The organism is Nocardia sp. NPDC050697, assembly GCF_040654395.1.
Classification (GTDB): Bacteria; Actinomycetota; Actinomycetes; order Mycobacteriales; family Mycobacteriaceae; genus Nocardia.
In genome coordinates this window covers 110,546-166,849 of the sequence record NZ_JBFAHY010000010.1, presented here as the reverse complement: position 1 = coordinate 166,849, position 56,304 = coordinate 110,546, and the positions used below count along the sequence as shown (strand labels likewise).

Here is a 56,304-nt window from a genome sequence, read left to right as displayed (position 1 = left end):
ACGGCGGCACCTTCGTCTTCCGGATCGAGGACACCGACGCGGCCCGCGACACCGAGGATTCGTACCGCGCGATCCTGGACGCGCTGCGCTGGCTCGGCCTCACCTGGGACGAGGGCCCCGAGGTCGGCGGGCCCTACGAGCCGTACCGCCAATCCCTGCGCCGGGGGCTGCATCTGGACGTCGTGCAGAGGTTGCTGGCGGCCGGTGAGGCATACGAATCCTTCTCCACGCCGGACGAAGTCGAGGCTCGGCACCGGGCCGCTGGGCGCGATCCGAAGCTCGGTTACGACAATCTCGACCGGGATCTCACGGCTGAGCAGATCGCCGCCTACAAGGCCGAGGGGCGGCCCGCGGTGGTCCGGCTGCGGATGCCGGACGAGGATCTCGGCTGGCACGATCTGGTGCGCGGCGAGACCGTCTTCAAGGCCGGGACGGTGCCCGATTTCGCGCTCACCCGCGGGTCCGGCGATCCGCTGTACACGCTGGTCAACCCGGTCGACGACGCGCTCATGCGGATCACCCACGTGCTGCGCGGCGAGGACCTGCTCTCCTCCACCCCGCGGCAGCTCGCGCTCTATGCCGCGCTGCGCCGGATCGGGGTCGCCGAGTTCACCCCCGAGTTCGGTCACCTGCCCTTCGTGATGGGGCCGGGCAACAAGAAGTTGTCGAAGCGGGATCCGGAGTCCAACCTGTTCGCCCACCGCGATCGCGGCTTTGTTCCCGAAGGTTTGCTGAATTACCTCGCGCTGCTCGGTTGGGGCCTCGCCGACGACCGCGACGTGTTCTCCATGACGGAGATGGTCGAGGCGTTCGACATTTCCTCGGTGAATTCCAACCCGGCCCGTTTCGACCAGAAGAAGGCCGACGCGATCAACGCGGAACACGTCCGTTTGCTGGAAGCCGGAGATTTCGCCCACCGGCTCCGGGAGTTCCTGACCGGGCAGGGCCGGATCGGCGCGGAAATCGACGAGAAGGTCTTCGCGGCGGCCGCCGAGTTGGTACAGACCCGGATCGTGGTTCTGGACGACGCGTGGGGGCTGCTGCGATTCCTCTTCGCCCCGGCCGGCGAGTTCACGATCGACCCCGCGGCGGGCGCGAAGAATCTCGGCGAACCCGCCGAGCCGGTACTGCGGGCCGCGCTCGCGGCGCTCGAGGCGCTGCCGGAATGGAGCACCGCCGCGATCGAGGAGGCGCTGCGCGTCGCATTGATCGAAGAACTGGAGTTGAAACCGAGGAAGGCATTCGCGCCGGTGCGGGTGGCGATCACCGGGTCGCACATCAGCCCGCCGCTGTACGAGTCGATGGAGCTGCTCGGGCGGGAACTCTCGCTGGCCCGGCTGCGGGTTGCGCTGGAATGGCGCCCCGAGGCGTAAAACAGGGCCCTGACCAGGCGATTTGTAGTTGACCCCGACCTCTTTGGTACTCTTCTTCCCGGCCGGAAACGCCACCTCGATTCACGCCGGAAGCGAGGTCGGGGTCGCCTGGTCATTGGGGTATGGTGTAATTGGCAACACAGCTGATTCTGGTTCAGCCATTCTAGGTTCGAGTCCTGGTACCCCAGCGGAGAGCCGATCGCCAAAAGCGTTCGGAACCCGGCGATTTGGTTGCGGGGCTCCCGCCAGCTAAGCTGGCAACCGCCTCCCGGAAGGGAAGCGAAACAAGTGAAAAGAAAGTCCTGGCCCCGTCGTCTAGCGGCCTAGGACGCCGCCCTCTCAAGGCGGTAGCGCGGGTTCGAATCCCGTCGGGGCTACAAATGCGAGGCCCCCGATCCGCCTGGATCGGGGGCCTCGCGCGTTTCGTCAGGACGGCTCGCCCAGGGTGCTCCCGCCCAGCGGCATGGCGGGCATCCCGAGCTTGCGGTGGTCCCAGGAGCGCACCCGCTCCGGCACCACCCGCACCGCGATCCGCTTGTGCAGCATCTGCTCGACCAGCGGCCGCATGTCCTCGGTGTACGGGCCGGTGTAGCGCTCCCAGACGCTCACCCCGACCGCGAAGAGCCGCTCCGGATCGTCCACCACCTCGGCACGGCCCTCGATCGAGACCCCGCGCAGCTGGTCGTAGGTGTCACCGGCCTCCACCAGGCAGGTCACCCGCGGATCGCGGCGCAGGTTCACCGCCTTCTGCGACTTCGCCTTGGTCTCGAACCACACCTCGCCGTCGAGCAGGGCGTACCACATCGCGGTGAGGTGCGGCACCCCCTCCTTGCCCAGCGTGGCGAAGGTGGCGACCCGGCTGGTCTCCAGGAAGCGGGTGATCTCCGCCTCGGACATCACGATCTGCGTGCGTTGGTTGACTCCCATGCCGCCACTCTAGAACGCGTTGCAGCCGGGTCAGAGCCGCTTCTGCAGCGCCTCCGCCGCCGCCACCAGGTCGGCGGCCCAGCGCGCGCCCGGCCTGCGGCCCATCCGGTCGATCGGGCCGGAGACCGAGATCGCCGCCACCACGGCGCCGGAGACGTCGCGCACCGGCGCCGAGACGCTCGCCACGCCCGCCGCCCGCTCGGCCGCGCTCTGCGCCCAGCCGCGCCTGCGCACCTCGGCCAGCGCGCGCTCGCCGAAGACCGCCTCGGCGAGCAGGTCGCGCTGTAATTCGGGGTCGGCCCAGGCCAGCAGCACCTTCGCCGCCGACCCGGCGGTCAGCGGTAGCCGGGAGCCGACCGGAACGGTGTCCCGCAGCCCCACCGGCGGCTCCAGCGCCGCCACGCAGACCCGGGAGTGGCCGTCCCTGGCATAGAGCTGCACGCTCTCGCCGGTGATCTCACGCAGCCGGGGCAGCACCGCCCCGGCCGCCTCCAGCAGCGGGTCGGTCGCCCCGACGGCCAGCTCGGCCAGCGCCGGGCCCGGCCGCCAGCGGCCGTGGTTGTCCCTGGCGAGCAGCCGGTGCACCTCGAGGCCGACGGCCAAGCGGTGCGCGGTCGCCCTCGGCAGCCCGGTGCGGGCGCAGAGCTCGTTCAGCCCGCACGGCTCCTCGGCCACCGCGTACAACACCGTCACGGCTTTGTCCAGGACCCCGATGCCGCTATGCTGTCTCATAGAACGATACTAACGTCTCGTATTCTGGGATTCAAAACGAATCCACCAGCCCCCGGTACGGAAGGTGATCCAAGAATGGCCGATCGTCCACGCACACTGGCCGAGAAGGTGTGGGAGCAGCATATCGTCGCGCGCGGGGAGGGCGAGGGCGCGAGCCGCGAGCCCGACCTCATCTATATCGACCTGCACCTGGTGCACGAGGTGACCAGCCCGCAGGCCTTCGACGGGCTGCGCGCGGCGGGGCGCCCGGTGCGCAGGCCGGACCTCACCATCGCGACCGAGGACCACAATGTGCCGACGGCCGACATCGACCGGCCGATCGCCGACCCGGTCTCCCGCACCCAGGTGGAGACGCTGCGCCACAACTGCGCGGAGTTCGGCATCCGGCTGCACCCGATGGGCGACCTGGACCAGGGCATCGTGCACGTGGTCGGCCCGCAGCTCGGCCTCACCCAGCCGGGCATGACGGTGGTCTGCGGCGACAGCCACACCTCCACGCACGGCGCCTTCGGCGCGATCGCCATGGGCATCGGCACCAGCGAGGTGGAGCACGTGCTCGCCACCCAGACGCTCTCGCTGCGCCCGTTCAAGACCATGGCCATCACCGTGGACGGCGCGCTGCCCGCCGGCGTCACGAGCAAGGACCTGATCCTCGCCGTGATCGCGAAGATCGGCACCGGCGGCGGCCAGGGCTACGTGCTGGAGTACCGGGGCGAGGCGATCCGCGCCATGTCCATGGAGGCGCGCATGACGATCTGCAATATGTCGATCGAGGCGGGCGCGCGGGCGGGCATGATCGCCCCGGACGAGACCACCTACGAATTCCTGAAGGGCCGCCCGCACGCGCCGCGGGGCGCCGACTGGGATGCGGCGGTGGCCGCCTGGGAGGAGCTGAAGACCGACGAGGGCGCGGTCTTCGACGCCGAGGTGCACATCGACGGCGCCGCGCTGACCCCCTTCGTCACCTGGGGCACCAACCCGGGCCAGGGGCTGCCGCTCGGCGAGACGGTGCCGGACCCGGCCGCCATCGCCGACGAGTCCGAGCGCGAATCGGCCACCAAGGCGCTGCGCTACATGGATCTGATTCCGGGCACCCCGCTGCGCGATGTCACCGTCGACACCGTTTTCGTCGGCTCCTGCACCAACGGCCGGATCGAGGATCTGCGCGCGGTCGCCGATATCTTGCGGGGCAGGCGCGTCGCCGACGGCGTGCGCATGCTGGTGGTGCCGGGAAGTATGCGGGTGCGCGCGCAGGCCGAGCAGGAGGGCCTCGGGGATATCTTCACCGCCGCCGGCGCGGAATGGCGGCAGGCGGGCTGCTCGATGTGCCTCGGCATGAATCCCGATCAGCTGGAGCCCGGTCAGCGCTGCGCCTCGACCTCGAATCGCAACTTCGAGGGCAGGCAGGGCAAGGGCGGCCGGACCCATCTGGTCTCGCCGCTCGTCGCCGCCGCCACGGCGGTGCGCGGAACGCTCTCCTCACCCGCGGATCTGGACTGACGACCACCCGAACCCCACCCGGAGGAATTTCCATGGAACCGTTCACCGTGCACAAGGGCATCGGCGTACCGCTGCGCCGCTCCAACATCGACACCGATCAGATCATTCCGGCGGTTTACCTCAAGCGCGTCACCCGCACCGGATTCGAGGACGGGCTCTTCGCGGCCTGGCGGACCGATCCGGACTTCATTCTCAACACCGCGCCCTATGATCGGGGCAGCGTCTTGGTGGCCGGTCCCGATTTCGGCACCGGGTCGTCCCGTGAGCACGCGGTGTGGGCGCTGTCGGACTACGGCTTTCGAACGGTGATCTCGTCGCGTTTCGCCGACATCTTCCGTGGGAATGCCGGTAAGGGCGGCTTGGTGGCCGCGCAGATGTCACAGAATGATGTCGAAATGCTCTGGAAGTTGCTCGAGGAACAGCCCGGGATGGAATTGGTTGTAGACCTGCGGGCACGCACCGTGACGGCAGGAACCGTCGTGTTGCCGTTCGACATTGACGACTACACTCGCTGGCGTCTCCTGGAGGGTCTGGACGATATCGGACTCACACTCCGCCAAGAAGCCCGGATCGGGGCCTATGAAAGCCAAAGGCCGGCATGGAAACCCACCACCCTGCCAGCTCGTATTTCGCAGGCGTAATCACCTCGGGCCGTTAGCTGCGCTACATGGAGGCCGGTAGCTGGACGTGTGCTAAACCACATGAATTTTGGCGTGGCACATAGACTCTTGCCCAAACTGGGTTTACCGTGGTACCTAGTCGGTCCGACGACGGGCCATTAGTCTGCGGAGGATTCAATGAACAAGGCGGAACTGATCGACGTTCTGACCGAAAAGTTGGGTACGGACAGGCGCACGGCCACCGCGGCAGTCGAGCACGTGGTCGACACCATCGTCCGCGCCGTCCACAAGGGTCAGAGCGTCACCATCACCGGATTCGGCGTCTTCGAACAGCGTAAGCGCGCCGCGCGTGTCGCCAGGAACCCGCGCACCGGCGAAACCGTCAAGGTGAAGCCGACTTCGGTGCCGGCATTCCGGCCGGGCGCGCAGTTCAAGGCCGTCATCGCGGGTAAGCAGAAACTCGCGGCGAGCGGCCCGGCCGTGAAGCGCGGCGTGAATGCGCCGGTGGCCGCGAAGAAGACGGCCGCCAAGAAGACGGCGGCGGCGAAGAAGACGGCGACGGCGGCGGCGAAGAAGACCACCGCCGCCACCAAGGCGCCGGCCAAGACCACCGCCCGCAAGGCGGCGACCAAGGCGCCCGCCACCAAGACCGCGGCCAAGAAGACCACCGCGACCAAGGCTCCGGCCACCAAGGCCACCGCCACCAAGACCGCGGCGAAGAAGGCTCCGGCCAAGAAGACCACCGCCGCGGCCACGAAGACGGCCGCCACCAAGGCCCCGGCCAAGAAGACCACCGCCACCAAGGCGGCGGCCACCAAGACGGCGGCGGCGAAGAAGGCCCCGGCCAAGAAGACCGCCACCGCGGCCAAGACCACCGCCGCCAAGACCACGGCGGCCAAGAAGACCGCGGCCAAGAAGGCACCGGCCCGCCGCGGCAGCTGAACCCCAGCTGTCGACGGTGTCCGTGACATCCGTACCGGCGTCCACCGCGACCGGTCGGTGCCATCGGAACGCGGTGCGGCGCAGCCGGAAGACCAGATCGTCTCCCGGCCCGCAGGCAGACGGGAAACGGCCCCGGGAATCCGAACCCGGGGCCGTTTTCGCGGTCGCCGCGCGCTACTCCTCGGCGCTGTCCACGTAGAGCTTGCGATCCAGGTGATCGGCGGCCACCATGCGGCCGTCGACGAAGGACAGCACCCAGACGCTGCCCTTGCGGTTCCGCGCGGGCGGCAGCGTGAGGCCGTCGGCCGCCGCCCAGCCGCGCATGAGCTCCGGGATCACCTTGCCCTGGCTGCACACCACCCGGACCGCGCTGTCCGACACCAGCTCCCGGATCCGGCTCAGCGCGGCCGCCGGATCGGCCGCGTAGGCCTCCTCGGAGAGCGCGGGCTCCAGCCCCACCTGCACCCCGAGCCGCTCGGCGAGCGGGGCCACCGTCTGCACGCAGCGCACCGGGTCGGCCGAGAACACCTCCCGCGCACCGAAGGCGAGCAGGTTCGGCACCAGCGTCCGCGCCTGCTGCACGCCGGCCGGTTCCAGCGGGCGCTCCAGGTCGGGGCCGTCGTATTTGCCGCGCTGCCCGGCCTTGGCGTGCCGGACCAGCAGCAGCGTGCTCGTCCGCGGCGGCAGCTTGCTGAAGGTGCGCAGCACCTGCCGGTCCATCGGGTAGGAGAGCTCCCGCATCACCTTGTCCAGTGAGTGCCAGACCAGGTCGTCGATCTCGGCGTTCGGGTCGAATTCGCCGCCCCGCGCCTCCGCCGCCCAGTAATCCACCCGCTTGAGCTTGCGATGCCCGGTGACCGGGTAGGTCACGTGCCCGAGGTAGCGGCCGAGCACGCTGTGCACGCCGGTCTCCTCGGCGACCTCGCGCACGGCGGCCAGCACCGGCGACTCGCCCGGCTCCAGCTTGCCCTTCGGCAGCGACCAGTCCCGGTACTTGGGCCGGTGCACCAGCGCGATCTCGATCTCGCCGCCGCCGGACGCCCGCGCCGGGCGCCACAGCACGGCGCCGGCGGCGTGGATATTGGCGGTCACGCGAGGATCCCAGAAGCTGTCATCCCGCGTCCCGCTCACTGCTGGTCCGGCCTCCGCAGTCGCATGAGCGACTCTTGGTGGTCCCGGACCTGCTCGTCGTCGGTGTCGCCGCCGGGCTGCGCCAGCCAGCTGCCGTCCGGCTGTAGCACCCAGCACCGGGTGGCGGGGTAGAGCGCGGAGTCGAAGACCCCGCCCAGCTGCTCGGCCAGCTTGGGATCCTTCACCTGCGCCATGACCTCGACCCGGCGGTCCAGGTTGCGGTGCATCATGTCGGCCGAGCCGATCCAGAACTCGTTCTGCGCGCGGAAGTGCATGACCCGGGAGTGCTCGAGGAACCGGCCCAGGATCGAGCGCACCTCGATGTTCTCGCTCATGCCCGGCACGCCGGGGCGCAGCCCGCAGATGCCGCGGACCACGATCTGCACCTGCACCCCGGCCTGCGAGGCCCGGTACAGCGCGTCGATCACCTGCTCGTCGACGATGGCATTGGCCTTCAACCGGATCCGGGCCTGCTCGCCCTGCTGCGCCAGCTCGATCTCGCGCTGGATCCGCTCGATGATCCCGGCCCGCACCCCGTGCGGGGCGACCAGGATATTGCGGTAGTCCTCCTTGCGGGAGTACCCGGTGAGCGAGTTGAACAGGTCGGTGAGGTCGGCCCCGATCTCCGGTGCGGCGGTGAGCAACCCGACGTCCTCGTAGAGCCGCGCGGTCTTGGGGTTGTAGTTGCCGGTGCCGATGTGGCAGTAGCGCCGGATGGTGGAGCCCTCGCGCCGCACCACCAGGCAGGTCTTGCAGTGCGTCTTCAGCCCGATCAGGCCGTAGACCACGTGCACGCCCGCCTGCTCCAGCGCGCGCGCCCACTTGATGTTGGCCTGCTCGTCGAAGCGCGCCTTGATCTCCACCAGCGCGACCACCTGCTTGCCCGCCTCGGCGGCGTCGATCAGCGCGTTCACGATGGGCGAGTCACCGGAGGTGCGGTACAGCGTCTGCTTGATGGCGAGCACCTGCGGGTCGGCCGCGGCCTGCTCGATGAAGCGCTGCACGCTGGTGGAGAAGGAGTCGTAGGGGTGGTGCACCAGCACGTCGCCCTCGCGCAGCGCGGCGAAGACATTGCGCGGGGTCTCGCGCTCGCCGAACGCCGCCGGGGTGGCCGGAACGTACGGGGCGTCCTTGAGATTCGGCCGGTCGACGCCGTAGACCTGCATGAGCGAGGAGAGGTCGAGCAGCCCCGGCACCTGGATGACGTCGCGCGGGTCCACCTCGAGCTCGCGCAGCAGCAGGTCGAGCATGTGCTCGGTCATGTCGTCGGAGACCTCGAGCCGCACCGGGGAGCCGAAGCGGCGCCGGGCCAGCTCGCGCTCCAGCGCCTGCAGCAGATCCTCGTCCCGATCCTCGTCGACCTCGAAATCGGCGTTGCGGGTGATCCGGAAGGAGTGGTGCTCCACCACCGTCATGCCGGGGAAGAGCAGATCGAGGTGGGCCGCGATGAGCTCCTCCATCGGCAGGAACGCCGCGATCGGGGTGTTCGTCTCGGTGCGCCGCACCCGGACGAAGCGATCCACGTTGTCCGGCACCTTGACCCGGGCGAAGTGCTCGCCGCCGGTGGTGGCGTCCTTGACCGTGACGGCGAGGTTCAGGCTCAGCCCGCTGATGTACGGGAAGGGGTGCGCCGGGTCGACCGCGAGCGGGGTGAGCACCGGGAAGACCTGGTCGTGGAAGTACCCGGAGAGCTTCTCCGCCTCGGCCACCGAGAGATCGCCCCAGCAGATGATCTCGATGCCCTCCCCGGTGAGCGCCGGGTTCACCGAGTCGAGGAAGACGCCCGCGTGCCGCTGCGCGATCTCCCTGGCCCGCGCGGCGATCAGCTCCAGCTGCTCGCTCGGCGAGCGGCCGTCGGCGGAGCGGACCAGCAGCCCGGTCTCCGCGCGCCGCTTCAGCCCGGCGACCCGCACCATGTAGAACTCGTCCAGGTTCGAGGCGAAGATCGCGAGAAACTTGGCGCGCTCCAGCAACGGCAGCGACTCGTCCTCCGCGAGCGCCAATACCCTGGCATTGAAGTCCAGCCAGCTGAGTTCCCTATTGAGGTAGCGATCACGTGGCAACTGAGCGGTCGCCGGATCGGCCAGCAGCGGGGTGGCAGCCGGGGGCGGGGTGGGGAGCAACTGCTGCTTGACGGTTTCCGTATCGCTCACGCCATCGATCATCCCCTACGAACCGCTCGGTGCGCAGTGCGGCATCGCGGAATGCCGCGTGTCTCACCCGGTCCGTGGCGACCATCTAGCATACCGGGTGGACGGGTTCGTGAACGGCGGCGGGATGTCCGATGTCGGTCAGGACAGCAGTGGTCGCCGGACCGGCCCCGAGCCGTAGGATCAGCTCCAGGTCGGCGCCGGTGTCCACATCGTGCCGCAGCCCGGGCCAGTCGCCGTCCAGCGGGAAGGCGCCACCGGTCACGTGACGCAGCGCCGAGCTCGGGCCGAATCGTGGCGCCAGCGGCGCGAATCCGTCCAGTTGCAGCAGCGCCGCGGTGCCCTCGCCGGTGTGGTCGGTGACCATCGCGCGGCGGCCCGGCGGCGCGGCGACGAGCACCTCGGCCAGCTCGGCCGGGCGCAGCGCGGGCAGATCCGCCTGCATGGCCACCAGCGCGACCGGCCCGTTCGCCCGCCGCACCGCCTCGGCGGCCGAGGTCAGGGCGTTGTTGAGCCCGTCGGGGGCCAGCCCGGCTCCGGGGCCGCCCGGGTCGGGGTGCGCGACCGCGCCGAGCGAACGGGCCAGCGCGGCCACCGCCGCATCCGGGGTGACCACGGTGACCGAATCGATCGGCGCCGCGGCCAGCGCGGCGTGCACCGTGTCGGTGAGCATGGCCAGCGCCAGCCGCGAGCGGTGCTCCGGGCGTAGCCGATCGGCCAACCGGCTCTTGGCGCGGTCCAGGCTCTTCACCGCGATCACGGCGTGCACGGCGTGCGGACGCATGACCCCGATCCTTCCATGACATATTGGGCAGATGACACGGGCGGCAGTACTGGGTGCGGGTTCATGGGGTACCGCGTTCGCCAAGGTCTTGGCCGACGCCGGAACCGAGGTCACGATCTGGGCGCGCAGGCCGGAGGTGGCGAAGGTACTCGCCACCGAGCACCGCAATCCGTTCTACCTGGCCGACGTGCAGCTCCCCGCCGTCGCCGCCACCGACGACCACGAGCGCGCGCTGGACGGCGCCGACATCGTGGTGCTCGCGGTGCCGTCGCAGTCGCTGCGCGGCAACCTCGAACACTGGAAGCCCGCGCTGCGCAGGGCCCTCGACGGCAACGACGCCTCGCTGCTCAGCCTGGCCAAGGGCATCGAGACCGGCACCCTGCTGCGGATGAGCGAGGTGATCACCGAGGTGACCGGGGCCGACGCGGGCAGCGTCGCGGTGCTCTCCGGGCCGAACCTGGCCAGGGAGATCGCCACCGGTCAACCCGCCGCGACGGTGATCGCCTGCGGCGACGAGGCGCGCGCGGTCGCGCTGCAGCAGTCCTGCGCCACCGGATATTTCCGGCCGTACACCAATGTCGACGTGGTCGGCTGCGAGATCGGCGGCGCCTGCAAGAACGTCATCGCGCTGGCCTGCGGCATCGCCTCCGGCATGGGGCTCGGCGACAACTCGGTGGCCAGCCTGATCACCCGCGGGCTGGCCGAGATCATCCGGCTCGGGGTCGCGCTCGGCGCCGAGCCGGTGACCCTGGCCGGGCTGGCCGGCGTCGGTGACCTGGTCGCCACCTGCACCTCCCCGCTCTCCCGGAACCGCTCCTTCGGGCACGTGCTCGGTGCGGGCGGGTCGATGGAGGCGGCGCAGGAGGCCACGCACGGCCAGGTGGCCGAAGGTGTTAAGTCCTGTGGATCGGTGCGCGCGCTCGCGGCCGCGCACGATGTCGAGATGCCGCTCACCGACGCGGTGAACCTGGTCTGCCACGAGGGGCTGTCGGTGCGCGAGGCGGTGGGCAACCTGCTGGGCAGGCGGATCAAGCCGGAGTGAGAGCTGCGCCACCCGGAGCGTGCGGGGGCGGCTCACGCGTGCCCCCTTTACCGGTACGGTTCCCAGCATGACGAACCGGATCCGGGTCGCCGTCGTCTTCGGCGGACGCAGCAGCGAGCACGCGGTGTCGTGCGTGTCGGCGGGCAGCGTGCTGCGCCACCTCGATCCGGAGCGCTTCGAGGCGGTGCCGATCGGCATCACCCCCGCCGGCACCTGGGTGCTCGGCGGCGCCGAGGTGGCCGGGCTCGGCATGAGCCACGGCGCGCTGCCCGCGGTGGACGGCACCGGCACCGCGCTCGCGCTCGCCGCCGACCCGAGCCGCCCCGGCGCGCTGGTGGCGCTGGACGACCCGGCCGCGGTGCTCGGCTCGGTGGACGTGGTCTTCCCGGTGCTGCACGGGCCGTGGGGCGAGGACGGCACGCTGCAGGGGCTGCTGGAGCTGGCCGGGGTGCCCTACGTCGGGCCGGGGGTGCTGGCCAGCGCGGCCGGCATGGACAAGGAGTTCACCAAGAAGCTGCTCGCCGCCGAGGGGCTCCCGGTCGGCGAGCAGGTGGTGCTCCGCCCCGGCGTGCCGACGCTGACCGCGGAGCAGCGGGACGCGCTCGGGCTGCCGGTCTTCGTGAAGCCGGCCCGCGGCGGCTCGTCCATCGGCATCACCCGGGTCACCGAGTGGGAGCGGCTGGACGCGGCGATCGCGGCCGCGCGGCAGCACGACCCCAAGGTGATCGTGGAGGCCGCCATCGTCGGGCGCGAGGTGGAGTGCGGGGTGCTGGAGTTCCCGGACGGCCGGGTCGCGGCCAGCGTGCCCGCGGAGATCCGGATGCCGGAGACCGCCGCGCCCGACTTCTACGACTTCGAGACCAAGTACCTCGACGAGGTCTGCGAATTCGACGTCCCGGCCAAGCTCGACGACGATGTCGCCGCCGAGATCGGCGAGCTCGCGGTGCGCGCCTTCCGCGCGCTGGACTGCACCGGGCTGGCCCGGGTCGACTTCTTCGTCACCGAGCGCGGGCCGGTGATCAACGAGATCAACACCATGCCCGGCTTCACCGCCATCTCCATGTACCCGCGGATGTGGGAGGCGACCGGGGTCGAGTACCCGGCGCTGGTGACGACGCTGATCGAGACGGCGCTGGCGCGCGGGACCGGGCTGCGCTAGTTCGGCAGCGGGTTCGGGTCGAGCGGGCGCTCCGGCATGGTGGCGGTGACGGCGTCCGAGACCGCCTGCAGTGGCGTCGGGCCGGAGCCGTCCGGGACGGTGAAGCCGAGGTAGGTCTCGCGGTCCACCGCGAACCACGTGCTACCGGCGGCCGCCGGGTCGCGGATCTCGAACCACTGGACGTTGTTCACGATCTGCAGTGCCGAGGCGCGGTTGAACTCCAGTGGGCGGTCGAGGCCGCAGCGGAGGACGATCGGCTCGGTGGCGGGGTCGTCGCGCTGCCAGGCGCGGGTGCCGGGCGGGGCCGGGTCGACCAGCTCCGCGCGGTGGTAGTCGTCGAGGTCCGGCGGGAGCGCGGCGAGCAGGGCGGTGCAGGCGGGGCCCTCGGCCTGCGGGGCCGGGACCGGGCCGAGCGCGAGGGGTTCGCGGTCGGCCGGGGTGCGGGCGGCGATGAAGGCGGCGACCAGGATGCCGACGATCAGCATCACCGGGAGCGCGACGGCGGTGGCGATCAGCGCCGGGGGATAGGGGCGCGGTGCGGCGGTCGGGTGCTCTCCGGGGGCCGGGTCCGCCGGGCCCGCCGTGCGCTCGCCCTCGTTCCGATCCGGCGCGTCGGCGGCCATGCCAACCGCTCCCTTCTGATGGTCCGGCCCGGCGCGGTGTGCGCGGGCCCGCTCAGGGTACCGTCGGGGCGTTTCCGACCGGAACGGCGAGGAGGGGTCATCGGCGCCGACGACAGCACCGCGACCGTGCGCGAACTGGGCGAATTCGCGCTCATCGCCCGGATGAACGCGGGCCGCGCGCAGGGTCGCGGGGTCCTGCTCGGCCCCGGTGACGACGCCGCCGTGCTCGCCGCCCCCGACGGCCGCCTGGTGGTGACCACCGACATGCTGGTGCAGAACCGGCACTTCCGGCTGGACTGGTCGGCGTCGGCGGAGATCGGGCGCAAGGCGATCGCGCAGAACGCCGCCGACGTGGTCGCCATGGGCGCGGTGCCGACCGCCTTCGTCGTCGCGCTCGGCTGCCCCGGCGAGACCCCGGTCGCGGTCGTCGACGGCCTCACCGCCGGGCTCTGGGCCGAGGCGGAGCGCGCCTGCGGCGCCTCCATCGCCGGCGGTGATCTGGTGCGCAGCCCGGAGCTGGTCATCTCGGTGACCGCCTTCGGCGACCTCGAGGGCCGGGATCCCGTCCTGCGCTCCGGCGCGCGGGCCGGTGACGTGGTAGCGCTGGCCGGGCGGTCGGGGTGGTCGGCCGCCGGGCTCGACATCCTGCTCGCGGAGCCCGCGGCGAGTTCGGGTCACGACCCGGCCGCCGGGCTCGACGACCTGCTCGCGGAGACACCCGCGTCGCCGGGCGCTGGTGAGCAGGGCCGGTCTGCGGCGACCGTGGGTCACGACCCGGCCGCCGGAGCCAGCGCGAGTCTCGCGGCGCCGCGGTCCGCGCGGATCGACGCCCTGCGCGCCGACGCGCTCGCGGCGCACAGGGTCCCGCAGCCGCCCTACGCGGCGGTGCTCGACGCCGTGCGCGCGGGCGCGCGGCCCACCGCCATGGCCGACACCTCCGACGGTCTCCTCGCCGACCTCGCGCACATCGCCGCATCCTCCGGCGTCGCCGTCGACCTGGACTCCGCCGCGCTCGCCGACCCCGCCCTCGCGGCGCTCGCGAGCGCGCTGGAACACGATGCGGCGCAATGGATCCTGTCCGGCGGCGAGGACCACGCCTTCGTCGCCACCTGGCCCGCGGGCACCGAACCGCCGCCGGGCTGGCGCCCGATCGGCCGCGTCACCGCAGGCAGCGGCGTCACCGTGGACGGCGCCGCGCACGCGGGCCCCCGGGGCTGGGAATCGTTCTCCGGGGCGGGGTCGCCGCCTGTCGGTGATCCGCGATAGGTTGTCGGCCGTGGCGAAACCGTTGGCGGACATCATCGATGCGGGCTGGGCGCAGGCCCTGGCCCCGGTCGAGGGCCGGATCAGTGAAATGGGCGAGTTCCTGCGCGCGGAGAACGCGGCGGGCCGCGGCTACCTCCCGGCCGGGGAGAACGTGCTCCGCGCGTTCCAGCGCCCGTTCGCCGCGGTCCGCGTGCTGATCGTGGGGCAGGATCCGTACCCCACCCCCGGCCACGCCATGGGGCTCAGCTTCTCGGTGGCGCCGGACGTCAAGCCGGTGCCGCGCAGCCTGGCCAATATCTTCGCCGAGTACAGCAAGGATCTCGGCTTCGAGACGCCGTCCTGCGGCGATCTCAGCCCCTGGTCCGACCAGGGCGTGCTCATGCTGAACCGGGTGCTCACCGTCGGCCCCGGCCAGCCCGCCTCGCACCGCGGCAAGGGCTGGGAGGCCGTCACCGAGCAGGCCATCCGCGCCCTCGTCGGCCGGGACGAGCCGCTGGTGGCGATCCTCTGGGGCAAGGACGCGGCGTCGCTGAAGCCGCTGCTGGCCCAGGGTGAGGTGCCCTTCATCGAATCCGCGCACCCGTCGCCGCTCTCGGCGTCGCGCGGCTTCTTCGGTTCCCGCCCGTTCTCGCGCGTCAACGAACTGCTCGACGAACTCGGTGCGGAGCCGGTGGACTGGCGCCTGCCCTGAGCGGCGCCGGAAGAAAGATCGACGTGCGAGACATCACGCGCGTGCACAACCGAGTGAGGAGTACCCGCATGACCCGACCCTCCGTCCGCGCCTGGCGCGGAGCGGCGGCCGCCTTCGCCGTCGCCGCCGCCGTGACCGGCGGCGCCGCGACCGCGAGCGCGGCCCCGATTCCGCTGGAGCCCTACCAGCCCGCGGTCACCGAGAGCGCGCCCGCGCCGATCGGTGAGGAGTTCACCTCGACCGGTTCCTCGACGATCTCCTCGTCGGTGAACGCCAAGATCGCCTGCCTCTTCCAGCGCACCTTCAGCGCGATGCGGCTGGACTGCTGACGATCGTTTTCGCCGGATGGCACAGGTTCCGACTGGAACCTGTGCCATTCTGCATTTCGTGAGTACTGCGAACGATATCGCCGATCCCGTGACCGTGCGGCTCCCCGGCTCCGGGGTGGAGCTGGCCGGTGACCTCTTCGGCCCGGTCGACGGGCCGCTGGTCGTCTTCCTGCACGGCGGCGGCCAGACCAGGCACTCCTGGAAGCGCACCGGGGTGCGGCTGGCCGCCGCCGGGCTGCGGGTGCTGACCCTGGACGCCCGCGGCCACGGCGACAGCGAGTGGGCGCCGGACGGCGACTACAGCAGGCACCGGATGGTCGAGGACCTGCACTCCGTGCTGCGCACGCTGGGGCGGCCCGCCGTCGTGGTCGGGGCGAGCATGGGCGGGATCACCGGGCTGCTGGCCACCACCGCGCCCGGCGCCGAGCTGATCCGGGCGCTGGTGCTGGTCGACATCGTGGTGCGGCCGGAGCCGGCGGGCGTCGGCCGGGTGATCGACTTCCTCGGCAAACACACCGACGGCTTCGCCACCCTGGACGAGGCCGCCGACGCCGTCGCCGCCTACCTGCCGCACCGCCCGCGCCCGCGCAGCACCGCCGGGCTGCTGCGCAACCTGCGCAGGCGGGGCGAGCGCTGGTACTGGCACTGGGACCCGGCCATGATGGCCGGCCGGGTCGAGGACGCGCTCGAGATGACCGACCAGATGGAGGCGGCGGCGCGCGCCGTCACCATCCCGGTGCTGCTGGTGCGCGGCGGGCAGTCCGACGTCGTCAGCGCGGAGGGCGTCGCCGACTTCCTCGCGCTCGTCCCGCACGCGAAGCTCGCCGAGATCGGCGACGCCGCCCACACCGCCGCCGGCGACGACAACGACGCCTTCACGGAGAGGGTCGCGGAGTTCGTCGCTGGCATTGCCCGCTGAATTCTCAGCCGAAGTTCGGCCTGCGCTTTTCGACGAAGGCGTCTACGCCTTCGCGGCCCGTCGCGCTGTTCGCGGAGGCGGCGATGGCCTCGGTCTCGCTGTCGAGCTGGTCGCTGAGGGTCGCGGTGCGCGAGCTCAGGAGCAGGGACTTGATGGTGGCGTAGGCGGAGCGGGGCCCGGCGGCGAGGGTGCGGGCGAGGCGGAGCGCCTCGGCCTGCACCTCCTCGTCGGGGACCAGGCGGCTCAGGATGCCGATCCGCACGGCCTCGTCGGCGCTGAGCGCGGCGTCGGTGAGCAGGATCTCGCGGGCCCGGCCCGCGCCGACGAGCCGGGGCAGCGTCCAGGACATGCCGCCGTCCGGCGAGAGCCCGATTCCCGGGTAGGCGGGGCGCAGCTTCGTCTTCGGCCCACCGAGCGCGATATCGGCGGCCAGCACCAGGCTCATGCCCGCGCCCGCGGCCCAGCCCTGCACCGCGGCGACGACCGGCACCGGGGCGGCGTCGAGCAGCCGGACGAACTCGTGCAGATCGACGGCGAGCCCCCGGATGTGCGCACCGCGATCCGCGGCCGCCGCGAAGCCTCGCACGTCACCGCCGGCGCAGAAGTTGGCCCCGGTGCCCCGCAGCAGCACCGCGCCGATGCCGGAATCGAGGTCGCGCAGCGCGGCGCTGCCCGCGTTGACGCCGGTGAAATCGAGGGAAGTCCCGTTCGCGGGAGTGGCAATGGTGATCTGCAGGACGCCGTCGACGGTTTCCACATACTCGGAAGACATGACTCGCACCCTATGCGAGCGCGCCGCGGACCATCCGGAGGGTCGGTAGCAACGCGAACGGATCCAGCCCGCGCGCGCCGTCGTCGCGGAAGCCGTGGCGCCGGTAGAAGGCGCGGGCGCGCGGGTTCGCGGCCAGTACCCAGAGCGTGCACGGGGTATCGGCGGGCAGCACGCTGCCGAGCAGCGCGTCGGCGAGCCCCGTGCCGTGCTCGGCGGCCCGCACGTAGAGGGCGTGCAGCTCCAGCGCGGTGGGCGCGGCGGCGGCGCGGGCGGGGCCGGCCGAGGCGAAGCCGAGTACCGCCCCGTCGGCGGCGAGCGCCACCCGGGTGGTGATCAGCGGATCCCGCGCCACCCGGCGCCAGCGGTTCGCGCCGCGGCCGGTGCGCAGCGCGCCGAGCAGGTGCGCGGGCAGGATGTCGGCGTGCGCCTCCCGCCAGCAGTGCACGTGGCAGTCGGTGACCGCCTCGGCCGCTTCGGGCGCCATCGGGACGATCGTCACCGCGGGGCACCGACGACTGCGCCCCGGATCACCCTGCGGGTGCCGGGGCGCGAAGTCCGGTTCGGCCGGGACGGACTCAGCCGCGAACGACCTTGCCCGCCTTGAGGCAGGAGGTGCAGACGTTCATCCGCCGGGTGTTGCCCGGCGCCACCTGCGCCCGAACGGTCTGGATGTTCGGGTTCCAGCGACGGTTCGTGCGCCGGTGCGAGTGCGAGACCGACTTACCGAAGCCGGGGCCCTTGGCGCAGACGTCGCAGACGGCAGCCATAGTCGCGAGCTCCTTCATGTCATGTGGGGACGCCCGCGGGGAACGCGGGACATCCGGGAAACCGTGTCGTCACTGCCTCGCCGGACCTGGGGTACCGGCCTGCGCGAAACCGCTCGTCGAAAAGAGACTTACGAGGTGGCCGCGCGAGGCAACCCTGCAAGGGTATCGGGAGCCCCGGTGATCCGCCAAACCGGGTCCCGCCGGTGCCCGGCGGCCCGCTAACCTGGCGTGCGGCGGCGGGGTGGGGGTCCACGGACGACGGAGAGGGTGGCTGGTGCCCGGAGTGCGGGACGGAATGGACGGTACCGCGCTGCTGCGCTGGGGCAGGCTCTGCCTCGCCGGTTTGGAGCGTACCCGCTCGGAGATCAACGCGCTCAACGTCTTTCCCATCGCCGACGCGGACACCGGCACCAACCTGCTCGCCACCATGCGGGCCGCCATGGTGGCCGCGGGCGGCGTGGCGGGCGGCGAGGTGCACGCGGTCGCGGCGGCGATGGCCAGGGGCGCCACCGCCGGGGCGCGCGGCAACTCCGGGATCATCCTGTCGCAGGTGCTGCGCGGGATCGCGGACGCGGTGCGGCCCGAGGGCGACCGGCCCGTGCCGGTGGACGCCGCGGTGCTGCGGGCCGCGCTGGCCAGGGCGGCGGCGCTGGTGCGGGAGTCGCTGAGCACACCGGTCGAGGGGACCATCCTCACCGTGCTCGACGCCGCGGCGGCCGCGGCGGGGGAGTGCGCCGAGCACACGCCGGTCGCCGTCGCGGTGGCGGCGGCGGAGGGCGCCGCGGACGCGCTCGGGCACACGCCCGACCAGCTCGGGGTGCTCCGCGAGGCGGGGGTGGTCGACGCGGGCGCCCGCGGGCTGCTCGTCCTGCTCGACGCGCTCGTCGAGGTGACCGGTGGCTCCGCCCCGCCCCGCCGCGACTACCGCCCCGAGCCCGGCGGCGCCCATCCCCCGGACGCCCCGGCGGAGGATCACCTGCCCCGCACACCTCCGCGCGCCGCCGCCTGCACGGCGCCGCACGCCGCTGCGCCCGGCCTCGCGGGCACCGCCGTCTCCCGTCTCGTGGGCGACCTCTCCAGCACGGCCGCCGAGGGGTCGCCGCGCCGGGCGGGCGCGCCGGACCGGGACGGTTCCGGTGCGCGCCAGGCGGACGCTTCCGACGCGGACGGCCCGAAGTCCGGCGGTTCGCGCGCGGGAGCGGAGAGCGCCGCCCCGGCCCCCGGGGCGAAGCACGCGCCCTGCTTCGAGGTCATGTACCTGCTGACCGGCACCGACGAGACCAGGGTCAAGCAGCTGCGGGACCGGCTCGGCGAGCTGGGCGACTCGGTGGTGGTGGTCGGCGACGGCGAGCAGACCTGGTCCGCGCACGTGCACTGCGCCGACGCGGGCGCCGCGGTGGAGGCCGGGATGGCGGCGGGCACCGTGCGCGACATCCGCATCGAGAGCTTCGTGATCACCGCGGTCGGCACGCACGCGCCGGTGCGCACCCGCGGCCCGGCCGACCGCGGCATCCTCGCCATCGCCGCGGGCGAGGGCGCCGCCACCCTGTTTCGCACGGCGGGCGCGGTGGTGCTCCCCGGCGGCGAGGGCACGATCACCGCGAGCGAACTGCTCGGCGCCATTCGCCGGATGCCGAACCGCGAGGTGCTGGTCCTGCCGAACGGCGCACTCCCGGCGCACGAACTGGTGGCCGTCGGCATCGCGGCCCGCGACGCCGACCGCGATGTCCTGCTGCTGCCGAGCGGCTCGATGGTGCAGGGCATGGCCGCGCTCGCGGTGCACGACCGCGGCCGGATCGCGGTGGACGATGCCTTCGCCATGTCCGAGGCGGCGGCGGGCACCCGCTGGGGGGCGGTGCGGGTGGCGGGGCAACGCGCGCTCACCATGGTCGGCACCTGCGAGCCGGGCGAGGGGCTCGGCCTGGCCGGGCTGGACGTGGTGGTGATCGAGCGGGACCCGGCGACCGCCGGGATCGTGCTGCTGGATCGGATGCTCGCCTTCGGCGGCGAGCTGGTGACGCTGCTCATGGGCGCGGCGGCACCGCCCGGGCTGGCCGCCGCGCTGTCCGGGCATATCGAGGAGCGATTCTCCGGAATCGAGGTTGCGGTCTACACCGGCGGACAGCCGGAGGACCTGGTGCAGATAGGTGTGGAGTAGACAATGGCGACACTCGGTGACCGGCTCGACCACCTGCTCGGCCGGAAGGCGGCGGATTCCCTGGCCGACGCCTTCGACATGCACACCGCGGAGGACCTGCTGCGGCACTACCCGCTGCGCTACGCCACCCAGGGCCAGCCGCTCACCGAGGAGGAGCCGGAGGACGGCGCGCACGTCACCGTCATCGGCCGGATCACCAAGGCCGACCTGCGCCCGATGCGCAATCGCCGCGGCTCGCTGCTCAAGGTCGCGCTGGACACCGGCTCCGGGCGCCCGGTCGACGTCACCTTCTTCAATGGCGACAAGGTCAAGTACGCGGTGAAGCAGGGGGTGCGGGCCATGATGTCGGGCACCGTGAACTACTGGCGGCCCGGCCAGTGGAGCCTGAACCACCCCGGCTACCTGATCCTGCCGGAGGAGGACGAGCCCGCCACCCTGACCACCGTGCGCGGCGCGGGCGACCTGGCCGGGCTGGCGCGCAGCGCGCAGGGCGCCGACGGCGTGGACACCGCGTTCTTCGAGCGCGAGTTCGTCCCGGTCTACCCGGCGACGGCGAAGGTGCAGAGCTGGGATCTGCTCGCCTGCGTCCGCCAGGTGCTGGAGCAGCTCGACCCGCTGGACGACCCGCTGCCCGAGCCGGTGCGCGCGGAGCGCGGCCTGCTCGGCATCACCGAGGCGCTGCGCCTCGTCCACCTGCCCGACCACCGCGCCGATATCGACCGGGCCAGGGACCGGCTGCGCTTCGACGAGGCGCTGGCGCTGCAGCTGGTGCTCGCCGAGCGCAGGCACGAGGTCGAGGGCCGCACCGCGCACCCCTGCCCGCCGCGCCCGGACGGCATCGCCGCCGCCTTCGCCGCGAAGCTGCCCTTCGAGCTGACCGCCGGGCAGCGCCAGGTCATCGCCGAGATCTCCGCCGACCTGGGGCGCGCGCGGCCGACGCACCGGCTGCTGCAGGGCGAGGTGGGCTCCGGCAAGACCATCGTCGCGCTGCACGCCATGCTGCAGGTGGTCGACGCGGGGAAGCAGTGCGCGCTGCTCGCCCCCACCGAGGTGCTCGCCGCGCAGCACCACCGCTCGCTGCGCGCCATGCTCGGCGAGCTCGCGGCGGCGGGGGAGCTCGGAGCCGCCGAGCACGCCACCCGGGTGGTGCTGCTCACCGGCTCGATGGGGGCCGCGGCGCGCAAGGCGGCGCTGCTGGCCGCGGTCACCGGTGAGGCCGGGATCGTGATCGGCACGCACGCGCTCATCCAGGACGCGGTCGAGTTCTTCGACCTCGGCATGGTGGTGGTGGACGAGCAGCACCGCTTCGGCGTCGAGCAGCGGGACGCGCTGCGCGCCAAGGCCAAGGGCGGCACCAGCCCGCACCTGCTGGTCATGACCGCGACCCCGATCCCGCGCACCATCGCCATGACCACCCTCGGCGACCTGGAGACCTCCACCCTCACCGAGCTGCCGCGCGGCCGCTCGCCCATCGCCTCCCGGGTGGTGCCGCGCAGGCAGCACCCCGGCTGGGTGGAGCGGGCCTGGGAGCGGATCACCGAGGAGGTGCAGGCCGGGCGGCAGGCGTACGTGGTCTGCTCGCGCATCGGCGACGACGAGGAGAAGCCGAAGAAGGGGAAGAAGGCGGCCGAGAAGGAGCCGCCGAACACCCAGGCGGTGCTCGACGTCTACGAGGAGCTGCGCGGCGGCGCGCTGGCCGGGCTCCGGGTCGGGCTGCTGCACGGCCGGCTCCCGGCCGACGAGAAGGACGAGGTGATGCGCGCGTTCAACGCGGGCAGCGTGGACGTCCTGGTCTGCACCACCGTGGTCGAGGTCGGGGTCGACGTGCCGAACGCCACCGTCATGGTGATCCTGGACGCCGACCGGTTCGGCGTCAGCCAGCTGCATCAGCTGCGCGGGCGGATCGGCCGCGGTGCGCACGCCAGCCTCTGCCTGCTGGTCACCGATGCCGCGCCGGGCGGGACCGCCATGACCCGGCTGGAGGCGGTGGCCGCCACCACCGACGGCTTCGAGCTGGCGGTGCTCGACCTGAAGCAGCGCAGGGAGGGCGATGTGCTCGGCTCCGCGCAGAGCGGGACCGCCCGCTCGCTGCGGCTGCTCTCGCTCCTCGACGATCTCGAAACCATCAGCGCGGCCAAGGATTTCGCCCGTACGGTGGTCGAAGAGGATCCGGGACTGGAGGCGCATCCCGGTCTCGCGGCCATGATGCGCGCCGCCGTCGACGGCGAGCGCCTGGAGTACCTCGCCAAATCCTGACGCCCGCCGCGCCCCGCGCCCGCGCGGTCTACCCCCGGCCCAGGCGGGGGTAGGGCAGGTCGGTGCTGACGTGCTCCGGCAGCGCCAGCGCGGCGCCGATCTGCGGGAACGCGCGCTGGGTGCAGCAGGCGCGGTCGCACACCTTGCACCCGGCGCCGATCGGCACGGCGGCCTGCGGATCGTCCACCCGCAGCCCGCGCGCGTAGACCGTGCGCTCCGCGTGCTCCAGATCGCAGCCGAGCGCGACCGCGAAATCCTTGGCCGGTGCGCCGTACCCGCGCGGGTTCGGCGCCGCGGTGCGGGCGATCCAGAGGTAGCGCCGCCCGTCCGGCATCTCGGCGATCTGGGTGAGGATCCGCCCCGGGTTGGCGAATGCCTCGTGCACCACCCAGAGCGGGCAGGAGCCACCGACCCGGGAGAAGTGGAACGCGGTGGCGGACTGCCGCTTCGAGATATTGCCCGCCCGGTCGGTGCGGACGAAGAAGAACGGCACCCCGCGCCTGCCCTGCCGCTGCAGCGTGGAGAGCCGGTGGCACACCGTCTCGAACCCGACCTCGAAGCGCAGCCCGAGCAGGTCGATGTCGTAGCGCAGCTCCTCCGCCGAGCGCAGGAAGCGGCCGTACGGCAGCACCAGCGCCCCGGCGAAGTAGTGCGCGAGCCCGATCCGCGCCAGCGCGCGGGATTCCCCGGCGAGCGACGGGGTCTCGGCGAGCACCGCGTCGATCTCCCTGCTGTGCAGCAGGAAACCGAGCGTGGCCGCGATCTGGAAGGCGCGCTGCCCCGGCCGCAGCCGGCGGGCCAGGGTGAGGGTGCGGCTCTCCGGGTCGTACTGCCGCTTGGGGATGGCCGGGTCGGCGCCGTCGCCGCGGACCAGCACGGTGACCCCGGCCCGGTCCTCGGCGACCCGGGCCAGCTGGCGGTCGAGCGAGCCGACGGTCAGCCCGGACTGCTCGAAGAGCTGCTCGGCGGCCTGGTCCAGGCTGGGGATGTGGTTGTGGTGGTCGTAGAAGAAGTCGCGCACGTCCTCGTAGGGCATGGGCGCACCGGGGGCGCCCGCGGGCGCGTCCATCCGGGAGGAGAGCAGATCCAGCTGGTCGGTGGCGGCGCGCAGCCGCCGGTGCATCCCGACCACCAGCCGGGCCACCTCGGGCAGCCGGGTCGCCAGCTCCTCCACCTCGGTGACCGGCGCGGTGTCGCCGCCCGCCGCGTCCACCAGCACCTCGTGCAGATCGGAGACCAGCCTGGCATCGGAGTCGGTGGCGAAGAACTGGACGTCGAGGTCGAAGGTCGAGTTCAGCTTGAGCAGCACCGGAATGGTGAGCGGGCGCTGGTCCCGCTCCAGCTGGTTGAGGTAGCTCGGCGAGAGGTCGAGCGACTTGGCCAGCGCGGCCTGGGTCATCCTTCGTTCCTCGCGCAGCCGCCGCAGCCGGGCGCCCGCGTACATCTTGCGCACCCGCCAGATGGTAGACCTCCGTCTTCGCAATCATCGCAGAATGGCGCACCCCGGCCGGCGGAATTTCGATACCGCAAGGTCTTTCAGGCCCCTGCCCTGCTGCGTAGCGTGCGAAGGAGCGCGCGGCCGGAAAGTCGCCACTCTAACGCCGGCCGGGCGGCGGTGCCTACTTCGGCGGCTCGGCGCGCCGTCATGTGACATCCGTATGAACGGGACTTCGCAACGGTGCGAGGAGCGGTTGTGAAGAAGTTCCGAATACGGGAATCGGTGTTCGCCCAGCTCGCCGGGTTCGGTACGTTGGGCTGATGTTCTCGAAAGTCTTGGTCGCCAATCGCGGTGAGATCGCTATTCGGGCCTTCCGCGCCGCCTACGAACTCGGGATCGGGACGGTGGCGGTCTTCCCGTACGAGGATCGCAACTCCGTGCACCGGCTCAAGGCCGACGAGTCCTACCAGATCGGCGAGCAGGGCCACCCGGTGCGGGCGTACCTGTCGATCGAGGCCGTGATCGACGCCGCCAAGACCGCGGGCGCGGACGCCATCTACCCGGGGTACGGCTTCCTGTCCGAGAACCCCGACCTGGCCGCCGCCTGCGCGGCCGAGGGCATCACCTTCATCGGGCCGTCGGCCGAGGTGCTGGAGCTGGCGGGGAACAAGGCGCGCGCGGTGGCCGCGGCGCGGGCGGCCGGGCTGCCGGTGCTGAAGTCGAGCGAGCCCTCCGCGGATGTGGAGGAGCTGGTCGCGGCCTCGGCCGAGCTGGAGTTCCCGGTCTTCGTCAAGGCGGTCGCCGGTGGCGGTGGCCGCGGGATGCGGCGGGTGGCCGAGCCGGCGGGGCTGCGCGAGGCGATCGAGGCGGCCTCGCGGGAGGCGGAGTCGGCGTTCGGCGATCCCACGGTCTTCCTGGAGCAGGCCGTGGTGAACCCGCGCCACATCGAGGTGCAGATCCTGGCCGATCAGCACGGGAACGTCATGCACCTGTTCGAGCGGGACTGCTCGCTGCAGCGGCGCCACCAGAAGGTGATCGAGCTCGCGCCCGCGCCGAACCTCGACCCCGAGCTGCGCGAGCGGATCTGCGCGGATGCGGTGGCCTTCGCGCGGGAGATCGACTACTCGTGCGCGGGGACCGTGGAGTTCCTGCTGGACGAGCGCGGCAACCACGTCTTCATCGAGATGAACCCGCGCATCCAGGTCGAGCACACGGTGACCGAGGAGATCACCGATGTGGACCTGGTGCAGTCGCAGCTGCGGATCGCGGCGGGGGAGTCGCTGGCGGACCTCGGGCTGAGCCAGGACACCGTGCAGATCCGGGGCGCCGCGCTGCAGTGCCGGATCACGACCGAGGACCCGGCGAACGGCTTCCGCCCCGACACCGGGCGGATCACCGCCTACCGCACCCCGGGCGGCGCCGGGATCCGGCTGGACGGCGGCGCGAACCTGGGCGCCGTGATCGGCGCCTACTTCGACTCCATGCTGGTCAAGCTGACCTGCCGGGGCCGGGATTTCGAGCTCGCGGTGGCGCGGGCGCGCCGGGCGCTCGCCGAGTTCCGGATCCGCGGCGTGACCACCAATATCCCGTTCCTCTTCGCCGTGCTGGACGACCCCGACTTCCGGGCGGGGCGGGTGACGACGTCGTTCATCGACGAGCGGCCGCAGCTGCTGCGGCTGCCGGAGTCCGGCGACCGGGGAACCAAGATCCTGAACTACCTCGCCGACGTCACGGTGAACAAGCCGCACGGGGAGCGGCCGACGGCGGTGTACCCGCACGACAAGCTGCCCGCGCTCGACCTGTCGGTGCCGCCGCCGGACGGGTCGCGGCAGAAGCTGCTCGCGCTCGGGCCCGAGGGGTTCGCGAAGGCGTTGCGCGAGCAGAAGGCGGTCGGGGTCACCGACACCACCTTCCGCGACGCGCACCAGTCGCTGCTCGCGACCCGGGTTCGGACCAACGGTCTGCTGCAGGTCGCCGGGCACGTGGCGCGCTCGACGCCGGAGCTGCTCTCGGTGGAGTGCTGGGGCGGGGCCACCTACGACGTGGCGCTGCGCTTCCTGCACGAGGATCCGTGGGAGCGGCTGGTCGCGCTGCGCGAGGCGATCCCGAACATCTGCCTGCAGATGCTGCTGCGAGGGCGCAACACCGTCGGCTACACGCCGTACCCGGAGAAGGTGACGCGGGCGTTCGTCGCCGAGGCGACGTCGTCGGGGATCGATATCTTCCGGATCTTCGACGCGCTCAACAATGTCGACCAGATGCGGCCCGCGATCGACGCGGTGCGGGAGACCGGGACGGCGCTGGCCGAGGTCGCGCTGTCCTACACCGGCGACCTCGCCGACCCGAACGAGAACCTCTACACCCTCGACTACTACCTGCGGCTCGCCGAGCAGATCGTGGACGCCGGCGCGCACGTGCTGGCGATCAAGGACATGGCCGGGCTGCTGCGCGCCCCCGCCGCGACCACGCTCGTGACCGCGCTGCGCAGCAACTTCGACCTGCCGGTGCACGTCCACACGCACGACACCCCCGGCGGGCAGCTCGCCACCTACCTCGCCGCCTGGCAGGCCGGGGCGGACGCCGTCGACGGCGCGAGCGCGGCGATGGCGGGCACGACGAGCCAGCCCGCGCTGTCGGCGATCGTGGCGGCGGCCGCGCACAGCGAGTTCGACACCGGACTCGATCTGCGGGCCGTCTGCGATCTGGAGCCGTACTGGGAGGCGCTGCGGAAGGTGTACGCGCCGTTCGAGTCCGGGCTCCCGGCCCCGACCGGGCGCGTCTACACCCACGAGATCCCCGGCGGGCAGCTGTCGAACCTGCGCCAGCAGGCCATCGCGCTCGGGCTCGGTGACCGCTTCGAGGAGGTCGAGGCCACCTACGCGGCGGCGGATCGGATGCTCGGCCGCCTGATCAAGGTGACGCCCTCGTCGAAGGTCGTCGGTGACCTCGCCCTCGCCCTGGTCGGGACGGGCGTGGATGCCGAGCAGTTCGCCGCCGACCCGGCCCGCTACGACATCCCGGACTCGGTGATCGGTTTCCTGCGCGGCGAGCTCGGCACCCCGGCCGGTGGCTGGCCCGAGCCCTTCCGCACCCGCGCGCTGGAGGGCCGCACCGACCCCAAGCCGGTCACCCCGCTCTCCGACGAGGACGAGAAGGCGCTCGACGGCGACTCCCTGGAGCGCCGCGCTGTACTCAACCGGCTGCTCTTCCCCGGCCCGACCACCGAGTTCCTGGCGCACCGCGAGACCTACGGCGACACCTCCGGCCTCTCGGCGAACCAGTTCTTCTACGGCCTGCGCCGCGGTGAGGAGCACCGGGTGCAGCTGGAGAAGGGCGTCACCCTGCTCATCGGGCTGGAGGCGATCTCCGAGCCGGACGAGCGCGGGATGCGCACGGTCATGTGCATCCTCAACGGGCAGCTGCGCCCGGTGGCGGTGCGGGACCGCTCCATCGCGGGCGAGGTGAAGTCGGCGGAGAAGGCCGACCGCAATGATTCCCGGCACGTGGCGGCGCCGTTCGCGGGCGTGGTCACGCTGACGGTGGGCGAGGGCGACTCCGTCGCGGCGGGCGACACCATCGGCACCATCGAGGCCATGAAGATGGAGGCCGCCATCACCGCCCCGCGCCCCGGCACGGTGGCGCGGATCGCGATCAGCTCCGTCCAGCAGGTGGAGGGCGGCGACCTGCTGCTCGAGCTGGCCGGGCGGGAGTCCGCGGCGGAATGACGCGGATCGTCGCCGGGGCGGCGGGCGGGCGGCGGCTGCGGGTGCCGCCCGCGGGGACCAGGCCCACCTCGGATCGGGTGCGCGAGGCGCTGTTCAGCGCGCTCGCGGCCCGGCTCGACTTCGACGGGCTGCGGGTGCTCGACCTCTACGCCGGGTCGGGGGCGCTCGGGCTGGAGGCGCTCTCCCGCGGGGCCGAGGTCGCCCTGCTGGTGGAGTCGGATCGGAAGGCGGGGGCGGTGATCAGGGCCAATATCGCCGAACTCGGGTTGCCGGGGGCGCAGCTGCGGGCCGGTACCGTCGGCGCCGTGCTGGCGACCCCGCCCGCCGAGCCCTTCGACCTGGTCTTCGCCGACCCGCCCTACGACCTCGGCGTGACCGCCGTGGAAGCCGATCTCGCCGCGCTCGTCCGCGGCTGGCTGGCGCCGGAGGCGCTGGTGGTGGTCGAGCGCTCCGCGCGCGGTGCGGAGATCACCTGGCCGGACGGTTTCCGCGCCGAGAAGGTGCGCCGCTACGGCGAAACGCGCTTGGAACTCGCCGAGTTCGCCCCGGCCGGCGGCTGCTAGCGTCTGCACCATGGCAGGAGCGCTGTGCCCGGGCTCGTTCGACCCGGTGACGAACGGACACGTCGACGTCTTCCGGCGGGTGGCGGCCCAGTTCGACGAGGTGATCGTGACCGTCAATGTGAACCCCAAGAAGCAGGGCATGTTCACCGTGCCGGAGCGCATGGAGATGCTCCGCGAGGCCACCGCCGACCTGCCCAATGTGCGGGTCGAGTCGTGGCAGGGGCTGACCGTCGACTTCGCGAAGGAGCAGGGCGTCACCGCCATCGTTAAGGGGCTGCGGGACGCCGGTGACTTCGGCTACGAGCTGCAGATGGCGCAGATGAACAGGAAGCTCGCCGGGGTCGACACCTTCTTCATCGCCACCGACCCGGCGTTCAGCTACCTCTCCAGTTCGCTGGTCAAGGAGGTCGCGAAGTTCGGCGGCGATGTCGCCGACATGCTGCCGCCCGCCGTGCACAAGGCGCTGCTCGCCCGGCTGGCCGAGCAGGGTTAGAAGACCCAGCCGCGCAGCGCGAGGAAGCGCAGCGTGCCGACCGCGGCGGTGATCGCCAGAACCGCCGCGGCCTGGCCGATCCCGCCGAGCCCGGGCGAGGCCACCTCCAGCGCGGCCAGCCCGGCCGAGGTGATGAGCAGCCCGGCGACGGCGAGCCCGCCGCCCTCCCACTGCGCGGTGAACCAGCCGACCCGGTCCGCGGCGCGGAAGGTGAGCCTGCGGTGCAGTTCATTGGCGACCACGGTGCTCGCCACCGAGCCGACCATGTTCGCGGGCAGCGACCCCGAGCCGAGCAGCGCCAGGAACAGCGCCACGTACACGACATTGCTGGCCATCCCGACCATGGCGAAGCGCACCAGCTGGGCGGGGGCGCGGTCGCCGCGCAGGTAGGTGACCAGCGTGACCAGCCCGGCGCGCGTGCGCTGGGTGCCCCGCACCAGCGCGGCCCCGCCCGCCACCCGCAGCCCCGTCACCCGCCCGCGCCGCCCGGCCTCGGCGCCCCGCTCCCCGGTGCGATGCGTCCCCCGGCCGGTCAGCCGGAACCGCCCGCCCCCACGCGACCCGGTCGGTCGCCCGGCACACTGCCCGCCGCGGGATCCGGCCCGGTCGTCGGCACGCCCGACGTTTCGGTTATCGAGAGACCCGCCGCCGCGGGATTCGGCTTGATCCTCGGCGTACCCGCCGCCGCGCTGCTCATCGGTGCCCGCCCCGGAGCGGGCCTCGCGCTCGCCCCCGGGCGAGCGCGGCATCGCCATCGGCGTCCACGGCGCGAGCAGAGCGGTGAGATGCGACATCACCGCGGTGCGCGGGTGCAGGACGGTCATACGCGTTCCGATCGCGAGAGCCGGGCACCGGGCGGCGCGGAGGAGTTCCGCTGCCCGCCCGAGGGCGGGTGTCCGGGGCGGCGGCTGCCTACCCGCAGGATCCTGGGTGGAGCCTGCGATTCGCTTGCGAAGATCTTGCGACCCTCGCGAGTAGTCTACATCAACCGGAGGTTTGCTCTCCACTTGCTCCTGAGGGAATCCTGTGATTCCGCGCAACCCCTCGACACACCGGCCACGCACCCGGGTAGACCCGGCCGTTCCGGGCAGACTGGAGCGAAGGCGAAGTGTGTGCCGAGGAGGGTGACAGCATGTATCGCGTATTCGAAGCGCTCGACGAGCTCGTGGCGATCGTCGAGGAGGCGCGCGGCATCCCGCCGACCCGCAACTGCATCGTCCCCCGCGGCGAGGTGCTCGAGCTCCTGGACGACGTGCGGGACGCGCTGCCGGGCGAACTCGACGACGCGCAGGACGTGCTCGACCACCGGGACAAGATCGTCACCGATGCCCGCACCTCCGCCGAGGCCACCGTCAGCGGCGCCGACGAGCAGGCGCGGGACACCCTGGAGTCCTCGCGCGCCGAGGCCGAGCGCATCCTGGCCGAGGCCAAGGCGCACGCCGACCGGATGGTGGCGGAGGCCAACGCGCACGCCGACCACCTGGTGACCGGCGCCCAGGCCGAGGCGGACCGGCTGGTCGCCGACGGCAACGCCGAGTACGACGCGGTCACCGGCCGGGCGCGGGTGGAGTCGGAGCGGATGATCGAGGCCGGCAAGGCCGCCTACGAGCGCTCGGTCGCCGAGGGCGAGGCCGAGCGGGCCCGGCTGGTGGCGCAGACCGAGGTGGTGCGCGCCGCGCACGCCGAGTCCGCGCGGGTGATCGATGCCGCGCACGCCGAGACCGACCGCATGCGCGACGAGTGCGACCACTACGTCGACGGCAAGCTCGCCGACTTCGAGGAGACGCTGAACAGCACGCTGCGCACCGTCGTCCGGGGCAGGCACCAGCTGCGCGCCGAGGCCGGGCAGGCGCCGGACTACGCCGCCGAGTACCCGGCCCCCGAGTACCTCACCGACTACCGGCGCTGAGCGCGATTGGGCAGCGCGGTTGCCCGTCGCGTACTGTGGGGTGGTTGCCCATCCCCCTTCAGTATCGGAGTGAATTCGTGATGTCCGCCGGTTCCGCGTCGCGCCGTCGCCCGGCTTCGCACGGACTGCCGGAGACCGGCTTCGTGCTGGATACCCGCAGCCTCGGGCGCCGCCCCGGCACCATGCGGGAGCTGCACCGCGAGGTCGCCGCCACCGAGCGGATCGGGCTCGACATGGTGCACATCCCCGCGGGCGCGGCCATCGATCTCGACCTCACCCTGCAGGCCGTCTCCGAGGGCGTGCTGGTCACCGGCACCGTCTCGGCGCCGCTGGCCGGGGAGTGCTCGCGCTGCCTTGAGTCGTTCACCGACTCCGTCGAGCTGCCGATCACCGAGCTTTTCGCCTACCCGGCGAGCGCCACCGAGCAGACCACCGACGAGGACGACGTCTACCGGCTGGTCGACGACCTCGTCGACCTGGAGCCGGTGGTGATCGACGCGATCGGCCTGGAGCTGCCGCTGCAGCCGCTCTGCACCCCGGACTGCGCCGGGCTCTGCCCCGAGTGCGGTGTCCGGATGGCGATTGCGGGTTCCGGGCACGGGCATGAGATACTCGATCCTCGCTGGGCCGGACTGGCGAAGTTCGCCTCCGATGCGGCTGCCGCCGCGCCCACCGGTCCCGAGGACCACCCACAGTCAGATCGTTCTGCCGACCAGGCACGCTCGAGCACAGAGGAGAAGTAGTCGTGGCCGTTCCGAAGCGCCGGATGTCCCGTTCCAACACCAGGTCGCGGCGCAGCCAGTGGAAGGCTGTGGCGCCCACCCTCATCACCTGCCCGAACCGGGCCTGCGGCGAGAAGACGCTGCCGCACATCGCGTGCCCGAACTGCGGCACCTACCGGGGCCGCCAGGTCACCGCCGCCGTCTGAGCGAGCCTCTCGTATCGACGTGACATCCAGTAGGGACGGAGCCCGCTCGTCCAGTGACCATGCGAGCCTGCTCGCCGCGCTCGGCGTCGAGCTGCAGCCGGAGCTGCTGCGGCTGGCGCTGACGCACCGCTCGTACGCCTACGAGAACGGCGGGCTGCCCACCAACGAGCGCCTGGAGTTCCTCGGCGACTCGGTGCTCGGGCTCAGCATCACCGAGCGGCTGTACCACGAGCACCCGGAGAAATCCGAGGGCGAGCTCGCGAAGCTGCGCGCCAGTGTCGTCAATATGCACGCGCTGGCCGAGGTGGCTCGGGTGCTCGGCCCCGGCGGGCTCGGCACGCATCTGCTGCTCGGCAAGGGCGAGGAGCTCACCGGCGGCCGCGACAAGCCGAGCATCCTGGCCGACGGCATGGAGTCGCTGCTCGGTGCGGTGCACCTGGAGCACGGCATCGAGGTGGCGCGCGGTGTCGTGCTGCGGCTCTTCGCGGAGCTGCTGGAGCGCGGCCCCCGGATGGGCGCCGGGCTGGACTGGAAGACCAGTCTGCAGGAGCTCACCGCCGAGCGCGGTCTCGGCGTACCCAGCTACGAGATCAGCTCCACCGGGCCGGACCACGACAAGGAGTTCACCGCCACCACGGTGATCGCCGGGCGGTCCTACGGCAGCGGGGTCGGCCGCTCCAAGAAGGAAGCCGAGCAGAAGGCCGCGGGCACCGCCTACCAGGCGCTGACCGCCGAAGCCGCCGCCGACGCCTGACGTGCCGGAGCTCCCCGAGGTCGAGGTGGTCCGCCGCGGATTGGCCGAGCACGTGGTGGGCCGGGTGATCGAGTCGGTCGCGGTCACGCACGAGCGTTCGGTGCGCAGGCACCTCGGCGGCGCGGCCGATCTGGCCGCGCGGCTCGCCGGGTTGACCGTCGCGAGCGCCGAGCGCCGCGGCAAGTTCCTCTGGCTCACCTTCGACGAGCCTGACCTCGCGCTCGTCGTGCACCTCGGCATGAGCGGGCAGATGCTGGTGCAGCCGGGCGCGGCGCCGCGGCAGAAGCACGCGCACATCACCGCCGGGCTGAGCGACGGCACCCAGCTGCGCTTCGTCGACCAGCGCACCTTCGGCGGCTGGGCACTGGCCCCGCTGGTCACCGTCGACGGCACTCCGCTGCCCCAGCCGGTCGCGCACATCGCGCGCGACCCGCTCGACCCCCGCTTCGACCGGGAGGCCGCGGTCACCGCGCTGCGCGCCCGCCCGACCGAGATCAAGCGGCTGCTGCTGGACCAGGGCGTGATCTCCGGGATCGGCAATATCTACGCCGACGAGGCGCTCTGGCGCGCCCGCATCCACGGCACCCGCACCGCCGCCGGGCTCACCCGCCCCGCGCTGCGCACCCTGCTGGACGCCGCCACCGAGGTCATGACCGCCGCGCTCGCCGCCGGCGGCACCTCCTTCGATGCGCTGTACGTCAATGTGAACGGCAACTCCGGGTACTTCGAGCGCTCGCTGGACGCCTACGGCCGGGCCGACGAGCCGTGCCGCCGCTGCGGTGCGCCGATGGTGCGGGAGCGGTTCATGAACCGGTCGTCCTTCTCCTGCCCGCGCTGCCAGCCGAAGCCGCGTGCGCGCGCCGGAAAGCGCGTTACCGTGTGAGCACCGGCGCCTGAGAGGGAAGGACGCATGCGCAAGCTCACCTACTACGTGGCCTCGACCATCGACGGCTTCATCGCCACCGAGGACGGCTCGGTCGACTTCTTCCCGGTCGGCGGCGACCACGGCCCCTACATCAACAGCCACTACCCCGAGACGCTGCCCACCAAGGTGCGCGAGGCGCTCGGCGTCGACAAGCCGAACGGCACCTTCGACACCGTCGTGATGGGCAGGCGCACGCACGACTTCGGCGTGCGCACCGGTACCGCCAGCCCGTACTCGCACCTGCGGCAGTACGTGGTCTCGTCCACGCTGCCGGAGAACCCGGACCCGGATGTCGAGCTCATCGCCGGTGACCCGGTGGCCGCCGTGCGGGCGCTCAAGCGCGAGGAGGGGCTCGGCATCTGGCTCTGCGGCGGCGGCGAGCTGGCGCAGGCGCTGCTGCCCGAGATCGACCAGGTGTTCCTCAAGCTGTACCCGATCGTGCTCGGCGCGGGCCGCCCGCTCTTCGGCGCCGGCTCGCGGCTGCCCGAGCCGGCCTGCTTCCGGGTGGTCACCAGCCGCGTCTTCGCCGACGGGGTCGCCTTCCTCAAGTACGCCGCGCTGCGCCCGTGACCGCGCCCGGCCCGGTCGAGGCGCTGCGCGAGATCGGCTTCTGGCTGGAGCGCTCGCGCGCCGAGACGCACCGGGTCAAGGCGTACCGGCGCGCCGCCGACGTGGTGGACGCGCTGCCGGAGCCCGAGCGCGATGCCCGCGCGGCCGCGAACTCCTGGCGCGAGCTGGCCGGGATCGGCCCCAAGACGGCGGCGGTCATCGCCGAGGCGGTGGCGGGGCAGGTCCCGCGGTACCTCGCCGAGCTGCGGCAGGCGGCCCAGCCCATCGGCCCGGCCGGGGCGGCGCTGCGGCAGCGGCTGCGCGGCGACCTGCACACGCACTCGGAGTGGTCCGACGGCGGCAGCCCGATCGCCGAGATGATGGCGGTGGCCTCGGCGCTCGGCCACGAGTACTGCGCGCTCACCGACCACTCGCCGCGGCTCACCGTCGCCAACGGGCTCTCCGCCGAGCGGCTGCGCCGCCAGCTGGACGTGGTCGCCGAGCTCAACGCGCGGATCGCGCCCTTCCGGGTGCTCACCGGAATCGAGGTCGACATCCTGGCCGGCGGCGAGCTGGACCAGGAGGCCGAGCTGCTCGCCGAGCTCGACGTGGTGGTGGCCAGCGTGCACTCCCGGCTCAGGGAGGACAGCGCCGCCATGACCGAGCGCATGGTCTACGCCGTCGCCAACCCGCACGTGGACGTGCTCGGCCACTGCACCGGGCGGCTGGTCGAGGGCGGCCGCGGCACCCGGCCGGAGTCGCAGTTCGACGCCGAGGTGGTCTTCGAGGCGTGCCGCGCCTACGGCACCGCGGTGGAGATCAACAGCCGCCCGGAGCGCCGCGACCCGCCCGCCCGGCTGCTCCGGCTCGCCGTCGAGATGGGGTGCCTGTTCTCCATCGACACCGACGCGCACGCCCCCGGCCAGCTGGACTGGCTCGGCTACGGCTGCGAGCGCGCGGTGGCGAACGGGGTGCCGCCGGAGCGGGTGGTCAACACCTGGCCGCTGGGCGAGCTGCTGGCCTGGACCACCGGGCGCTGAACCGGCGGGGAACACTCGGCGAACTGTCCCGCCCCGGCTGTCGATCCGCGCTGCCGCCGTCGAAAATGTGCTCACGGCAACCGAATACGGGGGAGGCGCGCGGGCGTGGACGGGTTTCCGATCGAGATCGTCCTCGCGCTGATCGGCGTCGCGGTGCCGATCGCGGCGTTCCTCTGGGAATTCGTCGTGGTGGGCAGGCGCAGGCTCGGCTACCGGGTGCAGATGGACACCCCGGTGACCGGCGAGATCGAGTCGGTCTTCCCCGGCGTGCTCACCCGGCTGCGCCCCGAATCACCGGACGGCCGCACCGATCTCAAGGACCTCTCGGTGGTGCTGGTCCGAATCGAGAACTCCGGCGCCACCACCATCGACACCAGCGACTACCAGACCCTGGAGAGCGGCAGGGCCGGGCTGCACGTGCATTTCCCGCAGCGCCGGGTGATCGGCATGGCCGTCACCGAGCTGAGCCACCCCGGCCTCGCCGAGTGCCTGGACGCCCGCTCCGGCATCGCGCACCGCTGGGACGCCAGCGCGAGCCGCGGCGTGATCGACCTGCCGAAGGTGCCGCTGAACCGCGGCGATCACTACAAGGTGCTCGCCATCCTGCAGCGGCAGGGCCGCTCCGGCGCGGATGCCGAGCCGGAGCTGCGCGGCGGGGTCAAGGGCGGGCGGCTGCTGGAGACCCGCAGCCGGACCGGGGCATCGCGCGCCATGTTCTCGCTGGTCGGCTTCCTGGTGCTGGTGATCGCGGCGCAGCTGGTGGTCGGGGTGGTGCGGGGTGACCGGCCGCCGCGCGGCTGCGTCGGCGGCGAGCTCACGGTGGTCGGGTCGTCGGCGCTGCGGCCGGTGATCGAGGACGCCGCGCGGCGGTACCGCGCCGAATGCCGCGACCTGCGCTTCGATTTCGCCTTCGAGGGCACCGAGCGCGGGCTGGACCGGCTCACCAGGGCCGCCTCCACCGACGGCACGCTGATCGCCATCGGCGACAACCCGATCGGCGCCAACTACCCGAAGCTGGACCGGCGTTCGCTCGCGGTGGCGGTCTTCACCGTGGTCACCCACCCCGACCTCGACATCCCCGCGCTGAGCACCGCGCAGCTCCGCGATATCTACGCCGGGCGGGTGACCGACTGGAGCGAGGTCGGCGGGTTACCGCTGCCGGTGGTGCTGGTGGAGCGGGCGCCGGGCTCGGGGACGCGCGCGGTGTTCGAGCAGCGCGTACTCGGCGGGTCGCAGCCCGCCGTCCCGCACACCAGCTGCCTCGCCATCCAGGGCCGCGAGCTGACCGGCCCCACCCGCTGCACCGCCGAGGTCACCGGCGACCTGCTGCAGACGGTGCGGAACACCAGGGGCGCCATCGGATACAGCGAGTTCGGCGAGGCGACGCGGGCCGGGCTGCGCACCCCCGCCCTGAACGGCGTCGCCCCCGACCGGCAGGCCGCGCTGGCAGGGCGCTACGAGCTGTGGGGCATCGAATTCGCCTACAGCTACGGCGCCGCGCCGCCCGGCTCCCCGGCCGCCGCCTTCCTGCGCTACCTCACCGACGAGGGCGGCACCGACGTGCTGCGCGCGCACGGCAACGAACCCTGCCGCGACCTGCCCAACCCCGCGCGCTGCGGCGACAGCGGCTGAGTGTCGGTGCAGCTGACCGCCGCCTGTGGTAGCTGGAAGGCTGCTGAGGATCGAAGGTGGGCCGACCGCATACTGAGTTCCCTGATAGACAGCGGGCAAAGTTCAAAATCCATCGTGCGCTGAGTATTCGCCCGACGCGCCGCTCGCTCTCGGTTTCGAGGTTTCGAGCGTCGAAAGTGGGCTATGTTGTCGGCGGCCCCCCTGGGAACTTCAGCTGGCGTTCCGCACCCTCCCAGGCCGACCTGCCCCATGGACGGCGGTGCTCGCTCGGTCTTCACCTCCGCCGCGGCGGCCGTCTTTCTGCGCCCGGTACACCGGTGTGCCGGGTGGATGTGCTTCACGGTTGTTCCCTGGAAGGAGGGTCATGAGCGCAGGGCTGTCAGCGCCGATCCCGGCGCGGCTCGATACCGCGGATCTGCTGTCGCTCGGTCGTCGTCCCGATCGGTTCCGGATCGCCATGGTGGTGCCCCCGTACTTCGACGTGCCGCCCAAGGCGTACGGCGGGGTCGAGGCGGTCGTCGCCGACCTGGTCGATTCGCTGGTCGGCCGGGGCCACGAGGTGACCCTGCTCGGGGCGGGGGAGCCGGGAACGAAGGCGAACTTCCTGCCGCTGTGGGACCGTGCGGTACCGGAGCGGCTCGGCGAGCCGTTCCCCGAGGTGGTGCACGCACTGCGGGTGCGCCGGGCGATCGAGCGGCTCGCCGACACCGCCGGGGTCGACCTGGTGCACGACCACACCTTCGCGGGCCCGCTCAACGCCCCCGCCTACGGTGGGCTCGGGCTGCCCACCGTCGTCACCGTGCACGGCCCGGTGCAGGACGACTCCTACCGCTACTACCGCGAAATGGGCGACGAGGTGGCGCTGGTCGCCATCAGCGACCGGCAGCGCGCGCTCGCCCCCGACCTGAACTGGGCCGGGCGCGTGCACAATGCCCTGCACGTGGACGAATGGCCGTTCCGCGCCGAGAAGAAGAACTACGCGCTCTTCCTCGGCCGCTACACCGAGGACAAGGCGCCGCATCTGGCGGTTCAAGCCGCACACGAAGCGGGTATTCCCCTGGTACTCGCGGGCAAGTGCAGCGAACCGGCGGAGCAGAACTACTTCGAGGAGAAGGTCCGCCCGCTGCTCGGCGAGCAGGACCACGTCTTCGGCATGGCCGACGCCACCGCCAAGCGGGCCCTGCTCTCCGAGGCGAGCTGCCTGTTGTTCCCGGTGCGGTGGGAGGAGCCGTTCGGCATGGTGATGATCGAGGCGATGGTCTGCGGGACCCCGGTGGTGGCGCTGCGCGGCGGCGCGGTGCCGGAGGTCGTGGTGGACGGGGTGACCGGGCGGATCTGCGACGACCCGGCCGAGCTGCCCGCCGCCATCGCGGAGGTGCGCGGCTACGACCCGGCGGCCTGCCGGGCGCACGTAGCGGCCAATTTCGGCGCCGACACGCTCGGCCGCGGCTACGAGGAGGTCTACCGGAACCTGCTGCGCGAGCGCTCCGTTCGCTTCGCCGGTTCGACCGCGATGACCTTCGCGACGAGCGGCCGGGCATGACAACCGACGCGCCCGCCCCGCTCAACGCAGGCGAACCCACCGGGCTCGGTGGCTGCGGGGCCGCGGTGACCCTGGTGGAGGGCGGTACTTTCTGCCTGTCCAACCGGCTCGGCGATATCGCGCCTGGGTTGCCGCACGGCCTGTTCTACCGGGACGCGCGCGTCATCTCCCGCTGGGAGCTGCTGGTGGACGGCAAGCCCGCGGACTCGCTCTCCGTGCTGAGCCCGGAGGCGTTCGCGGCCAGGTTCGTGCTGCGCCGTCCACCGCAGGCCGGGATCGCCGACAGCACCCTGCTCGTGGTCAGGGAGCGGCTGGTGGCCGAGGGCATGCACGAGACCATCACGCTGGAGAACATGGGCCGCGAACCCACCGCGGTCACGCTGGAGCTGCACGTCGACGCGGATTTCGTCGACCTCTTCGCGGTCAAGGAGGGCCGGGCCGGGCATACCAGGGCCGAGGTCACCGTCGCCGACGGTGAGCTGCTGCTGCACGACCGCTCGGAGCGGATGCGCGGGCTCTCGGTCTCGTCCACGGTGGAGCCGGTGGTGCTGCCCGGAACCCTGGTGTGGCGGGTGGTGGTCCCGGTCGGCGAGCTCTGGCAGACCGAGATCATGGCCCAGCCCACCGTCGGCAACCAGCGCATCCAGTCGCTGAGCCCGGGCGAGCAGCTCGGCATCAGCGCGCCCGGCCGCAAGATCGCGGCCTGGCGGGACAGCGCCACCGACGTGCGCGCCGACGACCCGGTGCTGGCCCAGGTGCTGCGCCGCACCGAGAGCGATCTCGGCGCGCTGCAGATCCACGACGAGCACGGCGACGGCCGCCCGTTCGTGGCGGCGGGCGCGCCCTGGTTCATGACGCTCTTCGGCCGAGACAGCCTGCTCACCGCGTGGATGGCGCTGCCGCTGGAGGTCGACCTCGCGGTCGGCACCCTGGAGCAGCTCGCGGAGCTGCAGGGGCGCCGGGTGGATCCGCTCACCGAGGAGGAGCCGGGGCGGATCATGCACGAGATGCGCCGCGGCCCGGCCAGCGGCCAGGTGCTCGGCGGCAATATCTACTACGGCACCGCCGACGCCACCCCGCTCTTCGTCATGCTGCTGAACGAGGCGCACCGGTGGGGCGCCGACCGGGAGGCGGTGGAGGCGCTGCTGCCCGCCGCCGACGCCGCGCTGCGCTGGCTGCGCGATTACGGCGACCGCGACGGCGACGGCTTCGTCGAGTACCGGCGGGCCACCGACCGCGGCCTGATCAACCAGGGCTGGAAGGACAGCTTCGACGGCATCAACGACGCCTCCGGGCACCTGCCGGAGGCGCCGCTCGCGCTCTGCGAGGTGCAGGGCTACACCTACGCCGCGGTGCTGGCCCGCGCCGAGCTCGCCGAGGCCTTCGACGAGGTGCGGGTGGCGGCCAAGCTGCGGGACAAGGCGGCCGAGCTGAAGCAGAACTTCGCGGCGAAGTACTGGCTGCCCGAGCGCGGCTGGTACGCCGTCGCGCTGGACCGCGACAAGCGCAGGGTCGATGCGCTGACCAGCAATGTCGCGCACTGCCTGTGGACCGGGATCGCCACCGACGCGCACGCCGAGCAGATCGTGCGGCGGCTCGCCGGGCCGGAGATGGACAGCGGGTTCGGGCTGCGCACGCTCGGCTCCGACATGGGCGCCTACAACCCCATGAGCTACCACAACGGCTCGGTCTGGCCGCACGACACCGCGCTCGCGGTGGCCGGGCTGCTGCGCTACCAGCACGTGCCCGGCGCGGTCGAGCTGGCGACCCGGCTGGCGAGCGGGCTGCTGGACGCGGCGGCGGCCTTCGGCGGGCGGCTGCCCGAATTGTTCTGCGGCTTCCCGCGTTCCCGCTTCGCGGCGCCGGTGCCGTACCCGACCTCCTGCTCGCCGCAGGCCTGGGCCAGCGCGGCCCCGATGCTGCTGGTGCGCTCCTTCCTGGGGCTGGAGCCGAACGTGCCGGAGCGCACGATCGGCGTGCGGCCGCGGCTGCCGAGCTCCTGGGGCACGGTGACGCTCTCCGCGCTGCGGCTGGGCGCCGTCACGGTGGACGTGCAGGCCAAGGGCGACGAGGTCACCGAGGCCCGGCTGCCGGACGAATGGAAGCTGATCGCGGAGTGACCGACCCCCGATAACCGAACCCCCGAGAGGCGCGACCATGCCGACCTCGCTGGACACCAGGGACCTGTGGAGTTCGCAGCACAGCGACTGTGCCGCCGAGCCCACCGCCCCGCTCGACCTGGACCGGGCCCGCTTCATCTGCAGCATGCACGCCGGCCACGGCCCGCTGTGCCGCCAGTACCTGGCCGCCGCCGCGTTCTGCTACGGCGCCGGATAGCGCCGGTCCAGCTCGAGATTCAGCTCCGGCCGACCTCTCGGTGCGCGGCTACGACGTGGTCACCGCGGGCACCGGCGCCGCCGCGCTGCGCGTCGCCGCCGAGCGCCTCCCGGACGTGGTGATTCCCGGCCTCGGGCCGCCGGAGGCGGAATGCCGCCGCCCGGCCCGGTGTTGCCCGGCACGACCGTCCCCGAGAATGGCAGGATCGTGACCATGTCCGAGCAGAACACCGCGGCGCTCCGGGTCGAGCGCACCGGCACCCGCGCCTACACCGGCCGCAACGAGCGGGGCGCGGAGGTGCGCATCGCCTCGGCCGGCACCCCGGCCGCCTTCACCCCGGGCGAGCTGCTCAAGATCGCGGTCGCGGCGTGCTCCGGGCTGAGCGCCGACTTCTCGCTCTCCCGCAAGCTCGGCGAGCACTTCGACGCCACCATCCGGGTCTCCGGCGACCCGGACCGGGAGAACGAGGTCTACCCGGAGATCGACGAGGTCTTCGAGCTCGACCTCAGCGAGCTCTCCGAGGTCGAGCGCGAGCGGCTGCTGGTGAGCGTGCAGCGCGCCGTCGACAAGGTGTGCACCGTCGGCCGGACGCTGAAGTCCGGGAGCAAGGTGACGCTCTCCTTCGACGTGGAGCTGTAGGTGGCGGCGGAGCGGCTCTCCGCCTGGGTGCACGGGCAGGTGCAGGGCGTCGGGTTCCGCTGGTGGACCCGGTCGCGCGCGCTGGAGCTCGGGCTCACCGGGCACGCCACCAACACCGCCGACGGGCGGGTGCACGTGGTCGCCGAGGGGCCGCGGCAGGCCGCCGAGCGATTGCTCGCCCTGCTCCGCTCGCCCGATACACCTGGCCGGGTCAGTCTTGTTGTGGAAAGCTGGGAGCCCGCGCGGGGCGATCTGTCCGGATTCGAGGAGCGGTAGCGGCGTGAGCACAGACGAACACCGTCCGGGGGCGGGGCCGGACGACGGCGGCAGGCCGCAGTGGGAAGAGGGGACCGCCGCGTCCACCGGGCCGGTGTACGAGGAGGGTTCGGCGGCGAACGTGCCCGGGTCCGGTTCGCAGCCGTCGCCGGAGGAGCCGGGTACCCGTCCGGCTCCGGGCACGGATCAGCCTGTAACTCAGCCGTTTCCGGCCGCGACGCAGCCGTTAGGACAGCCGCCCGGCGGTTTCCAGCCGCCGCCCGGTTCGCTGCCTGGCGCGCACGGCGCACCGCCGCCGGGCACCACCCCGCCCGGGGGCGGGAAGCGCGCGGGGCGCATCCAGCAGCAGCAACCGGGGGTGACGCGACCGCGCCAGCCGACGGTGGCCGAGGCCCGCGCCAGGGACAAGGCCCGCAAGCAGGCCCGCGACGCCGAGCGCGCCGCCGCCGAGGCCGCGGCGGCCAAGAAGCGCTCCCGCAACCGGGTTCTCATCGGCGGCGCCGCCGTGGTCGGCGTCGCCGCGCTGGTCGGCGGTGGCTACCTCGCCTACCTGGCGCTCACCGCCCCGGACACGGTCACCGCTTCCTGCGTGGCCACCGACCAGAACGGCAACGAGATCGTCGTCGAGGACAGCTACTGCGGCACCGGCCGCCCCGGCTTCGTCGGCGACACCGCCGGCGTCGTGGTGCTGGCGGGCTGGCCCCAGTACCGCTACTACTACGGCGGCTCCACCACCATCGGCAGCAAACCGACCGGCGGCACCACGGTGAAGCCGAAGAACGCCGAGATCAAGACCAAGACCGGAACCACCGTGCAGCGCGGCGGCCTCGGCAGCAAGATCGGTGGAGGTTCCTAGCGGTGCGACGGGTCCGCGTGGAACCACGGAAGGGCTGGCAGCAGATCGTCGAGGGGCAGGGGCTGGTCTACGGCACCCCCGGCCGCGACGCGCAGGGCGGCCCGCGGCCGTACTGGGACGAATCGGTCTACTACGAGTTCGACATGGCCGAGATCCTCGCCCTGGAGGCGGATGTCGAACTGCTGCACAGCATGTGCCTGAAGGCGGTCGAGCACGTCGTGCTGACCGAGCGGTACCGCGACTTCGGGCTGCCGGAGTGGAGCTGGCAGCCGATCGCGGAATCCTGGCGCCGCGCCGACCCGCACGTCTACGGCCGCTTCGACCTGCGCTACGACGCCCGCCGCCCGGCCAAGCTGCTGGAGTACAACGCCGACACCCCCACCTCGCTGCTGGAGGCGGCGATCCTGCAGTGGCACTGGCTCACCGCGCTCTACCCGGACCACGACCAGTGGAACTCGCTGCACGAGAAGCTGGTCGAGCGCTGGGGCGAGCTGCGCGACATCCTGCCCAGCGACCAGCTGCACTTCAGCTGGTCCGGCGCCGAGCCGACCGGCGAGGACGGCGTCACCACCGCCTACATCCAGGAGACCGCCGCCGAGGCCGGGTTCGACACCATCGGGCTGCCGATCGAGGAGGTCGGTGTCGACACCGACCTGGAGCGCTTCGTCGATCTGGCCGAGGACCCGATCCAGGCGATCTTCAAGCTCTACCCGTGGGAGTGGGTGCTCGACGACGACTTCGGCAAGCGGGTCGTCGCGAGCCTGCCGCAGACCATGTGGATCGAGCCGCTGTGGAAGACGCTGCTCAGCAACAAGGCCATCCTGGCGGTGCTCTGGGAGATGTACCCCGGCCACCCGAACCTGCTGCCCGCCTACCTCGATCAGCCCAACGAGCTCACCGAGTACATCCGCAAGCCCAAGCTCGGCCGCGAGGGCGCGAACATGACCATCGTCGGCGCCGGGATGGAGACCGCGACCGGTGGCATGTACGGCGCGGAGGGCTTCGTCTACCAGCTGCTCGACCCGCTGCCGCAATTCGACGACATGCGGCCGGTGCTCGGCGCCTGGATCGTCGGCGACAGCTCGGCCGGGCTCGGCATCCGCGAGACCGCGGGGCTGATCACCGACGACGGCTCCGCCTTCGTCCCGCACCGCATCCCCACCGACGACTGATTCGTCAACCCTTCCGGAAGGACCACGATGACCGCCGCTGTCGCCCTCGAATCGGGCTACTGGAGTTCGCTCGGCGAAGGGGTGGGCGCGATCCTGCTCTACGCCCTCGTCGGCCTGGTGCTCATGCTCGTCGGCTTCTACGCCATCGACCTCACCACGCCGGGGCAGCTGCGTCAGCTGGTGCTCGAGGGCAGGCCGAACGCCATCGTCGTGACGGCGGCGGGCATGGTGAGCATGGCGTTCATCGTGGTGCTCGCCATCTTCGCGTCATCGGGCAAGCTGCTGGAGGGGCTCATCGCCGCGCTCATCTTCGGCCTGGTCGGGATCATCGCGCAGGTGGTCTCGGTACGGGTGATCGAGAAGGCGCTCGGCATCGATATCGGCGCGGCGCTGCACTCCGAGGCGTACACCCCGGCGGTGCTCGTGGTCGCCGCCGCGCACTTCGCGCTCGGGCTCGTGGTGGCGTTCGCGATTCTCTGAGTCCTTGACATTCCACTGTGGAAGTAGCATGCTGCTTATATTCCACAGTGGAGGGTGATGTCGTGTCCCCTCCCCGCCGAGAGGACTCGAGCATGGACATCGCAACCGGTACCCGCGCCTCCGATGCCGAGCGGGATGCGGTGGTGACCCTGCTCGGCAGACACCTCGCCGACGGGCGGCTCGATCTGGGGGAGTACGACGAGCGGGTCGCCCGGGTCTACGCCACCCGGGCCCGCGACGACCTCGCGCAGGTCCTCGCCGACCTGCCGAAGGTCTCGGAGCCCGTCGTGCCGCCGCGCGGGGTGCGTCGGCTGCCGCTCTGGCAGCGGATCGAGTTCGCGAGCTGGGCCGGGGTGAGCCTGCTCGTCCTGGTGATCTGGGCGGCGATCTCGCTCGGGGTCGGGGAGTTCACCTACTTCTGGCCGGTCTGGGTGATCGGGCCGTGGGGTGCGGTGCTCGCGTTTCGCGTGGTGACCGGGTTCGAGGGGCGGGGGTGCGGGGTGCGCGCGTTCGGCTGATCAGTCGTCGCGGCGTCGGCGCGGGTTGGAGAGGCGGGGCGGGGGAGGTTCGCGGTAGGTGCGGTCGGTCGGGCCGTCCGCGGTCTCCCACCAGTTCTCCGGGTCGGTGCGCTGCTGCCTGCCGACCCCGCGGCGGCGGATCGGGCCGCTGTACTGCGGGTCTTGCGCCTGGTACTCGCCCGGCGGTTCCGGGCGATCCGCCGATCGCCGTGCGGTCGGGTCGGGTCGGGCGCCGCGATCGCGGCGCGAGACCGTGCGGTCGGTCGCGGCCTCGGCGTCCCGCTCGGAAGTCGCGCCGCCTCGAGCCCGCGAGGCCGATTCGCCCCCGCGGTCTGCCGTGGATTCGCCCCGTCCGGTGGCTTGCTTACCGCGCTGGCGCTCTGCTGTGGATCCGCCATGTCCCGCGGCTTCGCCCCCGCGCCTGCGGTCTGGGGTGGATTCGCCGTCTCCGGCGGCTTCGTGACCACGCCGGTGGTCTGCCGTGAATGCGCCCCGTCCGGGCGCTTCGCCCCCGCGCCTGCGGGCTGTGGTGGATTCGCCGCGTGCGGCGGCTTCGTGACCACGCCGACGGCTTTCGCGGGCTGCCGCAGGGTTGTTTCGCCTGGAATCCGCACGCGCGGCCGATTCATCCCGCCGCTGTCCGCGCCCGCGATCCGCGGCAGCCCCGCGCCGGGCCCGCGCCTCCGGTTCGGCCTCGCGATCCGCCGCGGATCGCGTGCTGCGCTCGGGCCCTCCACCCGGCCCGCTCGCGTCGCGCTGCCGGGCCGATCGCCGCTTCGGCTCGGCCGATGTGCTCGCGGAACCGGCCCCCGGGCGTGCGCTCTGCGACGAGGATTGCCCGCCCGGGCGCGCGCCACCGTCGGCGGAGCCGCGATCGGCCGCCCGCCGCGCGTCCGCTACCCGCCCGCGTCCATCGCCGGGCGACGCATCGGCGCGACGCCGCTTCGCACCACGCCCCGGAGCCGCCAGCGGCGTGCCGACGATCGGCAATGTCCGCGTGGTCCGCGTCGGATCCACCCCCCACTCGTGCCGCTCGCCGCGCACCCCGTGCCCGTGCAACCACGCCCCCGGATCCGCCCGCGCGACCGGGTCGAGCACCCCCGCCGCCGCACCGAGCAGGTCGAGCAACTCGAGTTCGGCCAGCTCACCGGGGTCGTCGTCAGGGAAGCAGGCACCGGCCAGCACACCGCGCACCGCGTCGATGGACTCCGCGGGGAACGTCCACACCCACCCGGACGGCGCATCCTCGGGATCGTCGGAATCCTCCGGCTCCTCGTCGTGCCCGACGAACACCAGCGCCCCGTCACCGGCGACCCGCGCGACCACCCGCCACCGCCCGTCGTCCATGGTCACCGTGCGCCGCCCGGCCCGCACCGCCCGGATCTCGAACCAGGCGGCAACCAGCCCGCCCACCGCCGCCAGCCCGGCGAGCACCAGGTACTCCGGCACGTCCCCGAGCGTCGCGCTGCGGCTCACCTCGCACCCCCACAGGAACACCAGGCAGGCGACGATCAGCGCGCCGACGCGCAGCAACCGGAACGCGGTGCCGTGTGGGAACGACAGCGCAGGCACGGGTCGATGCTCCTGACGGGCGGAAGGCGGGGATCAGGTGGATCGTATGCGCGATCCCGGCCCCGCGGCAGCCCCGTCGATACCGCTGTGACGTCGGCTAATGCCGGGCACACCGGGGTTGTGCCGAACCAGGGACCCCGGTACCCAGCGAGGCCGGCGACCAGGGTCACCGGCGGCGGATACGATGGCAGGTCGCCGCGCCCGCTCGCTGTCGTCGGAGCAAACCCGCCCCATCCACGGAAAGGTCCCGGCCGTGCACCTGAAGAGCTTGACGTTGAAGGGCTTCAAGTCCTTCGCGTCCGCGACGACGCTGCGCTTCGAGCCGGGCATCACCTGCGTGGTCGGCCCGAACGGCTCCGGCAAGTCGAATGTGGTGGACGCGCTGACCTGGGTGATGGGCGAGCAGGGCGCCAAGGCGCTGCGCGGCGGCAAGATGCAGGACGTGATCTTCGCCGGCACCGCGGGGCGCGCCCCGCTCGGCCGCGCCGAGGTCACGCTCACCATCGACAACTCCGACGGCGCGCTGCCGATCGACTACGCCGAGGTCTCGATCACCCGCCGGATGTTCCGGGACGGCGCGGGCGAGTACGAGATCAACGGCTCCTCCTGCCGGTTGATGGATGTCCAGGAGCTGCTCAGCGACTCCGGGATCGGCCGGGAGATGCACGTCATCGTGGGCCAGGGCCAGCTCTCCGCCATCCTGGAATCGCGCCCGGAGGATCGCCGCTCCTTCGTCGAGGAGGCCGCGGGCGTGCTCAAGCACCGCAAGCGCAAGGAGAAGGCGGTGCGCAAACTCGAGGCCATGCAGGCCAACCTGGCCCGCCTCACCGACCTCACCTCCGAGCTGCGCCGCCAGCTCAAACCGCTCGGCAGGCAGGCCGAGGTGGCCCGCCGCGCCGCCACCGTGCAGGCCGACCTGCGCGACGCCCGGCTCCGGCTCGCCGCCGACGACCTGGTCACCCGCCGCGGCGAGCTCGCGGGCAGGCAGAGCAAGGAGGCATATGCCCGCGAGCAGCAGATCACCGTGCAGGCCGAGCTGGACGCCGCGGGCGCCGCGCTGGCCGCGCAGGAGCACCAGCTCGCCGAGCTGACCCCCAGTTCCGAGGCAGCGGCCCAGACCTGGTTCCAGCTCTCCGCCCTTGCCGAGCGGGTCAACGCCACCATCCGGATCGCCGGTGACCGGGCCCGGCACCTGGACACCGCCCCCCAGGCCGGCACCGGCCGCGACCCGGAGCAGCTGGAGGCCGAGGCCGACCGGGTGGCGGCCGAGGAGGCCGAGCTGCGCGAGACCGTCGAGATGACGGTGGAGACGCTGGAGGCCGCGCGCGACGCGCTGGCCGAGCGCGAGCAGGCCGCCAAGGCCGCCGAGCAGGCGCACCTCGCCGCGGTGCGCGCCATCGCCGACCGCCGCGAGGGGCTGGCCCGGCTCGCCGGGCAGGTCGAGACGCTGCGGCACAAGGCGCAGTCCGCGGATACCGAGATCACCCGGATCTCCGGCGCGATCACCGAGGCGGGCAGGCGCGCCGACACCGCGCGCGCCGAGTTCGATGACGTGCAGGGCGAGCTCGCCGAGCTGGACGCGGGCGAGGCCGGGCTGGACGCCCAGCACGAGCACGCCGTCGAGGCGCTGGAGCTGGCCGATGCCAGGGTGGCCGAGCTGCGGCAGGAGGACCGCGACGCCACCAAGCGGGTGGCCTCGCTGAGCGCCCGGATCGAGGCGCTCGGCATGAACCTCACCCGCAAGGACGGCACCGCCTGGCTCGCCGAGCACAGCCCGGCCGGGCTGCTCGGGCCGCTGTCCGGGGTGCTGCGGGTGCGCTCCGGCTTCGAGGCCGCGGTGGCCGCCGTGCTCGGCCCGCTCGCCGACGCCACCGCCGCGCGCTCGAGCACCGCCGCCTACGACGCGCTGCACGCCATCAAGGTGGCCGACGGCGGCCGGGTCGGGCTGGTCTTCCACACCGGGGCGGAGGCGGCGGCCGCGGTCGCCGCGCTGCCGAGCGGCGCCACCGCGCTGGCCGAGGTGGTGGAGTACCCGGACGAGCTGGCCCCCGCGGTGCTCGCGCTGACCGCGGCGGTCGCCGTCGTCGACGACCTCGACGCCGCCGCCGCGCTCCTCGCCACCCACCCCGAGCTGCGCATCGTCACCAGGGAGGGCGATCTGGCCGGCACCGGCTGGGTGCTCGGCGGCTCCGAGCGGGCGCCGAGCAGGCTGGAGATCCAGGCCGAGATCGATGCCGCCGCCGCCGAGCTCGAGGCCGCCCAGCGCCGCGCTGCCGAGCTGGAGGCCGCCCTGGCCGGCGCCCTGGACGAGCAGACCGACCGCAGGCAGGCGGTCGACCACACCCTGCTCGTGCTGCACGAATCCGATCAGGCGCTGGTCGCGGTGTACGAGCGGCTGGCCAGGCTGGGTGAGACCACCCGCGGCGCGGAGAAGGAGAGCGCCCGCCTCTACGACCAGCGCGCCGCCGCCGAGACCGGCCGCGAGCAGAGCCTGGCCACCCTGGCCGAGCTGGAGGACCGGCTGCGCAACGCCGAACTCGAGCAGGCCAGGATCGACGCCGACGGCTACGGCGCGGCCGGCACCGAGGCCGCGGGCCGGGAGCGCGAGGAGGCCGCCGCCGCGCTCGCCGAGGCCAGGACCATGGAGGTGGAGGCCAGGCTCGCGGTGCGCACCGCCGAGGAGCGCGCGCAGTCGGTGCACGGTAAGGCCGATTCGCTGCGCCGCGCGGCGCGGGCCGAGCGCGAGGCGCGGGCCAGGGCCGAGCGCGCGCAGGCGGCCCGGCGCAAGGCCGCCGCGGTGGCCGCCGCCGTCGCGGAGTCCGGCGCACAGGTCGCGCGGGAGCTGGAGCAGGTGGTGGCGCGGGCCGCGGCGCGCCGCGACGAGCTGGTGCGGCGCCGCACCGAGGTGGCCGCCGAGGTGGAGCGGGTCAAGGAGCGGGTGCGGGCGCTCACCGCGCAGCTCACCCAGCTCACCGACGCGGTGCACCGCGACGAGGTGGCCAAGGCCGAGGCGGCACTGCGCATCGAGCAGGTCGAGGCGACCATCGCCGAGCAGTTCGGGATCGCGCTGGACGACCTGGTCGCCGAGTACGGCCCCGACGTCCCGCTGCCGCCCTCGGAGCTGGAGCTGCACGAGTACGAGCAGGCGAGGGCGCGCGGCGAGGCGGTGACCGCGCCGCAGCCCATGCCCTACGACCGTGCCTCCCAGGAGCGCAGGGCGCGCCGGGCGGAGAAGGACCTCACCACGCTCGGCAAGGTGAACCCGCTCGCGCTGGAGGAGTTCGCGGCGCTGGAGGAGCGCTACAACTTCCTCGCCACCCAGCTGGAGGATGTGAAGAACGCCAGGCAGGACCTGCTCGACGTGGTCGCCGAGGTGGACGCGCGGATCCTGCAGGTCTTCACGGAGGCCTACGCCGACGTGGAGCGCGAGTTCGTCGGGGTCTTCGCCCGGCTCTTCCCCGGCGGTGAGGGGCGGCTGGTGCTCACCGACCCCTCGGACATGCTCACCACCGGCATCGAGGTGGAGGCGCGGCCGCCGGGCAAGAAGGTCAAGCGGCTCTCGCTGCTCTCCGGCGGGGAGAAGTCGCTGACCGCGGTGGCGCTGCTGGTCGCCATCTTCCGGGCGCGGCCCTCCCCGTTCTACGTCATGGACGAGGTCGAGGCGGCGCTCGACGACACCAACCTGCGCCGCCTCATCGGCCTCTTCGAGCAGCTGCGGGAGAAGAGCCAGCTCATCGTGATCACGCACCAGAAGCCGACCATGGAGATCGCCGACGCGCTCTACGGGGTCAGCATGCGCGGGGACGGCATCACCCAGGTGATCTCGCAGCGGTTGCGCGGCGAGAACCTGGCGACCTCGGGGTAGGGGAGGGGTCCGCCCCTGCGGGGTATTGCCCGCGCCGAGCCGGTAACCGCCGCGGGGTGGGACGCGGTCCCTGCCCGCCGGCGAGGTGGGACGGCGGGGCGCGGTGCCCGCAAACCTGCCGCGCTGGTAGACAGTGCCGCGACGGGCGAAAGGCCGCTTTCAGGTCGTGGCGTCGGCGCCGAGAGCGCGGATGGCGTCGGCGCCGCCGGATTCGAGCCAGCTCTCCAGATCGAGGAGGCCGGGGTGCAGGGCGCGGAGCGCGGGCAGGTCGGCCCGCCAGCCGCCGGTGCGGCGGACCGCGCGCCAGGCGTCGCCGATCATCGGCGCGATGCCGTCCGCCTCGGCCTCGGTGAGTTCGTGGTAGCGCACCGGCCGCCCGACGGCGGCGGTGATGGCCGCCGCCGCGGCCCGCGGCGGCGGCGCGGCACCCGCGAGCTGCAGCGCCTGCCCGTGGAAGCGCGCGGGTTCGGTGAGCGCGCGCACCGCGAACTCCGCGATATCGGCGAGCGCGATCATGAACAGCGGCTCGTCGGCCGGGAAGATGTGCCGGTTCACGCCGTGCACGATCCCGTCCACGACGAACCCGCGCAGCAGGTAGTTCTCCATGAACCGCACCGGCCGCAGCAGCGTGTACCGCAGCCCGGACCCCGCCACCGCGTCCTCGATCGCGGTCTTGCCGTCGAGATCGCGGGAATCGTGCCCCGGCGTCCTCGCCACCCCGCTGAACACGATCTGCTCGGCCCCGCCCCGGCGCGCCGCCTCGACCACCGCCAGCCCGCGCGCGGCCTCCCGGGCGGAATCCCAGCCGCCCGGCCCGAAAACCGAAGGTGGAACGAGGAATACCGCCCGCACCCCGGCGACCGCGGCGGCCAGGCTCGGCGGATCGTCGAGATCGCCCGTGACCAGCGCCGCTCCCGTCGCGGCGAGCGCGCGGGCGGCGGGCGCCGATGGATCGCGCACCAGCGCGCGCACCGGGACCCCGGCGGCGAGCAACCCGCGCGCGGTGGCGCCGCCCTGCTGCCCGGTGGCGCCGACGACGAGGACGGATTCGGAGTGTTCAGCCATGGTGGCCTTTCGCTGTGGAGGCTCGGAATCGGGTCGCTCGACCCGTTTCCGACGCTAGAATCCGCACCGGACCCCGGACAGCCCCCGGAACGAAAGACCGTGACGAAAGTGACCGCCGACCGCACCAGGGCCGATGCCAGGCGCAACCGCGCCCTGGTCCTCGCCGCCGCCCGCCGCGCCTTCGCCGAGCGCGGCACCGGCGTCTCGCTGACCGAGATCGCGCGGGCGGCCGGGGTGGGCGCGGGCACCGTCTACCGGCACTTCCCGGCCAAGGCCGATCTCATCGAGGCCGTCGTGCACCAGCGCATCGACCACCTCGCCGCGGTCGCGGCCCGCCGCGCCACCGCCGCCGACCCGGGCGCCGCCTTCTTCGCGGTCTGCCGAGAGCTGATCCTCACCACCCCGCGCGCCCAGGAGCTCTGCGAGCTCGCGCAGTCCGACGACGGCTGGCCGAAGGCGCTGGTGCGGAGCGCGGGCGCGCGCTTCCAGCGCGAGTTCGGCGACCTGCTGGCGGCGGCGCAGCGGCAGGGCGCGGTGCGCGCCGATCTGGACGCCGCCGAGACGCTCGCCGTCGTCACCGGCGCGATCGCGGTGCAGCGCGCGCAGCCGGGGCCGGGGGTGGCGCGACCCGCCCAGCTGATCCTCGATGTCCTGCGAACCGTCACGAAAGCCGGTGACGAAACCGGGCCCGCCGCGGGCGCGGAATCCACCTGCCCGATCTGCGCGCGGCCGGTGCACCGGCCCGCGACCGGGCGTCCGGCGCGGTACTGCTCAGCCGCGTGCAGGCAGCGGGCGCACCGCCGCAGGCGCCGGGCCGCCCCCCGCCGGAACGGTGACCGAGTACGGCGTTCCGGGGGAGCACCGGCGCGAGCCGGGCGCCGGCGCGAACTAGAGCAGGTCGCTGACGTCGTCCGGGACGTCGACCGCGTACTTCCGCAGGATCTCCATGGAGATCACCTCGAGAGCGTTCTCGTGGGTGGCGGCCAGCACCACCGGCGCGGCCACCCCGTCCTCGTGCGCGTGCAGCCAGCGCACCGCGACGACGCACCAGCGGTCACCCGGCTGCAGGCCGGGAAAATTGTTCTCCGGGCGCGGGGTGCTGAGGTCGTTGCCGATGGAGGCCTGGTGCTCCAGGAACTCCGCGGTGGCGACGGTGCACACGGTGTGGCTGCCGAGATCCTCCGGCCCGGTGCTGCAGCAGCCGTCGCGGTAGAAGCCGGTGAGAGGATCGGTGCCGCACTCTTCCAGCGGCCCCCCAAGCACGTTTCGATCGGTCACGCCGCCGATCCTATTGGCCTCTGCCGAGAAGTTCCGCAGGACAAGAAATCTCGATGGCCGGTGTTTCGGCGCGCGGGTACCCTGACCAGCGGCTCAGCCGGGCTCTGCAAGGATGTCCGGTGTGAGTGCCGAAGCCTGGATTCTGATCGCCGTGATCGCCGCCGTCGTGCTGGTGGTGTTGGTCGCGGGCTACGCCCTCTCCAAGCGCCGCCGGGTGTCGCTGACCGCCCCGGCGGAGGAGAAGGAGCTGACCGACCGCTCCGGCGGCTATACCGCCGCGGGCGGATTCAGCTTCAGCAGGGGCGGTGCCGCCACCGCGGAGCCGGAGCCGCACCTGCGCGACCGCACCGACACCGAGGGGCAGCCGCACATCGGCGACGACGCCGCCGTGCCGCGCGACGCGCACCGGCGCGGCATCACCGAGGTCCGGCTCCCGGACGCGGATGTGGAGCCGTCCGAATCGGTCACCCCGCCCGGCGATCCCACCGCTACCGCACCGACCGAAACGGACTCTCCCGACGCGGGGTCCGTCGCCCCCGGCACCACCGCCCCCGCCGACCGCACGCCCGGCGCCACCGTGACCGACGCCCCGGCCGAGGGCGCCGCGCCGACCAAGGACACCGGCGACACCGCTGCGGCCGGGGCCACCATCACCCCGACCGCCCCGTCGACCGCGGACACGGTGCCGTCCACCCCCATCCCGGACACCGCCCCCGCGACAGGCACCGCCCCGGCCGAGGGCACCGCCCCCGCCGCCGACATCGAGCCCACCTCCGGCCGCCTGACCCGGCTCCGCGGCCGCCTCTCCCGCTCCCAGAACGCCGTCGGCAAGAGCCTCCTCGGCCTGCTCGGCGGCGGCGACCTGGACGAGGACTCCTGGGAGGAGGTCGAGGACACCCTGGTCCTCGCCGACCTCGGCACCGCCAGCACCGCCGTGATCGTGCAGCGGCTGCGCGAGGAGCTGGCGGCACGCAGCGTGCGCACCACCGACGAGGCCCGCGCCGTGCTGCGCACGGTCCTGGTCGAGGCGCTGCGCCCGGAGCTGGACCGCGCGGTGCACGCCCTGCCGCACGACGACCACCCGTCGATCCTGCTCGTGGTCGGCGTGAACGGCACCGGCAAGACCACCACCACCGGCAAGCTGGCCCGGGTGCTGGTCGCCGACGGCCGCCGGGTGCTGCTCGGCGCGGCCGACACCTTCCGCGCCGCCGCCGCCGACCAGCTGCAGACCTGGGGCGAGCGGGTCGGCGCCGACACCGTGCGCGGCCGCGAGGCAGCGGACCCGGCCTCCGTCGCCTTCGACGCCGTGACCACCGGGATCGAGCGCGGCGTGGACGCCGTCCTCATCGACACCGCGGGCCGACTGCACACCAAGACCGGGCTGATGGACGAGCTCGGCAAGGTCAAGCGGGTGGTGGAGAAGAAGGCCGCCGTGGACGAGGTGCTGCTGGTGCTGGACGCCACCGTCGGCCAGAACGGCCTGGCGCAGGCCCGGGTCTTCGCCGAGGTCGTCGACATCACCGGCGTCGTGCTCACCAAGCTGGACGGCACCGCCAAGGGCGGCATCGTCTTCCAGGTGCAGCACGAGCTCGGCGTCCCGGTGAAGCTGGTCGGCCTCGGCGAGGGCGCCGACGACCTCGCCCCGTTCGAGCCCGGCGCCTTCGTGGACGCGCTCCTCGGCTGAGAAATCGATCCCACAGCGGCCCGAAAGCCCGCTGTGGGACGCAGGAAACGTGGACGCAACACAACCGGCGCACCCGTTCACGTAGGTGAAACACGGTGGATTGCCGGATGAAACACCAGGTGAGGATTCTTCTTCCCAGGTCCTGATGCCGAAGTCGGCCGGGCCCGAGATGAGGAGGACATCAAGGTGGATTTTCCCACAATCGGCGCGCCGGACGCCGGTGACACCGCATGGATGCTGGCGGCGGCGGCGCTCGTCTTGCTGATGACGCCAGGGCTCGCGTTCTTCTACGGCGGCATGGTCCGCGCCAAGAACGTGCTGAACATGATCATGATGAGCATCAGTGCCATGGGGCTCATCACGGTCCTGTGGGCGCTGTACGGCTTCTCGATCGCCTTCGGCGAGGACAAGGGCAATCTGATCGGCGACCCGACGCAGTACTTCGGCCTCGCCAAGGTCTTCGGCGGTGAGTACCTCGCCTCCACCGACCCGGCCGCGCCCGCCGCCATCCCGCTGTTCGGCACCATCCCGCTCTCGGTGTTCGTCGCCTTCCAGCTGATGTTCGCGATCATCACGGTCGCCCTCATCTCGGGTGCGGTCGCCGACCGCATCAAGTTCGGGTCCTGGCTGGTCTTCGCCGGCATCTGGGCCACCGTCGTCTACTTCCCGGTGGCGCACTGGGTCTTCGCGTTCGACGGCTACACCGGCGAGCAGGGCGGCTGGATCGCCAACAACCTCAAGGCCATCGACTTCGCCGGCGGCACCGCGGTGCACATCAACGCCGGTGCGGCCGGCCTGGTGCTCGCGGTCGTCCTCGGCAAGCGCAAGGGCTGGCCGAAGACCCCGTTCCGCCCGCACAACCTGCCGTTCGTGATGCTCGGCGCCGGGCTGCTGTGGTTCGGCTGGTACGGCTTCAACGCGGGCTCCGCGCTGGGCGCCAACGGCATCGCCGGTGCCACCTTCCTCACCACCACCATCGCCACCGCCGCCGCCATGCTCGCCTGGCTCGTGGTGGAGAAGATCCGCGACGGCAAGCCCACCTCGCTCGGCGCCGCCTCGGGCATCGTGGCCGGGCTGGTCGCCATCACCCCCTCCTGCTCCTCGGTGAACATCGTGGGCTCGCTGGTGATCGGCGTCGTGGCGGGTGCGCTCTGCGCCCTCGCGGTCGGGCTGAAGTTCCGCTTCGGCTTCGACGATTCGCTCGACGTGGTCGGCGTGCACCTCGTCGGCGGTCTGGTCGGCACCCTGCTGGTCGGGCTGGTCGCGGCGCCGGAAGCCCCGGCGGCGGTCTCCGGGCTGTTCTACGGTGGAGGCTGGGAGCAGCTGAAGCTGCAGGCCGTCGGTGCGTTCGCGGTGCTGGCCTACTCGGTGGTCGCGACCGCGGTCATCGCCTTCGCCATCAAGTTCACCCTCGGCCTCCGGGTGTCCGAGGAGGACGAGGCGCTCGGCGCGGACGAGTCCGAGCACGCGGAGAGCGCATACGATTTCGCTGCAGTGGGTGGCACCGCACGGACCACCGTCAAGGAGGCATGACGCATGAAACTGATCACCGCCATCGTCAAACCGTTCACGCTCGAGGACGTGAAGAGCGCGCTCGAGCAGGCCGGAATCCTCGGCATGACCGTGAGCGAGGTGCAGGGCTACGGCAGGCAGAAGGGCCACACCGAGGTCTACCGCGGCGCCGAGTACTCGGTGGACTTCGTGCCGAAGGTGCGCGTCGAGGTGGTCGTGGACGACGCCTCGGTGGACAAGGTCGTCGAGGTGATCGTCGAGGCCGCGCGCACCGGCAAGATCGGTGACGGCAAGGTCTGGGTGACCCCGGTGGAGACCGTGGTGCGGGTGCGCACCGGCGAGCGCGGCAGCGACGCACTGTAGTACCCCGGGGCCGGTGGACGGATCGGCCCCGGATCCAGCACGAGAGAGCGGCGGCCCCGCTCCGGCCGGAGCACCGGCCGGAGCGGGGTCGCGCGCGTGGAACGGGCGGTGACTATGGGCAACAATCAGAACAACGGGGCTGCCGATCTGGTCCGGGCACGGGCTCAGCTGCTCGAGGGGGGGCATCCGCGCAATCCGCGGCTGGACGCGGAATCACTGCGGTCGGCACTGGTCGACCTGTTCGATCTCTGGCTCACCGGCAAGGGCGCCGAGCTCGGCATCGGCCCGGATTCCGGGCTGGCGCTGATCGCCGTCGGCGGGCTCGGGCGGCGCGAGATGCTGCCCTTCTCCGATCTCGACCTGGTGCTGCTGCACGACGACGTGGACCCGGCCCGGGTGGCCGAGGTGGCCGACCAGCTCTGGTACCCGCTCTGGGACGCGCACATCAAGCTCGACCACAGCGTGCGCACGGTGCCGCAGGCGCTGCGGGTTGCCGCCGACGACATCCCGGCCGCGCTCGGCATGCTGGAGGCCAGGCACATCGTCGGCGACGCCGACCTGAGCAACCTGCTGATCGGCGGGGTGCGCCGGGAGTGGCGCACCGGCATCCGCTCCCGCTTCGACGAGCTGATCGCGCAGACCCGCACGCGCTGGCAGCGCGGCGGCGAGATCGCGCACCGGGCCGAGCCCGACCTGAAGAACGGCCGCGGCGGGCTGCGCGACATCCAGCTGCTCGACGCGCTGTCGATCGCCCAGCTCACCGACGCCATGCCCGGCCTCGGCCCGGACGTCCCCGGCGGCGGGCTGAAGCACGCGCACCGCAGGCTGCTCGACGTGCGCACCGAGCTGCACCGGGTGGCGGGCCGGGCCCGCGATCAGCTGCGCGCCCAGGACGCCGACGAGATCGGCGCCGCGCTGCGCATCGGCGACCGCTTCGACCTGGCCAGGACGCTCAGCGATTCGGCGCGCACGGTGAGCTACTCGGTGGATGTCGGGCTGCGCACCGCCGCCAACGCGCTGCCCCGCCGCGGCCTGGCCCGGCTGCGC

At 72.7% G+C, this 56,304-nt stretch carries 51 protein-coding genes, 2 tRNA genes and 2 pseudogenes (2 of these 55 only partly in view); 41 read left to right on the top strand and 14 right to left on the bottom strand.

Annotated elements, in window-relative coordinates; all coding sequences use genetic code 11:
• The 3 genes from gltX to AB0H71_RS29445 all read left to right on the top strand — a co-directional run.
• Positions 1-1,373: the 3' portion of a glutamate--tRNA ligase gene (gene gltX / locus AB0H71_RS29455; protein WP_357027260.1), read on the top strand. It extends 100 nt beyond the left edge of the window; only the last 1,373 of its 1,473 coding nucleotides appear in the window; its start codon lies off the left edge, out of view; its stop codon occupies positions 1,371-1,373.
• A 116-nt stretch (positions 1,374-1,489) separates the two neighbouring features.
• Positions 1,490-1,561 (top strand) — tRNA-Gln (locus AB0H71_RS29450).
• A gap of 116 nt (positions 1,562-1,677) precedes the next feature.
• Positions 1,678-1,750: transfer RNA gene (locus tag AB0H71_RS29445), tRNA-Glu, on the top strand.
• A gap of 49 nt (positions 1,751-1,799) precedes the next feature.
• Here the strand turns inward: AB0H71_RS29445 and AB0H71_RS29440 are convergent.
• Together AB0H71_RS29440 and AB0H71_RS29435 are read right to left on the bottom strand one after the other, a co-directional pair.
• Entirely contained in the window at positions 1,800-2,300 is a 501-nt protein-coding gene (locus tag AB0H71_RS29440; protein WP_357027259.1) for a PPOX class F420-dependent oxidoreductase, read from the bottom strand.
• Between the two features lie 30 nt (positions 2,301-2,330).
• The gene (locus AB0H71_RS29435; RefSeq protein WP_357027257.1) at positions 2,331-3,032 is read right to left on the bottom strand and encodes an IclR family transcriptional regulator; all 702 of its coding nucleotides are present in this window, start codon (positions 3,030-3,032) and stop codon (positions 2,331-2,333) included.
• A gap of 75 nt (positions 3,033-3,107) precedes the next feature.
• Here AB0H71_RS29435 and leuC point away from each other — a divergent pair, with 75 nt between their 5' ends.
• The 3 genes from leuC to AB0H71_RS29420 all read left to right on the top strand — a co-directional run bounded on the left by leuC (position 3,108) and on the right by AB0H71_RS29420 (position 6,094).
• The gene (gene leuC / locus AB0H71_RS29430) at positions 3,108-4,532 is read left to right on the top strand and encodes a 3-isopropylmalate dehydratase large subunit (protein WP_357027255.1); all 1,425 of its coding nucleotides are present in this window, start codon (positions 3,108-3,110) and stop codon (positions 4,530-4,532) included.
• A 32-nt stretch (positions 4,533-4,564) separates the two neighbouring features.
• Positions 4,565-5,173 carry a 3-isopropylmalate dehydratase small subunit gene (gene leuD / locus AB0H71_RS29425; RefSeq protein WP_357027253.1) on the top strand — a complete coding sequence of 203 codons (609 nt, stop codon included), beginning with the start codon at positions 4,565-4,567 and terminating at the stop codon, positions 5,171-5,173.
• 156 nt (positions 5,174-5,329) lie between these two features.
• A complete protein-coding gene (locus tag AB0H71_RS29420; RefSeq protein WP_357027252.1) occupies positions 5,330-6,094 on the top strand; it encodes an HU family DNA-binding protein in 765 nt (254 codons plus the stop codon).
• 174 nt (positions 6,095-6,268) lie between these two features.
• On the opposite strand, the gene AB0H71_RS29415 is transcribed toward AB0H71_RS29420, so the two are convergent.
• From AB0H71_RS29415 to cofC, 3 genes are all read right to left on the bottom strand, one after another.
• Positions 6,269-7,186 carry a bifunctional NUDIX hydrolase/histidine phosphatase family protein gene (locus tag AB0H71_RS29415; RefSeq protein ID WP_357027250.1) on the bottom strand — a complete coding sequence of 306 codons (918 nt, stop codon included), beginning with the start codon at positions 7,184-7,186 and terminating at the stop codon, positions 6,269-6,271.
• 35 nt (positions 7,187-7,221) lie between these two features.
• On the bottom strand, positions 7,222-9,390 hold the full coding sequence (locus tag AB0H71_RS29410; RefSeq protein WP_357027248.1) for an RNA degradosome polyphosphate kinase: 2,169 nt from the start codon (positions 9,388-9,390) through the stop codon (positions 7,222-7,224).
• A 73-nt stretch (positions 9,391-9,463) separates the two neighbouring features.
• Positions 9,464-10,159, bottom strand: a complete 696-nt coding sequence (cofC, locus tag AB0H71_RS29405) for a 2-phospho-L-lactate guanylyltransferase (RefSeq protein WP_357027246.1) — start codon at positions 10,157-10,159, stop codon at positions 9,464-9,466.
• Positions 10,160-10,190: 31 nt separating this feature from the next.
• Here cofC and AB0H71_RS29400 point away from each other — a divergent pair, with 31 nt between their 5' ends.
• On the top strand, positions 10,191-11,201 hold the full coding sequence (locus AB0H71_RS29400) for an NAD(P)H-dependent glycerol-3-phosphate dehydrogenase (RefSeq protein ID WP_357027244.1): 1,011 nt from the start codon (positions 10,191-10,193) through the stop codon (positions 11,199-11,201).
• A gap of 67 nt (positions 11,202-11,268) precedes the next feature.
• Complete coding sequence (locus tag AB0H71_RS29395; protein WP_357027242.1) at positions 11,269-12,360, top strand: D-alanine--D-alanine ligase family protein; 1,092 nt, start codon at positions 11,269-11,271, stop codon at positions 12,358-12,360.
• On the opposite strand, the gene AB0H71_RS29390 is transcribed toward AB0H71_RS29395, so the two are convergent.
• Positions 12,357-12,983: a DUF3515 domain-containing protein gene (locus tag AB0H71_RS29390; RefSeq protein WP_357027241.1), complete on the bottom strand. Its 627-nt coding sequence runs from the start codon at positions 12,981-12,983 to the stop codon at positions 12,357-12,359. The genes AB0H71_RS29395 and AB0H71_RS29390 overlap by 4 nt on opposite strands.
• A gap of 126 nt (positions 12,984-13,109) precedes the next feature.
• Here AB0H71_RS29390 and AB0H71_RS29385 point away from each other — a divergent pair, with 126 nt between their 5' ends.
• The 4 genes from AB0H71_RS29385 to AB0H71_RS29370 all read left to right on the top strand — a co-directional run bounded on the left by AB0H71_RS29385 (position 13,110) and on the right by AB0H71_RS29370 (position 16,188).
• Positions 13,110-14,249: a thiamine-monophosphate kinase gene (locus AB0H71_RS29385; protein ID WP_357027239.1), complete on the top strand. Its 1,140-nt coding sequence runs from the start codon at positions 13,110-13,112 to the stop codon at positions 14,247-14,249.
• 10 nt (positions 14,250-14,259) lie between these two features.
• Positions 14,260-14,940, top strand: coding sequence for a uracil-DNA glycosylase (locus AB0H71_RS29380; protein WP_357027237.1), 681 nt, complete (start codon positions 14,260-14,262; stop codon positions 14,938-14,940).
• Positions 14,941-15,008: 68 nt separating this feature from the next.
• Entirely contained in the window at positions 15,009-15,269 is a 261-nt protein-coding gene (locus AB0H71_RS29375) for a hypothetical protein (RefSeq protein WP_357027235.1), read from the top strand.
• A 58-nt stretch (positions 15,270-15,327) separates the two neighbouring features.
• Positions 15,328-16,188, top strand: a complete 861-nt coding sequence (locus AB0H71_RS29370) for an alpha/beta fold hydrolase (RefSeq protein ID WP_357027233.1) — start codon at positions 15,328-15,330, stop codon at positions 16,186-16,188.
• A 4-nt stretch (positions 16,189-16,192) separates the two neighbouring features.
• Here AB0H71_RS29370 and AB0H71_RS29365 read toward each other — a convergent pair whose 3' ends face one another.
• From AB0H71_RS29365 to rpmB, 3 genes are all read right to left on the bottom strand, one after another.
• Positions 16,193-16,960 carry an enoyl-CoA hydratase-related protein gene (locus tag AB0H71_RS29365; RefSeq protein ID WP_357027231.1) on the bottom strand — a complete coding sequence of 256 codons (768 nt, stop codon included), beginning with the start codon at positions 16,958-16,960 and terminating at the stop codon, positions 16,193-16,195.
• Between the two features lie 10 nt (positions 16,961-16,970).
• Positions 16,971-17,444, bottom strand: a complete 474-nt coding sequence (locus tag AB0H71_RS29360) for a GNAT family N-acetyltransferase (RefSeq protein ID WP_357027229.1) — start codon at positions 17,442-17,444, stop codon at positions 16,971-16,973.
• Between the two features lie 91 nt (positions 17,445-17,535).
• Positions 17,536-17,727, bottom strand: a complete 192-nt coding sequence (gene rpmB, locus AB0H71_RS29355; protein WP_011210730.1) for a 50S ribosomal protein L28 — start codon at positions 17,725-17,727, stop codon at positions 17,536-17,538.
• Between the two features lie 274 nt (positions 17,728-18,001).
• On the opposite strand from rpmB, the gene AB0H71_RS29350 reads away from it, so the two are divergent.
• Entirely contained in the window at positions 18,002-19,885 is a 1,884-nt protein-coding gene (locus AB0H71_RS29350; protein WP_357027227.1) for a DAK2 domain-containing protein, read from the top strand.
• 3 nt (positions 19,886-19,888) lie between these two features.
• The gene (recG, locus tag AB0H71_RS29345) at positions 19,889-22,141 is read left to right on the top strand and encodes an ATP-dependent DNA helicase RecG (protein WP_357027225.1); all 2,253 of its coding nucleotides are present in this window, start codon (positions 19,889-19,891) and stop codon (positions 22,139-22,141) included.
• 28 nt (positions 22,142-22,169) lie between these two features.
• Here the strand turns inward: recG and AB0H71_RS29340 are convergent, their stop codons facing one another.
• Positions 22,170-23,594, bottom strand: a complete 1,425-nt coding sequence (locus AB0H71_RS29340) for a short-chain fatty acyl-CoA regulator family protein (RefSeq protein ID WP_357027223.1) — start codon at positions 23,592-23,594, stop codon at positions 22,170-22,172.
• Positions 23,595-23,899: 305 nt separating this feature from the next.
• On the opposite strand from AB0H71_RS29340, the gene AB0H71_RS29335 reads away from it, so the two are divergent.
• Genes AB0H71_RS29335 through coaD form a run of 3 tightly spaced genes read left to right on the top strand, consistent with a single transcriptional unit; the run spans position 23,900 to position 28,360 of the window.
• Positions 23,900-27,304: a pyruvate carboxylase gene (locus tag AB0H71_RS29335; RefSeq protein WP_357027221.1), complete on the top strand. Its 3,405-nt coding sequence runs from the start codon at positions 23,900-23,902 to the stop codon at positions 27,302-27,304.
• A complete protein-coding gene (rsmD, locus tag AB0H71_RS29330; protein WP_357027219.1) occupies positions 27,301-27,867 on the top strand; it encodes a 16S rRNA (guanine(966)-N(2))-methyltransferase RsmD in 567 nt (188 codons plus the stop codon). Before AB0H71_RS29335 ends, rsmD begins: the two co-directional genes overlap by 4 nt.
• Before the next feature lie 10 nt (positions 27,868-27,877).
• Entirely contained in the window at positions 27,878-28,360 is a 483-nt protein-coding gene (gene coaD / locus AB0H71_RS29325; RefSeq protein WP_357027217.1) for a pantetheine-phosphate adenylyltransferase, read from the top strand.
• Here coaD and AB0H71_RS29320 read toward each other — a convergent pair.
• Positions 28,357-28,767: a GtrA family protein gene (locus tag AB0H71_RS29320; protein ID WP_357027424.1), complete on the bottom strand. Its 411-nt coding sequence runs from the start codon at positions 28,765-28,767 to the stop codon at positions 28,357-28,359. The genes coaD and AB0H71_RS29320 overlap by 4 nt on opposite strands.
• Positions 28,768-29,492: 725 nt before the next feature.
• Between AB0H71_RS29320 and AB0H71_RS29315 the strand changes: the two genes are divergently transcribed.
• The 18 genes and pseudogenes from AB0H71_RS29315 to AB0H71_RS29230 all read left to right on the top strand — a co-directional run bounded on the left by AB0H71_RS29315 (position 29,493) and on the right by AB0H71_RS29230 (position 43,918).
• Complete coding sequence (locus tag AB0H71_RS29315; protein WP_357027216.1) at positions 29,493-30,269, top strand: DivIVA domain-containing protein; 777 nt, start codon at positions 29,493-29,495, stop codon at positions 30,267-30,269.
• A gap of 80 nt (positions 30,270-30,349) precedes the next feature.
• Entirely contained in the window at positions 30,350-31,012 is a 663-nt protein-coding gene (locus AB0H71_RS29310) for a DUF177 domain-containing protein (RefSeq protein WP_357027214.1), read from the top strand.
• 2 nt (positions 31,013-31,014) lie between these two features.
• Entirely contained in the window at positions 31,015-31,197 is a 183-nt protein-coding gene (gene rpmF / locus AB0H71_RS29305; RefSeq protein ID WP_067658664.1) for a 50S ribosomal protein L32, read from the top strand.
• 19 nt (positions 31,198-31,216) lie between these two features.
• Positions 31,217-31,951: a ribonuclease III gene (gene rnc, locus AB0H71_RS29300; protein ID WP_357027212.1), complete on the top strand. Its 735-nt coding sequence runs from the start codon at positions 31,217-31,219 to the stop codon at positions 31,949-31,951.
• A 1-nt stretch (position 31,952) separates the two neighbouring features.
• A complete protein-coding gene (gene mutM / locus AB0H71_RS29295) occupies positions 31,953-32,834 on the top strand; it encodes a bifunctional DNA-formamidopyrimidine glycosylase/DNA-(apurinic or apyrimidinic site) lyase (protein WP_357027210.1) in 882 nt (293 codons plus the stop codon).
• A 27-nt stretch (positions 32,835-32,861) separates the two neighbouring features.
• Positions 32,862-33,446 (top strand): dihydrofolate reductase family protein, encoded by a 585-nt coding sequence (locus AB0H71_RS29290; protein ID WP_357027208.1) that lies wholly within the window; start codon positions 32,862-32,864, stop codon positions 33,444-33,446.
• Positions 33,443-34,465 carry a PHP domain-containing protein gene (locus tag AB0H71_RS29285; protein ID WP_357027206.1) on the top strand — a complete coding sequence of 341 codons (1,023 nt, stop codon included), beginning with the start codon at positions 33,443-33,445 and terminating at the stop codon, positions 34,463-34,465. Before AB0H71_RS29290 ends, AB0H71_RS29285 begins: the two co-directional genes overlap by 4 nt.
• A 105-nt stretch (positions 34,466-34,570) precedes the next feature.
• Positions 34,571-36,097, top strand: a complete 1,527-nt coding sequence (locus AB0H71_RS29280; RefSeq protein WP_357027204.1) for a substrate-binding domain-containing protein — start codon at positions 34,571-34,573, stop codon at positions 36,095-36,097.
• A 457-nt stretch (positions 36,098-36,554) separates the two neighbouring features.
• The gene (locus AB0H71_RS29275; RefSeq protein ID WP_357027421.1) at positions 36,555-37,640 is read left to right on the top strand and encodes a glycosyltransferase family 4 protein; all 1,086 of its coding nucleotides are present in this window, start codon (positions 36,555-36,557) and stop codon (positions 37,638-37,640) included.
• Positions 37,637-39,760, top strand: coding sequence for a glycogen debranching N-terminal domain-containing protein (locus AB0H71_RS29270; RefSeq protein ID WP_357027202.1), 2,124 nt, complete (start codon positions 37,637-37,639; stop codon positions 39,758-39,760). Before AB0H71_RS29275 ends, AB0H71_RS29270 begins: the two co-directional genes overlap by 4 nt.
• A 37-nt stretch (positions 39,761-39,797) precedes the next feature.
• Positions 39,798-39,977 (top strand): hypothetical protein, encoded by a 180-nt coding sequence (locus AB0H71_RS29265; RefSeq protein WP_357027200.1) that lies wholly within the window; start codon positions 39,798-39,800, stop codon positions 39,975-39,977.
• A 40-nt stretch (positions 39,978-40,017) separates the two neighbouring features.
• Positions 40,018-40,122: pseudogene (locus tag AB0H71_RS29260) on the top strand (DNA-binding response regulator); the annotation flags it as partial.
• Positions 40,123-40,190: 68 nt separating this feature from the next.
• The gene (locus AB0H71_RS29255) at positions 40,191-40,616 is read left to right on the top strand and encodes an OsmC family protein (protein ID WP_357027198.1); all 426 of its coding nucleotides are present in this window, start codon (positions 40,191-40,193) and stop codon (positions 40,614-40,616) included.
• Positions 40,617-40,892, top strand: coding sequence for an acylphosphatase (locus AB0H71_RS29250; RefSeq protein ID WP_357027196.1), 276 nt, complete (start codon positions 40,617-40,619; stop codon positions 40,890-40,892).
• Positions 40,893-40,896: 4 nt separating this feature from the next.
• Positions 40,897-41,748, top strand: coding sequence for a hypothetical protein (locus AB0H71_RS29245; protein ID WP_357027195.1), 852 nt, complete (start codon positions 40,897-40,899; stop codon positions 41,746-41,748).
• A gap of 2 nt (positions 41,749-41,750) precedes the next feature.
• Positions 41,751-42,920 (top strand): glutathionylspermidine synthase family protein, encoded by a 1,170-nt coding sequence (locus AB0H71_RS29240; protein WP_357027193.1) that lies wholly within the window; start codon positions 41,751-41,753, stop codon positions 42,918-42,920.
• 27 nt (positions 42,921-42,947) lie between these two features.
• Positions 42,948-43,400, top strand: coding sequence for a DUF350 domain-containing protein (locus tag AB0H71_RS29235; RefSeq protein ID WP_357027191.1), 453 nt, complete (start codon positions 42,948-42,950; stop codon positions 43,398-43,400).
• Positions 43,401-43,492: 92 nt separating this feature from the next.
• Complete coding sequence (locus AB0H71_RS29230; RefSeq protein WP_357027189.1) at positions 43,493-43,918, top strand: DUF1707 domain-containing protein; 426 nt, start codon at positions 43,493-43,495, stop codon at positions 43,916-43,918.
• Here AB0H71_RS29230 and AB0H71_RS29225 read toward each other — a convergent pair whose 3' ends face one another.
• Positions 43,919-45,352 carry a hypothetical protein gene (locus tag AB0H71_RS29225; RefSeq protein ID WP_357027187.1) on the bottom strand — a complete coding sequence of 478 codons (1,434 nt, stop codon included), beginning with the start codon at positions 45,350-45,352 and terminating at the stop codon, positions 43,919-43,921.
• Positions 45,353-45,743: 391 nt separating this feature from the next.
• Here AB0H71_RS29225 and smc point away from each other — a divergent pair, with 391 nt between their 5' ends.
• Positions 45,744-49,355: a chromosome segregation protein SMC gene (gene smc, locus AB0H71_RS29220; protein ID WP_357027185.1), complete on the top strand. Its 3,612-nt coding sequence runs from the start codon at positions 45,744-45,746 to the stop codon at positions 49,353-49,355.
• Between the two features lie 159 nt (positions 49,356-49,514).
• Here the strand turns inward: smc and AB0H71_RS29215 are convergent, their stop codons facing one another.
• Positions 49,515-50,420 (bottom strand): NmrA family NAD(P)-binding protein, encoded by a 906-nt coding sequence (locus AB0H71_RS29215; RefSeq protein WP_357027183.1) that lies wholly within the window; start codon positions 50,418-50,420, stop codon positions 49,515-49,517.
• Between AB0H71_RS29215 and AB0H71_RS29210 the strand changes: the two are divergent.
• Positions 50,409-51,005: pseudogene (locus AB0H71_RS29210) on the top strand (helix-turn-helix domain-containing protein); the annotation flags it as partial. The gene AB0H71_RS29215 and the pseudogene AB0H71_RS29210 overlap by 12 nt on opposite strands.
• Positions 51,006-51,308: 303 nt before the next feature.
• Here AB0H71_RS29210 and AB0H71_RS29205 read toward each other — a convergent pair.
• Entirely contained in the window at positions 51,309-51,698 is a 390-nt protein-coding gene (locus AB0H71_RS29205) for a DUF2237 domain-containing protein (protein WP_233019769.1), read from the bottom strand.
• 112 nt (positions 51,699-51,810) lie between these two features.
• Here AB0H71_RS29205 and ftsY point away from each other — a divergent pair, with 112 nt between their 5' ends.
• From ftsY to AB0H71_RS29185, 4 genes are all read left to right on the top strand, one after another.
• Positions 51,811-53,382, top strand: coding sequence for a signal recognition particle-docking protein FtsY (gene ftsY / locus AB0H71_RS29200; protein ID WP_357027181.1), 1,572 nt, complete (start codon positions 51,811-51,813; stop codon positions 53,380-53,382).
• 186 nt (positions 53,383-53,568) lie between these two features.
• A complete protein-coding gene (locus AB0H71_RS29195; protein WP_357027179.1) occupies positions 53,569-54,915 on the top strand; it encodes an ammonium transporter in 1,347 nt (448 codons plus the stop codon).
• Between the two features lie 3 nt (positions 54,916-54,918).
• Positions 54,919-55,257, top strand: coding sequence for a P-II family nitrogen regulator (locus tag AB0H71_RS29190; RefSeq protein ID WP_357027177.1), 339 nt, complete (start codon positions 54,919-54,921; stop codon positions 55,255-55,257).
• Positions 55,258-55,371: 114 nt separating this feature from the next.
• A protein-coding gene (locus tag AB0H71_RS29185) for a [protein-PII] uridylyltransferase (protein ID WP_357027418.1) crosses the window boundary here: on the top strand, positions 55,372-56,304 show its 5' end (the start). 1,488 nt of this gene lie beyond the right edge of the window; the window shows 933 of its 2,421 coding nt (coding positions 1-933); it begins with the start codon at positions 55,372-55,374; its stop codon lies beyond the right edge, outside the window.

Excerpts from the sequence above, each read along its gene's own strand:
- AB0H71_RS29335 (WP_357027221.1), top strand. The coding sequence starts at position 23,900 with ATGTTCTCGAAAGTCTTGGTCGCCAATCGCGGTGAGATCGCTATTCGG.
- AB0H71_RS29365 (WP_357027231.1), bottom strand. The coding sequence starts at position 16,960 with ATGTCTTCCGAGTATGTGGAAACCGTCGACGGCGTCCTGCAGATCACC.
- coaD (WP_357027217.1), top strand. The coding sequence starts at position 27,878 with ATGGCAGGAGCGCTGTGCCCGGGCTCGTTCGACCCGGTGACGAACGGA.
- AB0H71_RS29230 (WP_357027189.1), top strand. The coding sequence starts at position 43,493 with ATGGACATCGCAACCGGTACCCGCGCCTCCGATGCCGAGCGGGATGCG.
- cofC (WP_357027246.1), bottom strand. The coding sequence starts at position 10,159 with ATGCGTCCGCACGCCGTGCACGCCGTGATCGCGGTGAAGAGCCTGGAC.
- AB0H71_RS29310 (WP_357027214.1), top strand. The coding sequence starts at position 30,350 with ATGTCCGCCGGTTCCGCGTCGCGCCGTCGCCCGGCTTCGCACGGACTG.
- AB0H71_RS29235 (WP_357027191.1), top strand. The coding sequence starts at position 42,948 with ATGACCGCCGCTGTCGCCCTCGAATCGGGCTACTGGAGTTCGCTCGGC.
- AB0H71_RS29410 (WP_357027248.1), bottom strand. The coding sequence starts at position 9,390 with ATGATCGATGGCGTGAGCGATACGGAAACCGTCAAGCAGCAGTTGCTC.
- AB0H71_RS29435 (WP_357027257.1), bottom strand. The coding sequence starts at position 3,032 with ATGAGACAGCATAGCGGCATCGGGGTCCTGGACAAAGCCGTGACGGTG.
- AB0H71_RS29375 (WP_357027235.1), top strand. The coding sequence starts at position 15,009 with ATGACCCGACCCTCCGTCCGCGCCTGGCGCGGAGCGGCGGCCGCCTTC.
- AB0H71_RS29360 (WP_357027229.1), bottom strand. The coding sequence starts at position 17,444 with ATGGCGCCCGAAGCGGCCGAGGCGGTCACCGACTGCCACGTGCACTGC.
- rsmD (WP_357027219.1), top strand. The coding sequence starts at position 27,301 with ATGACGCGGATCGTCGCCGGGGCGGCGGGCGGGCGGCGGCTGCGGGTG.
- AB0H71_RS29215 (WP_357027183.1), bottom strand. The coding sequence starts at position 50,420 with ATGGCTGAACACTCCGAATCCGTCCTCGTCGTCGGCGCCACCGGGCAG.
- AB0H71_RS29270 (WP_357027202.1), top strand. The coding sequence starts at position 37,637 with ATGACAACCGACGCGCCCGCCCCGCTCAACGCAGGCGAACCCACCGGG.
- AB0H71_RS29265 (WP_357027200.1), top strand. The coding sequence starts at position 39,798 with ATGCCGACCTCGCTGGACACCAGGGACCTGTGGAGTTCGCAGCACAGC.
- AB0H71_RS29395 (WP_357027242.1), top strand. The coding sequence starts at position 11,269 with ATGACGAACCGGATCCGGGTCGCCGTCGTCTTCGGCGGACGCAGCAGC.
- AB0H71_RS29255 (WP_357027198.1), top strand. The coding sequence starts at position 40,191 with ATGTCCGAGCAGAACACCGCGGCGCTCCGGGTCGAGCGCACCGGCACC.
- AB0H71_RS29315 (WP_357027216.1), top strand. The coding sequence starts at position 29,493 with ATGTATCGCGTATTCGAAGCGCTCGACGAGCTCGTGGCGATCGTCGAG.
- AB0H71_RS29275 (WP_357027421.1), top strand. The coding sequence starts at position 36,555 with ATGGTGGTGCCCCCGTACTTCGACGTGCCGCCCAAGGCGTACGGCGGG.
- AB0H71_RS29390 (WP_357027241.1), bottom strand. The coding sequence starts at position 12,983 with ATGGCCGCCGACGCGCCGGATCGGAACGAGGGCGAGCGCACGGCGGGC.
- AB0H71_RS29290 (WP_357027208.1), top strand. The coding sequence starts at position 32,862 with ATGCGCAAGCTCACCTACTACGTGGCCTCGACCATCGACGGCTTCATC.
- AB0H71_RS29190 (WP_357027177.1), top strand. The coding sequence starts at position 54,919 with ATGAAACTGATCACCGCCATCGTCAAACCGTTCACGCTCGAGGACGTG.
- leuD (WP_357027253.1), top strand. The coding sequence starts at position 4,565 with ATGGAACCGTTCACCGTGCACAAGGGCATCGGCGTACCGCTGCGCCGC.
- ftsY (WP_357027181.1), top strand. The coding sequence starts at position 51,811 with ATGTCCGGTGTGAGTGCCGAAGCCTGGATTCTGATCGCCGTGATCGCC.
- leuC (WP_357027255.1), top strand. The coding sequence starts at position 3,108 with ATGGCCGATCGTCCACGCACACTGGCCGAGAAGGTGTGGGAGCAGCAT.
- AB0H71_RS29440 (WP_357027259.1), bottom strand. The coding sequence starts at position 2,300 with ATGGGAGTCAACCAACGCACGCAGATCGTGATGTCCGAGGCGGAGATC.
- AB0H71_RS29400 (WP_357027244.1), top strand. The coding sequence starts at position 10,191 with ATGACACGGGCGGCAGTACTGGGTGCGGGTTCATGGGGTACCGCGTTC.
- rpmB (WP_011210730.1), bottom strand. The coding sequence starts at position 17,727 with ATGGCTGCCGTCTGCGACGTCTGCGCCAAGGGCCCCGGCTTCGGTAAG.
- recG (WP_357027225.1), top strand. The coding sequence starts at position 19,889 with ATGGCGACACTCGGTGACCGGCTCGACCACCTGCTCGGCCGGAAGGCG.
- AB0H71_RS29420 (WP_357027252.1), top strand. The coding sequence starts at position 5,330 with ATGAACAAGGCGGAACTGATCGACGTTCTGACCGAAAAGTTGGGTACG.